This is a genomic window from Prochlorococcus sp. MIT 1303, assembly GCF_001631965.1.
GTDB classification, from domain to species: domain Bacteria; phylum Cyanobacteriota; class Cyanobacteriia; order PCC-6307; family Cyanobiaceae; genus Prochlorococcus; species Prochlorococcus marinus_D.
Genome location: NZ_LVHK01000031.1, coordinates 1 through 54739, shown reverse-complemented (window position 1 = coordinate 54739; position 54739 = coordinate 1). Strand labels below are relative to the sequence as shown.

Sequence of the window (54739 nt, the reverse complement as noted above, 5' to 3'; positions counted from 1 at the left end):
TTTCTATAAATATCTAGAATCCTTGGGGATTTTTGACTTCGAAGCAGGTCAATTAATGTGTTCAGATTCTCGGGTAATTCCGCTTTTGACTAATACATTTATTAATTGGTTTGAAACTCAACACTGGAAGGATAAAAGTTTGCTAGAGCTAGGCAGCGGTAGTTCTACGTTGTTTTTTGCAAAATATTTTAAAGAAGTATGCTCTTTGGAGACCAATCAAGACTGGTTTACAAGGCTATCTGAAGTACTGCCTCTAAATGTTGAATACAAAAAAGTGGATATAATTATGGATGGCTTAAACTCAGCGGATATCAACTCGTACGATGCAATACTTTTAGATTGCGGAGAAAATAGAGCAAATATAGCCAAAGTCCTTGCCGAGAGATCTTATGATGGAATTATATTTTTCGATAACTCAGAGTGGTATAGACATAGCATAAAAATTTTAAATTCATCTGGCTTCTTTGAAATCCCTTTCTTCGGAGTGAAGCCGGTTGAAAATTGGGTATCCTGCACCAGTGTTTTAGCCAAAGAATCAAACCTTAATGAAATTACCAACAGCAACTGGGAAAAGTTGCCAGAGTTCGCGGGATATCACCCAAGAAATGCCTGGGACATAGTCGATGGGTAAGCTATTTTTTTGCTTATTGGCATGCTAGTTTTTTCAGCTGAAACGTACAATTAAGCGCATAGTGCGAAAAAAATTGCCATTCATTTATTTCGTGAATGGAGAAGTTACTTGCCATGCCTAATAATATCGTGATATCTGCGCAATTAACTACAAAAGGTTCAGCTCTGAGCATATACATCACTAAGGTGCCTGGAAAGATCTAATATTTAAACCCCTTTAAAGCGATCTTTACGGAATGACCGCTTTCAAGAGTCATGAGAAATAAGACGCCTTATACACAAAATGATCACAAATCCACAGTGTAATAATTAATTTCTAAAAGCACTTTGAAGTTGCATTATTCCTGATTTGCGCTATGCTTTTGAAAATGGTGACTGGGCGCACTCGATTGCTATTCTGACTCTAAGGCTCTTGTTAGTCTTCAAATTCAAATAATCAGCTAGTATTCAAAGTAACTATTTTCTTCGCCTCATTTTAGAGGGGTTTTGTAATAGTCTTGACTCAAGAATAAAGAACGCAAGTAGCAGGGGATGAGCCCTGCTGCCTTGTTATGTGATCAACTCTTTTGCTAAGGCATAGCACTGCTGGACCATGAATTCCCGATGTTCATCAAGCATTTGAGACTTATCATCGTGACTATAAGCCTTGTCTCCCAATCCGTGTGCCATCTATTTTTGAAAATCTCATTGTCAAACTTTAGATCTTCCTGCCCTGCGGTTATTGCAAAGGTGTCTGAATCCATGAGCAGTAGTTGCACTGCCATCTCCCGTCTTCATGATATGAGCATTGAGAGAGACCTTGTGAACATGTTTATATTCCCGACTTCTTGGTGAGTAAAGGATATGGTCATGCACTTCATTCATTTCATGGAGTCTGTTTAGGGCAACTTGAGACGTTCAGTCATCGGGACCTGATGTGCCTTGTCCGTCTTTATGCGGTCAGCAGGAATGGTCCACAGATTCTTCTTCCAGTTGATTACCTCCCCCCATGGAGGGGGCAGAGAACCAACCCTCAGGAAGGTCATCACCAGCACCACCAAGGTGAGACGAACCACCAGCGCAGCATTGGTATCGCTCTGCTCCAGGTTCTTAAAGAACTGAGCTAACTGACCCCACGCCAGTGAAGGATTGGATTTCGCTGGTGGTGTAGTCCTTTCGTCGCATTCGCAATCGCAGGGTTCTTGTCCCTCTCCATCCAGCCGTGGAAGATGGCATGTTCAAAACAGGACCTGAGGATTCCGAAGCACTTGTCGGACTGAGCACCCTGGCTGCGAACCGTGATCTTCTGCATGGCGGAGAGCCACACCTCACTACTAAGTCCTGCTGTCCTTACCCATCGCATTCCAGCTGAGGCGAGACAAAGGAGTCTCCGCACCCAGTTCGGGCGTCATTTTGTTCACCAACTTGTTTCGATAGTCCTTGATGGTCCTGGGTTTCATCGGTTTGGGTTGCTGAATCGCTCCCCATGCGAGGGATGACTCCAGAAACTGTCTAAAGGTCGTACCACTACTCTTCTCCTAGACCTTCAGCTTTTCCTCCTTGCGAAGTTCTCTGGGGTCTTTACCCGTCTCCCTACTCCAGGCCCTGATGCGTACCCACTCCTCCCGTTCTGCCTTCAGGGTCCATGTGTCTGCCCCTCTGCTATAGGGACCGATGCGTACCTCTGCTTGTTTCCCTCGCCTCTCAGGTGGGAAGTGGGTTCTGCCGATAAAAGACTTGCCTCCACCCCCTGTCGAAGGACTCCACAACAAGGAGTCAGACCGATGCTTTTGGTGGTCTTCACTCAAGGAAGGGAGCGAGCTAATGACACAACCCTCTTGCCGGCAATAGCTCGCGAACTCAGCAAGCTATAGGGTTAAAAGAATGGAGGGCTCTGATTCGCTTTGGCTGGTCTGAGTTCGCAGTCATTACTGAGTAATTGATCAAGTCAATTCAGTGCTTTCTTTGTTGCAAATGGAATGACTATGAATCTGTTCCAAAACGGAGAGGGAGTGCGTCGATCGGCCTATAAGAGCCCATTTAAGGACTGGGTCCTTTTTGACCACCTGGTTGGTTGGATTGGAAGAATTGCTTTATTACGACTAATCCGCCAGCCAGCCAATTACGACCCCGCAGGCCTTGATCTTGGATATACATTCTTCCATAAAAGTAGATGTCTACCTATGTATGCAGAGGTATTTTGAAAGGTCTCTCGCGATAAATTTATGGGCACTTTCTGTTATTGCTCGTTAATTGAAAGCTTTTTCTGAAATGGATTAAGCGACTCGATTGTTATCCTCTGGCAATCAAAATCAATGCTCCAGTAAGCAATCATTGCCATGCAATGCGATGTAAAGACAACATACGCGTGAAGCAAGCTGTAATCAGTTTTGCTTCACGCGTATGTTGGTAATTATTTATTATTCTTGTCAACGAAAGCGCCATTTGGCAGTCGATAAAATAGTGAATTTGGATCAACGATTTGGTAGTTTGGTTCCCATAGCTCCATCATGTCGGTTCCATATGTCATGGAAAGCAGTACCGAGGGAGCATCGGAGTGGCCAATTTCGGTGGAATGGATAAAATTTGAGCCAAAGTTAATAGCCTTACCCATTTCATATTTATACGTCCGCTGATTAGAATCCTTGTCAAGATATGCTAGGTCTGGATTTCCTGGGGGATGTATTAAGGGAGTTATTAGAGTGAATCCGTCATTGTTGCCGTCTGGCCAATCTGTATGGAAATTAGTTGCCGAGCATTTCGATCTGGTCACATAGAATCCGTTGTACATTACGATAGTCTCTCTATGACTGATAAAATTTTTCATAACTGCTTCAACGCCCAACTCATTGAATATTTTCAGGAAAAGGTTATAGCTTTTCTTGTTATTATTGCTTATCCAAAGAATATTGCTAGGCCATCGTGGGTTTAAAGTATGATAATCTTCTCCTATATTGTTGGACGCAATTTGAATTAGAGGCAGCAAGATTGAGCTGTCAAATTTAATTTCTAATGCATTGAAGGCATTCAAGCGCTTGTTGAAAAAATGTTTGCCCATGGAGTGAATATCTTGAATAATCGGATTAGATAAGGGGGTTGTTTGTCTAGTGTCTAGTAGTGCTTTGATACCATTCCGTCCTCGGGGTCTATGCCTGTTCCAAGGGACCAGGCGCGAATTCGGATCCATTTCTCCCGTGCTGCCTTCAGGAGCCATTGCCCTGGACCAGTGCCGTAAGGACTAAAGCAGACCCTGACGAGTTTGCTGCCACCGCCTGGGGGGAAACGGATCTCGCCATAAAAGGACTTGCCGCCACCCTTCTTCGACGGCTCTACGACCACGTAAAGGCAGTCCCCGACCCCCTTCTTTTGCATCTTGTCGGTCGCGGTCAGGGGCCGAACGCCCGAGTCTGTTAGTGGCATCTCAGGGATTCCTGCCTCACGGACATCTTCCTACCTCAGTCAAGGTTTTCCTACCTCATTTGCTTGGCAAACAGGGGGAATTCGTGGGAATTCAAATTCACGAAACCCATTGCACCCCAGTAGTCCTGGGAAGGTCAGGGAAGACCTTGGAACGGAGAGGGAGGGATTCGAACCCTCGACAAGAGTTGCCTCCTGTAACTCCTTAGCAGGGAGCCGCCTTCAACCACTCGGCCACCTCTCCAGCGGCATACATACCCTACCAATACCCACATCTAGTGCTTTGTTTTAGTTGTCTGGGTTTGGTGTCAAATCACCAGTCTGGGTAGTCGATGTTTGAAGCTGCAGAGCACCTCCCATGGAATTGATCCACTGAGATCACTCCATTGTTGTGGTGTAATACAGGCGTCGCCGTCCTTGCCTAGGAGGGTCACGATGCTTCCCACCTCTAGGTCGGGGTGATTTGTGGCATCAAGCACGAGTTGATCCATGGTGATGGCGCCAACCTGGGGGAGAAGCTGACCATCGGCTATTGCAGAGATTTGGCCTGATAGGGATCGGCTAACCCCGTCGGCATAGCCGATTCCTACGACTGCTAGGCGACTGGGGCGTCGTGTGGTGAAGCGATGGCCGTAACTCACTCCCACTCCTGCAGGCACATCCCTAATCAGTGTCACCCTTGCTTTGACGCTGAGAGCTGGCTGAAGGTCTACTTTCCCTTGTAGTTGCAGGTTGGGGCTGTGGCCATAAAGAGCAAGACCAACGCGCACCATGTCGTAATGGAGTTCGCGATCGCGAAGGGTGCCGGCGGAGTTGGCAAGGTGCCGCATAAATCCATTGTGTTGCTCTGGCAGCGTTCTTAGCACCGCCTCAAAGTGTTGCTGCTGCTGATCCGTCACCATTGCGGCTTCACCTTGGAGATCCCCATCTGCCAGGGCTAAATGGCTATAGATACCCTTTAATTCGAGTTGATTGAGGTGGCCTATCGCTTCCACCAGCCTGGGAGCTTCCTTTAACTCGCAGCCGAGACGGGTCATCCCAGTATCGATTTTGAGCTGAATCCTGAATTGCCGGCCGCTGCCATCTGCAAGGTTTTGGCAGAGCAGAGCCTCTCGCATACTGCTGAGGGTGGGCATGAGTTGCCAATGAAGGCAAGCTTTCAGGTCTTCGCTATGGGTGAGATTGCCTAGCACAAGCACTGGGGCATTGTGGCCGGCTTGACGAAGCTCAATTCCTTCTTGGAGGGTTGCTACTCCAAGGCTTTTTGCTCCTCCTTGCAAGGCGGCTCGGGCTACGGTTACAGCGCCATGGCCATAGCCATCAGCTTTCACCACGGCCATCAGGGCACAACTTTCACAAAGGTGTCTCCGAAGGCTGCGGCAATTGGCTTCCACAGCTGCGGGATTAACTTCCACCCAGGCGCGCTGACGCGGATCGGCTTTTGCCATCTGCTCAGGGTTTTTGCCCCTAGGCAGATCACCGTTTGGGGCGATCAGGTCTCGCATGCTGGCAGGGTAAACAAGGGAATGACCTCACCCTTGGGGTGTCGGTAGCATGACGCTTAATCAGGGGGCTGGCATGAGCCAGGTTCTCGTACTCAATGCGTCCTATGAGCCTCTGAACATCACCACCTGGCGACGCGCCCTGGTGATGATGTTCAAGGGCAAGGCGGAGAGCCTGGAACAGGATTCCTCACGCATGATTCGCGAGGACACCATGCTCCCTACGGTAATTCGGTTGCGGCATTTTGTTCGGGTGCCTTTTCGGCAATTGCCCCTGACGCGTCGAAATGTGTTTTTTCGCGATGGTCATTGTTGCCAATACTGCGGTTACCAAGGAGAGAAACTCTCCATAGATCATGTGATCCCTCGCAGCCGTGGCGGTAGCGATACCTGGGAAAACGTCACCACGGCTTGCTTGATTTGCAATGTACGTAAGGGCAGTTGTACTCCTCAGGAGGCTGAAATGCCTCTGCATCGGTTGCCGCGGCGACCACTCAGCAGTCTCAGTTTTGAGGCGACTCGACAGATTCACTCGGGCCGACACAGCGAGTGGGAAAAGTATGTAATCGGCTGGGGCTCTGGTGATACCAGCCTCAACGTCAGCCTTCCTCCTGATGACTGAGTTCTTCGAGTTGATGGCGTTGCTCTTCGGCAATGCAGGCGCCGATCAGCTCTTCAAGCTGGCCAGTCAGCACTGGCTCGAGGGAGAAATTGCGTCCTAATCGGTGGTCAGTGGTGCGATTGTCTTTGTAGTTGTAGGTGCGGATCTTTTCGCTGCGGTCGCCAGTTCCCACTTGGGCTCTTCTCGTTGAGCTTTCACGCGCGTTGGCTTCTGCAATTTGTCTTTCCAGTAACTTCGCTCTCAGGATTTCCATGGCACGTTCTCGGTTCTGCAGTTGGGAGCGTTGCTGGGTGCAGAACACCCTGATACCGGTGGGCTTGTGGAGCAGGTCCACTGCCGTTTCAACCTTGTTGACATTTTGTCCGCCAGCCCCGCCTGAGCGAGCAGTGCTGATTTCTAGTTCGCTGGGATCGATCTGCACTTCCACTGCATCAGCTTCTGGCATCACGGCCACTGTTGCTGTGGAGGTGTGCACACGACCTTGGGATTCTGTAGCAGGAACCCGTTGAACTCGATGCACGCCGGCTTCGAATTTCAGTTGGCTGAAGACGGCATCGCCTTTGATTGAGAGGATTAGCTCACGGAATCCCCCCAAATCGGCCTCTGTTGCACTCAACGGTTGGACTGACCAGCCAATGCGTTGACCGTAGCGCTCATACATACGGGCTAAATCACCTGCCCATAGGCAGGCTTCGTTTCCGCCTGCACCGGCGCGGATCTCGAGCATGACGCTGCGTTGATCACGTGGATCACTTGGGAGTAGGGCCAGGGTGAGGCGTCTCACCAAGACTGTTTTGCGGGCCTCTAGTTGTTGCAACTCTTCCTGGGCTAAAGACTCCATGGCTTCATCACCCCTACTTTCTCGTAGTAGCTGCCTGGTCTCTTGCCATTCCTGCTCCACATGCTGGAGCGTTTCAAAATCGAGTACGAGGGGTTCCAGGCGTGCTCTTTCTCGCGCAATACTTTCAAGAAGTTTGGGATCAGCTGCCACATCGGGATCAGCTAGCTGGCGCTCCAGACTTTGAAAACTGGTCTTGGCTGTTTCCAGCCGAGTGATGAGGGTTGAAGAGTCCATACCCATCAACAGCGGATGTTATTGGCACCCGGCGAAGTCTTTGAGGACAACAGCTCAGTCTTCTTTAGAGATGTTGTCCTTGTTGTTATTTTTGGCGTCTGGTTTTTTTTCATCCACAGCAGCATCGGCACTGCCCATGCCGTACTTGCGCATGAAGCGATCCACGCGTCCTTCAGTATCAAGGATTTTCTGGGTACCGGTAAAGAAGGGGTGATTACCACTCCACACATCAACGTGGAGTTCTGGTTGGGTGGACCCGGTGGTCATCACCACCTCTCCATTGCAGATCACCTTTGCGTCGGGATACCAGCTGGGATGAATATCAGGTTTAGGCATATCAGGATCAGGAGATGGCAGTCAGGAACAAGTAGTAGGGGTGAAGGATCAGCGCTTGGAGAACTGAGGAGCTTTGCGAGCTTTCTTGAGGCCGTACTTGCGACGTTCTTTGGCGCGGGGGTCTCTGCTGAGATGGCCTTCAGTTTTGAGCGGTTTACGGTTGTCTGCTGATAACTCACAAAGGGCTCGTGCCGCACCCTGTTTGATGGCGTCGGCTTGGCCGGTGAGTCCACCTCCGTGAACGTTGACGAGGACGTCGTATTGCTCGTTTAGACCAAGGGTTTGCAGGGGTGCTTTCACTGCCGCGAGATAGGCGGGATTGAAGTTCAGATAGTGGTCACCGGGGCGTCCATTGATGGTGATCGTGCCAGTGCCAGGGACAAGGCGAACGCGGGCAACTGAGGTCTTGCGGCGGCCAGTGCCCCAGTAGACAACGCTGTTATTGGAACTGCTCATTGCGATGAAGCGGCGGGATTGAGCTGAAGGGTTTGGGGTCTCTGGGCGGAATGGGGATGTTCCGGGCCGCGGTAGACCTTGAGTTTGCGGAACAACTGTCTGCCAAGGGCGTTGTGAGGAAGCATCCCTTTAATGGCTTTTTCGACGATGCGTTCAGGTAGACGATCCTGCAACGCCTGGAAGGTTTCAACCTTCATTCCTCCTGGACGGCCAGAGTGACGGCGGTAGAGCTTTTGATTTGCCTTGTTGCCGCTGACTCTGATTTTGTCCGCATTGACCACCACAACAAAGTCACCTGTATCCAGGTGAGGGGTGAAGCTTGGCTTGTTCTTGCCGCGCAGCACGGAGGCCACCTCAGTAGCAAGTCTGCCGAGTGTCTGATTCTCTGCATCCACCAGAAACCACTGGCGTTCGATCGAATCAATTGAGGGAACGGAGGTCTTGTTCATCACGCCGGCATGCCGGTTCGGAGATGCACTATCGCAAGGGATAGTGCTGGGCAGGGAGCATCAGGCACATTTAGGACTGAGCCTGATCAAGCTCGATCTTCAAGCTTAGCCTTTCATGAGAGCAAATCCAAAAAGATCACTCATGGAATGGCTCGCGAAGCCCTTGTGTTTCCCCTAGGGGTGAAGCGTGGTGGTGGGAGTTCAGCTTGACTCCGGTGCAGATGGAGGATCCAAAGGAGGATCATTTGCTCCGAGGGAATAGCGCGGTTGGCAGTCATACCAACCGCCTTTGGAGAAAATGTCTTCTTCGTATCCTGCACGCAGGAGGCAAAGACCCTGAGCTGGTGCCGCTTCTTTCACTTCTTGACGGCGTTTCTCCTTCCAGCGCCGCTCAAAGGTCTGAAGATTAAGTCGGTGTTCGCCTAAGGCCACCAATTGGCCCATCAACAGCCGCACCATGCCATAGAGGAAACCGCTGGCTTGGATCTCAATCATTATTAAATCTCCCTGCCGCTCAGTCTTTACCTCCTGAACTGTGGTGCGGGCATGGGCTCGTCGACTGCCAGTCCGTTGAAAAGCGCTGAGGTCTTGCAACCCAAGGAGCCCCTCTAGAGCCACTTGCATCAAGGTTTCATCAAGACGAACGTGGTAGCGGTGCCAGCTCCAGGGGGCGAGGAACAGATTGGGTCGCCGACCGTTGTAGATCGTGTAGCGATATCTTCGGTATATCGCTGAATGACATGCATGCCAGGAGGCTGGCCGTGCTACTGCTTCCCGCACACGAATCGTGCTAGGTAGTCGTCCGTTTAGAGCAGGTGCCCAGCGTTCAGCTGGGATGGGACCACAGCAGTCGAAGTGCACAACTTGGCCCGCAGCATGGACACCAGCATCTGTGCGACCTGCTGCAACGGCCTGAATAGGCCTGTGAGGATCAAGCTGGGAAATTGCCTCTTCAAGTACTTGTTGAACGCTCACCGCTTGTGGTTGACGCTGCCAACCGCAAAAGTTTGAACCTTCATATTGCACGCTGAGGCCAATACGTCGAACTGGCGTACTTTTTGGCAGTTCGACTTTGGAGTTAGGGAACATTGCTGATCAGTCCAGCATGTTGTCACTGTTCCCAGGCTTTAGACCAACTCTATGATTGCCATCTCAGCATTGTCGCCGCGGCGAGGCACCGTACGGATGATGCGTGTATAGCCGCCTTGACGATCGCCATAACGGTCTTGGGCCTTGTCGAAAAGCGCATGGACCAGTTGCTTGTCGTAGATGTATCCGATGGCGCGGCGTCTTGATGCCAGGCTCCCGTTCTTCGCAAGAGTGATCATGCGTTCAGCTTCGTCCCTAAGGGCCTTGGCTCTGGCTTTGGTTGTTGTGACACGGCCTTCACGGATGAGTTGAGTGGTCAGACCGCGAAGCATGGCTTTGCGTTGATCAGTTGGGCGCCCAAGCTTTGGGACTCGACATTGGTGACGCATGGTTCTCGGTGGTGCGCTGGGGCGGGAATGTAAAAACGGCTAGGCGCTGGTACGGCTTTGTGGAATTGAGATGCCGATGCGCTCTAGGGCTTCGATGACCTCGTCTGCAGACTTGGAGCCGAAGTTCTTGATCTCAAGCAGGTCCTCGTAGCTGAAGCCCATCAGATCAGAAACTGAGTTCACCTGGGCTCGCTTGAGGCAGTTGTAAGCCCTTACAGAGAGGTTGAGCTCTTCAAGGGGGATCTGTGATTCAGCGGAAGGCTCGGGTTCCAGGCCTGGTTCTTCCACCATGGTGACGGTGGCAAGGGGCTGAAAGAGTTCGATCAGTTGGTTGGCTGACTCTGCAAGGGCATCATCTGGTGTAGTGGAACCATCGGTGACAATTTCTATGCGCAGCCTCTCGCGGGTCGATCCTCCTTCTGCGACGGCAGTCTCGTCGATGGTGAAGTTCACCCTACGGACGGGCATGAACACAGCATCGATCTGTAGTAGATCAATGGCGCTTATATCTTCGTTGTGGCGATCAACAGGGCGGTAACCGATCCCCCGCTCAACATGAACTTCTAACTCAAGGCTGTGACCCTCATGCACAGTGGCAATTTGGCGGTCTCCATCCACCACTTGGACTTGTGAGGAGAATTGCAGGTCTTTAGCTTTGACCTGGGCAGGGCCGGTAACCACAAGTCGCCCAATCTCTAGTTCACTCGTTCGACTGTTTACCGACAGCTGTTTGCAGTTCAACAGGATGTCGAGCACATCTTCTCGGACTCCTGGGATGGTCGCGTACTCGTGGTTGACACCTGCTATACGCACGGCGGTGATGGCGCTGCCCTCAAGGCCCCCCATCAGCACCCTGCGGAGGGAATTGCCAAGCGTGGTGGCTTGCCCGCGTTCGAGCGGTCCAATGAGGAAGACGCCTGTTTGGGCGCGATCATCGGCAACTTGATGCTCGATCCGGTCGATCTGGTATTGCAGCACGGTCTGAAGCGGGGAGAGAGGGCAGGAGCTAGGGAGTGAAACGCGGTTCAGACGCGCCGGCGTTTGGGCCGACGGCAACCGTTATGGGGGAGTGGGGTGACGTCTCTAATAAGAGTGATTTCGAGGCCTGCCACCTGCAGGGCGCGGATGGCGGTTTCACGGCCGGAGCCTGGTCCACGGACCAGTACTTCGATCTGACGCATGCCCTGTTCGAGTGCCCTACGGGCTGCAGCTTCAGCTGCAGTTTGAGCAGCAAAGGGGGTGCCCTTACGAGCACCCTTGAAGCCACTGGCTCCAGCAGATGACCAGGCGATAACTTCCCCAGCTGTATCGGTGATTGAGACGATCGTGTTGTTGAAGGTGCTCTGAATATGTGCAACGCCATTGGGGACGTTGCGCTTGGTCTTTTTGGAACCTGTCTTTTTGGTGGGTTTGGCCATGGGCTGGGGCCTGGTAGATACGGTTTGGGGAGGGTCTGCCTGGGCAGCTCAAAGAGATGTTGCTTATTTTTTCTTGCCAGCCACGGTTTTGCGTGCACCGCGACGAGTACGTGCATTGGTTCTGGTGCGTTGACCGCGAACTGGGAGGCTCATGCGGTGTCGACGTCCCCGAAGGCAACCGATATCTTGCAGTCGCTTGAGGGCCATGCCCTCTTGGCGTCGAAGGTCTCCTTCAATCGTGAAGGCTTCTAAGGCCGTACGCAGCTTCTGCACATCTCCATCTTCCAGATCCTTGACTCGGATGTCGGGATTGACGCCAGATTTGGTCAGGATGGTTTTGGCGCGGGTTAGACCAATTCCATAGATGTAGGTGAGTGCAACTTCAACCCGCTTGTCACGGGGTATGTCTACGCCAGCAATCCGTGCCACTTAGCAGTTAATCGAGGGGGGATAGGGGTCGCCGATGGTGGCGAGAAAGGTTTGTGATGATTGAGGACCCAATTCAGGGCTGTTCGATCACCAATGAGGAACAGGGAGTTATCCCTGACGCTGCTTGTGCTTAGGGTTGGAGCAGATCACCATGACCCTGCCGTGGCGGCGGATCACCCGGCATTTTTCACACATTTTCTTGACCGAGGCACGCACCTTCATGGAGTGTGGCTCTCCAAATTTCCAAACGGCAACCATACCACGTAGGTCAACATAAGGATTTTTCGATGCTGATAGCGATTGATTCGATACTGCCGTGGGCTTCCACCGTTTGCAGCAGTCCTTGTTGGCGGTAATGGTCGATGAGGGGGGCTGTTTTCTCGCGGTAGACCTCAAGGCGATTACGAATCACGCTTTCGTTGTCATCACTGCGGCCTCGGGAAATTAACCGTTCAATTAACACTGCATCGTTGAGTTCCAGTAGTACAACAGCCTCAATTGGTTGCTTGAGTTCCTCAAGTAAGGGTTCGAGTGCTGTGGCTTGGATCAAGGTGCGTGGAAAACCATCCAAGAGCCAACCACCACTTTGGTTCTTGAGTTGGTTTTCGACGATGGCGAGCACCAGCTCATCGCTGACCAGCTCGCCACGGTTCATAACAGCAGCAGCCTCCTGACCAAGGGTTGTTTTGGCGCCGACCTCAGTACGCAGCAGATCGCCAGTCGATAGGTGCATTAATTCATGGGCTGCGCAGAGACGTTCAGCCTGGGTCCCTTTGCCTGCGCCAGGGGGCCCTAGGAATAGGAGACGTTGCTTCATGGATGGCAAGAAAGGGCTTGCAGGCGAAGTGGGGAATCGTTCATTGGCGGACAAGGCCTTCGTAGCGTTGAGAGATCACGTAGGTCTGAACTTGTTTTGCGGTGTCGATGGCAACACCTACAAGGATCAGCAGTGACGTAGCCCCGAGGCCTTGAAAGGTCTGAACGTTGGTGGCGCGTTCTACCGCGGCGGGAATGATTGCAACTGCACCGAGGAACAATCCGCCCAGCAAGGTCAGTCGGTTCTGAACCCCGGAGAGGTAGTTCGCTGTAGCACTGCCTGGCCTCACTCCTGGGATGGCCACGCCTCCCCGTTTGAGGTTTGTGGCGATGTCTATTGGATTGATGGTGAGTGAGGCGTAAAAGTAAGAAAAGCCGACAATCAGCGCGAAAAACACCAAGGCATAGGGCCATGGATTAGCGGCACCTGGGTTAAGAGTGCTTGCAGCCCTTATGAGTAAAGGGTTTTTGGTGAAGTTCGCAATGGTGATTGGTAGAAAGATCAGTGCAGAAGCAAAGATGATTGGCATCACACCACCGGCATTCAGCTTCAGAGGTAGATAGCTCTGGCGGTTTGGTAGCAAATTGGTTCCACCTATCTGTCGTTTTGCGCTCACAATCGGCAGGCGGCGGGATCCTTCCTGCACAAAGATGATGCCAACGATTGTCATTAGGAAAACCATCACGAGCACAATGATGCCGACCACATCGCCGCGATCACCGGTCTGTGCTTTTTCAATCGTTGAAGCCAGTGCTTTTGGCAGGGTGGCAACGATGTTCAGGAAGATCACAAGGGAGGCCCCTTGACCAATCCCTCGGTCAGTGATGATTTCGCTCATCCACATCACGATCATGGAGCCTGTTACTAATGCCAGGGCTGTCTGCACGACAAAGACGACCTCGCTGAGCCCTTCAACGGCGTACTGGCGAAGGATCAGGGCAAAAATCACACTTTGAACTAGACCCCAGCCAAGGGCTACATAGCGGGTGATCTGTGCAATCTTGCGGCGACCAGCCTCGCCTTCGTTTTTTTGCAGGTCCTCGAGTTGGGGTAGGGCTGCTGTGAGTAACTGGAGAATGATTGAGGCGTTGATGAATGGGAGGATCCCAAGAGCGAAAATCCCCAGGGTGGAGATGCCTCCACCGGTGAAAATGTCTAGAAAGCCAATCAGTTGCCCTCCCTGTTGCAGGAAGCTCTGAAAGGCCTCCCGATCAATACCTGGCATTGGGATGTAGATGCCGAGGCGAATAAACAGAAGTAATCCCAGGGTGGTCAGCACTCTGCCGCGCAGCTCTGGGTTGCGCACCAATTGGCTGATGACTTCAGCGGCACTAGGGTTGCGACCCCGACTGACGAGCATTGAGGGAAGAGATTGGGTGGGTTTGACGCAATAAAGCAGTCCGTTGACCGAAGACTCGTCGGACTGCTCAGACCATAGACAGGCAGTTGTATTGACTTGGCATCGTTTCAGTCAAGGATTTCGCATGTGCCGCCAGCGGCTTCGATCTTGTTGCGGGCTGTAGCTGTGAATGCAGCGGCCTGAATGGTCAGCTTGACTTTGAGCTCTCCATTGCCAAGTACCTTTAAAGGGTGTTTAGGACTAGTGACAACACCACTTTTGACAAGGGTGTCGAGATTGATGGTGCTACCCGTCTTGAGCTCATTGAGGGCCGCTACGTTCACAACAGTGAACTCTTTTGAGTTCACTGTTGTGAAGTGTTTGAGTTTGGGTACGCGCCTATAGAGAGGCATCTGCCCGCCTTCGAAGCCTGGGCGGGTAGGGCGACCAGATCGGGACTTTTGGCCACGCATGCCGAAACCACAGCTTGCTCCTTGGCCAGCGGCAATACCGCGACCTTTACGCATTTTGCGGCGCCTTGCACCTGCGTTGGCTTTGAGAGAGTCGAGTCGAAGAGTAGTCATAGGGGAATCAGGAGTAGATCTGCTCGAGGGAGATCCCCCGTTCCTTTGCGGTCTCCTTATGGGTGCGGAGACTTGCTAGAGCCACCATGGCAGCTCGGGCATTGTTTAGAGGGGTTTTGCTGCCGAGACGCTTGGCTAGAACGTTTTTGATTCCGGCTAGTTCCAGAACTGTGCGAATTGAACCGCCTGCAATGACCCCTGTTCCTGGGGCAGCGGGGCGGATTAGCACGTTGGCAGCACCTTCGCGTCCGTTGGACAGGGTGGGGATGGAGTTGTGGCGAGTGAGAGGAACCTTGACCAGGTGCTTCTTGCCATCAGCGACACCCTTGCGAACAGCACCGATCACATCGCCGGCTTTGCCGACTCCAACACCCACTTGGCCACGCTCGTTGCCGACAACCACAATGGCCCGGAAACTCATCTTTTTCCCACCTTTTACGGTTTTGGAGACGCGGCGAATCTGAACGACTCGTTCTTGCCATTCCGAATCACGCTCTTGGCCTCGGCGGTCGCCACGGCGTCCGCCACCTCTGCGCTCACGCCCCCCGCCACGGCGTTGCTGTTGCTGTTGTTGTTCTTGTTGTTGACCTTCCGCAGCTGCGGGGACGTCATTGGGGGTGGTCTGGGTGTTGGGTTGGGTCATGGTGAGAGCAGGGATCAGAACTGAAGGCCCGCTTCCCGGGCGGCATCGGCGAGGGATTTCACTCGGCCGTGGTACAGGTTGCCGCCGCGATCGAAGACCACCTGTTGGATGCCCTTGGCGAGGGCGCGTTTTGCGACTAAGTCCCCGACGGCATTGGAGGCGTCACAGCTGCTGCCATCGGCTTTAAGGCTGGTGCGTAAGTCCTTGTCGAGAGTCGAGGCGGCACAAAGGGTGTTTTGGGCTTCGTCATCAATAACCTGGGCATAGATGTGGTTGTTGGAGCGAAATACAGCCAGTCGCGGACGCTGGGCGGTGCCATTGAGATGGCGCCGCAGGCGCCGATGGCGCTTCTGGGTCTGCTGCTTTCGGGAGAGGTTAGACATGGTGGGTAATGAGGAGGGAAGTCAGGCAGACCTCTATTTCTTGCCGGATTTGCCGGCTTTGCGCAGGATGCGTTCGCCTTCGTATCTGATCCCCTTGCCTTTGTAGGGCTCAGGTGGACGAATGGCTCTGATCTTTGCAGCTTCATTGCCCACCAGTTCCTTGTCTGCACCTGAGACGGTGACCTTGGTGTTGTTCTCTACAGCAAAGGTGACTCCTTCGGGGGGGTCCATTTCTACCGGGTGGCTGAAACCTGCACTCAAGACAAGCTTTTTGCCTTTCACTTGTGCACGTGAGCCCACACCGATGAGTTCTAGTTTGCGCGTGTAGCCCTTGCTCACCCCTTCAACCATATTGGCGACAAGCGAGCGACAGAGACCGTGACGCTCACGCGACTTACGTTTCTGACTTGTGGGTGTAACCACAATTGTGTTCTCCACCTGACTGACGCTGACGCCTTCGGGAAGGGTGCGGCTCAGTTCTCCTTTGGGGCCCTTCACGCTGACTGCTAGACCATCAAGGGTTACAGCCACCTTGTCGGGGATGGGGATGGGATTCTTACCGATACGAGACATGGTTCAGGTTCCGGGTCAGTACACGTAACAGAGCACTTCTCCGCCAACGCCCTGTTTGCGGGCATCGCGGTCGCTCATCACGCCTTTGGAAGTGGAGATGATTGCCATACCAAGGCCACCAAGGACTTTGGGCAGGGCACGGGTGTTCTTGTAGATGCGCAGGCCTGGCTTGCTCACCCGCTGCATTGAGCGGATGGTGGGATGGCGGTGTTTGCCGCTGTACTTCAATTCGAGGACTAGATGGGTGCGTACACCTTCACCTTCTTCGCTGATTTCAGAGATGAAGCCCTCTTGTTGTAGGACTTTGGCAATACTGCGTGACATGCGGGAGGCAGGAACGCGGGTGGTTTGGTGACGTTTTTCACTCGCATTGCGGATGCGGGTGAGCATGTCTGAGATTGGATCGTGGTTGGCCATAGTTCAGTCGTCTCCGAAGAGGGCTTAATTGCTGCGGAACGGCATTCCCATCTCTCGGAGGAGGGATTGGCCCTCTTCATCCGTACGGGCGCTGGTCACGATGGTGATGTCCATACCCCTGATGGCATCGATCTTGTCGAAGGAAATTTCAGGGAAGATGAGTTGCTCCCTCACTCCAAGGGTGTAGTTTCCACGGCCGTCAAAACTTTTTGGGCTGACACCTCGGAAGTCCCGGATTCTGGGCAGTGCAAGATTGATCAGGCGCTCCAGGAAGGCATACATCCGCTCTCCGCGGAGTGTGACGGCGCAACCTATGGGCATTCCCTGCCTGATTTTGAAGCCAGCGATGGCCTTCTTGGCCCTAGTCACGACAACTTTCTGGCCAGTGATAGTAGCCAGTTCAGTAATTGAGGCCTCCAAGGACTTTGCGTTTTGGGCGGCCTCACCGAGTCCTCGGTTGACGGTGATTTTTAGCACCTTGGGGACTTCGTGAATATTCGAGAGGCTTAGATCCTTCAGCAGTTTGGGCTGAATGGTCTCCCGGTAGCGCTGTTTGAGTGACATGGCTTGGTGGAAGGGTTCTTCTGGACGTGGTCAGAAGATCGGGGATTGGGAAGAAAGGGAAGTTGGTGGGCTGGAAATTGTGATTTAGATGGCCCAGGGTTCTGTGGTTGGAGCTGTGATTAGTCGATCAACTCTCCGGTTTTTTTGAGGCGGCGTTTTTTGCTGCCGTCTTTTTCGACAACCAGCGCCACACGACTGGCGATCTTTTTGTTATTGGAATAGAGCATCACGTTGGAGGCGTGAACGGACGCTTCCTCTGTGACAATCCTGCCGCTTTCTCCCTCTTGGGTGGGTTTGACGTGACGGGTGCGAATGTTGACGCCCTCCACAATCACGCGGTTCTCTATGGGGAGAGTGCGTAGCACTTCGCCAGTTTTTCCTTTGTCCTTGCCTGTGATGACTTGGACGGTGTCCCCTTTATGGATGCGCATCTTGATGCGCTGAGTGTTTTTTTGTTTGGGGGTTGCGATAGGCATTTCAGATCACCTCCGGAGCGAGGGATACGATTTTGGTGAAGTTGCGCTCGCGAAGTTCCCGAGCCACCGGCCCAAAAACACGAGTGCCTCTAGGGTTTTTGTCCTCGTTAATGAGCACTGCAGCGTTGTCGTCGAAACGAATCGAGTTGCCAGTATCTCGGCGCAGGGTTGCTTTTGTGCGCACCACCACAGCTTTGACGACCTCGGATTTCTTGACGCTCATATTCGGCATCGCGTCTTTTACGGCTGCCACGATGACGTCGCCTACATGGGCATAGCGACGGTTTGAGCCCAGCACACGGATGCATTGGATTCGCTTGGCGCCACTGTTATCGGCAACAGTGAGGAAGGATTCCTGCTGAATCATGTGGAGACCTCTTGAGCTTTGGGACTTTGGCTGAGGACTTCAGCAACCGTCCAACGCTTTGCTCGACTGAGAGGGCGTGTCTCAGTGATTCGCACGCGATCACCGACACGGCAGGTGTTACCAGCGTCGTGGGCTTTATAACGGGTGGTTCGGCTGACCGTCTTCTGGTAGATGGGATGTGGGTAGCGGTTTTCCACCGCTACCACTACTGTTTTGTCCATCTTGTCGCTGACGACGGTGCCGAGCCTTTCCTTGAGTGCCATGGGTTCTAAGGGGAAAATCAGGAGGAGGCGGCGGAGCGGCTGCGCTCCTTCTGCACCGTCAACAGCTGGGCCAGCTTGATGCGGGCCTCTTTGAAGCGGTGCGTATTGCTCAGCTGCCGGGTGGCTTGCTGAAAGCGGAGATCGAACAGCTCTCGGCGGATGCCATCGATCTGCTCTGTGATGTCGGCGTCGGTGAGTTTGCGCACCTCGGCGGCTTTGGGATGGGCCATGGGTCAGGACTCCGCGGTAATGGCGGGCACACTGGCAGGCTTGTCGCTACCAGCAACCTTCTCTTGGTCGTCCAGGCCGATGAACTTTGTTTTGATGGGTAGTTTGTACTGGGCAAGCCGCATGGCTTCCCTAGCAATGTCTTCGGTGATCTCTTCACCGCCCATTTCGAACAGAATCCGACCTGGTTTAATGACGGCAACCCAAAATTCAGGGTTGCCCTTGCCAGAGCCCATGCGTGTTTCAGCGGGACGCATAGTGACTGGCTTGTCTGGAAAGATCCGGATCCAGATCTTTCCACCCCGTTTGACATAGCGGGTCATGGCTCGGCGGCTGGCCTCGATTTGGCGTGAGGTAATCCAGCCACATTCCTGGGCTTGCAAGGCAAACTCTCCAAAGGCAATGGTGTTGCCCCTGGTTGCGACACCGCGCATACGGCCTCGTTGCTGTTTGCGGAATTTGACGCGTTTTGGACTCAGCATGGTTCAGGCCTCCTCATCAACCCTCGTTTGAGCGATCTTCGAATTGTTGGGGTCGACGATTGCCCCTGCGCCGTGGGCTTGCACCCACAGGCATTGACTGGGCCTCGTCTCCCAGTACTTCGCCTTTGAAGATCCAGACCTTGATGCCTAGTACTCCGTAGGTAGTGCTAGCCACTTTTGTGGCGTAGTCGATCTCGGCGCGAAGGGTGTGTAGAGGCACACGGCCTTCTCGGGTCCATTCGGTGCGAGCGATTTCGGCGCCGTTGAGCCGACCACCAACCTGGATTTTCAAGCCCAGTACACCCGCTCGCTGGGCCCGTTGTACGGCCATGCGGATGGTGCGACGGAAGGCGACTCGCTTCTCGAGCTGCTGGGCGATGTACTCGGCCAGCAGGAAGGCATCGGCATCGACTCGCTCGACTTCGACGACGTTGATCCGAACCTGCCGGCTGTGATCACCGATGGTTTTTTGAATGCCGGTTCGCAGCTCTTCGATGCCACTGCCCTGGCGGCCAACGAGGACACCTGGTCGTGCAGTCTTCAGCTCCACTTCGAGTTGGTCGGCCTTGCGGGCAATCAACACATCGCTGATGCCTGCTGCGCCGTACTTCTTATGGATGAATCGACGGATTCTGTCGTCCTCCTGAAGGAGGATTGGGTACATCTTGCTGGTGGCGTACCAACGAGATCGGTGCTCCTGGGTGATCCCCAGGCGTAAGCCGGTTGGATGGATTTTGTTTCCCATCGGTCGGTGTCCTCGGGGGTCAGGAGTCGGTCTGGGCTGCCACAGCAATGCTGATGTGGCAGGTTTGCTTCTTGATCGCGAAAGCGCGACCTTGAGCTCGGGGCCGATAGCGCTTCATGGATGGACCCATGTCGGCGCTGGCTTGGGCAATCACAAGCGATGCTGGATCAAGACCCAGGTTGTGTTCTGCATTGGCTACAGCTGACCTCAGAACTTTTGTGATCGGGCCAGTGGAGCGGTAAGGCATGAACTCGAGCATGATCAGCGCGTCGCGATAGGTGCGACCGCGGATTTGATCGAGCACTCGCCGTACTTTTGATACGGAGCCGCGGATGAAGCGGCCGTGGGCCTTGGCGATAGTTGTCGTCGTGGGTGATGAGGTCGTCATGGTCTCAGCGGCCTCCTTTTTTGTCTTTGATGTGGCCTTTGAATGTGCGGGTGGGAGCAAATTCACCCAGTTTGTGTCCAACCATCTGCTCGGTGATGAACACCGGCACATGGCTCCTGCCGTTGTGAACGGCAATGGTATGGCCGATCATCATCGGCAGGATGGTGGAGGCGCGAGACCAGGTTTTGATCACCGACTTGTCATCGTCAGCATTTTGCTTTTCCAGCTTGCGAAGCAGGCTGTCAGCAATGAAGGGGCCTTTTTTTAATGAACGTCCCATGGCGGGTTAAGCGAACGGCAGAACAGTGATTGACATCAGGAATCGCGTCCTCCTCGGCTGCGTTTGGAGGTGCGGCGACGTTTCCGAAGAACGAACCGATTGCTGGGCTTGTTCCGCTTACGCGTCTTGAGACCAAGGGCAGGCTTGCCCCAGGGTGTCACCGGGCCTGAGCGGCCAATCGGTGCACGTCCTTCGCCACCACCATGAGGGTGGTCACAGGGGTTCATCACACTGCCGCGAACTTGGGGGCGTCGCCCTAGCCAACGGCGACGCCCAGCCTTGCCCAGGCTGGTGTTGCGCACTTCCGAATTGCCTACTTCGCCGAGCGTGGCGTAGCACTCATGGCGCACAAGGCGGACCTCAGTGGAGGGCAGCTTGAGAGCGACGTAGTCGCCCTCCTTGGCCATGACTTGTGCACTTGAGCCGGCCGTACGCGCCATCTGGCCACCCCGGCCGGCATAAAGCTCAACGTTGTGGACGCTGGAGCCAAGAGGGATGGCTGAGAGTGGCAAGGCATTGCCTGTCTCGATCGGTGATTCCGGGCCTGAAATCAGCTGCTGACCAATGGCGATCCCGGCGGGAGCAAGGATGTAGCGCTTCTCGCCATCAGTGTAGAAAAGCAGTGCTAGGTGGGCATTGCGATGGGGGTCGTAATGGATCGCCGCCACTTTGGCCGGAATGCCGTGCTTATTGCGACGGAAATCGACGATGCGGTATAGGCGCTTGTGCCCGCCACCGCGATGGCGGCAGGTGATAACACCTCTGTTGTTGCGACCCTTGCGGCGATGTTTCGCCACCACAAGAGAACGCTCGGGTTTACGGCCGGTGACCTCATTGAAGTCTGTGACCACCCTGGTGCGTGTTCCTGGGGTGTAAGGGCGGAAGGTACGGATTGCCATGATGTTTTCAGATCCCTCAGGACTCAGGGAAGAGTTGGATCGTGTTGCCTTCGGCAAGCCGCACGATGGCTTTTTTCACCTGGGCTCGCTTGCCAGTGAAACGACCCACTCGACGGCTGCGCCGTGGAGGATTCATGGTGCTGATGCCGACCACACGGACATCGAAGAGTTGTTCTACGGCTGCCTTGATATCAGGCTTGGCAGCACGATGGTCAACCTCAAAGGTGTACTGGTTTTGTTCCAGTGCGCTGGTCGCTTTTTCTGTGATCAGTGGACGGCGGATTACATCCGCCAGACGACCGTTGAAACGTTCAGTCATCTCCGTAAACCTCCTGGATCTTGGCGAGAGCCTCCTCGCTCAGCACCAGAGAATTGGCGTGGAGCAAATCGAAGACGTTGAGTTGATCGGCGGCGATCAGTTTCACCTTCTCGAGATTGCGCACGGAGCGTCGGATGATCTCGGAGGGTGTGGAAAGAATGATCAAAACCTTTGCATCTGCGGCAACGCCGAGCCTTACAAGGGCATCTGAGATCTCTCGGGTCTTCGGCGCCTTGAGGCTGTCGCCAAAGTCTTTGACCACAATGACGTCCTCAAGACGGGCCATCAGCGCGGTGCGTAGGGCCAGACGACGTTCCTTTCGGTTCATCGCCAGGTTGTAGGTCCTTGGCTTTGGTCCGAAGATGATGCCGCCGCCTGGACGTAAGGGGGTGCGGATCGTTCCCTGGCGGGCACGGCCGGTGCCCTTTTGCTTATAGGGCTTGCGACCACCACCACGAACCTCGGCACGGGTGAGGGTGCTTGCCGTTCCCTGACGGCTATGGGCCTGCTGCCTGAGCACTGCACGGTGCATGAGATCAACAGCCGTGGTTTCTTTAGAAACTTTGAGTTCAAGGCTTGCCTTGCCGGCTTCCTTTCCCTGCCAGTCGTGAACAACACATTCAGCCATCACTTACCTCCTTGAGCAGGCTTGCTGCCTACGCGTTTTGCGGGTCGGATGTTGAGCAGGGCGCCTGGCTTGCCAGGCACTGAGCCCTTCACCACCAGGAGATTGCGGTTGCTGTCCACTTTGAGGATGGTGAGTCCACGGGTTGTGCGCTTTTTGCCGCCGTAGCGGCCAGCCATGCGTTTGCCTGGATAAATCCGCCCTGGCGTGGTTCCGGCGCCTGTGGAGCCTGGTTCTCGATGGTTTTTGGAACCGTGGCTCATCGGACCACGGCTGAAGCCGTGGCGCTTTTGATAACCAGAGAACCCACGACCCATCGTGTCGCCGCTGACGTCTACCTTCTGGCCAGCTTCAAAACTGCCGACGGTGATCGCTGCTCCCAGCTCTAGGCCTTCAAGGCCCTCGACGCGATATTCGCGCAGGTGCTTCAAGAGAACCTCGCCAGATTTGGTGAGGTGCCCTTTGGAAGGCTTGTTGATCAATTTTTCGCGGGTATCACCGAAACCGATCTGCACGGCGGCATAACCGTCGATGTCAGAAGTCTTGAGTTGGGTGATGCGGCAGGGGCCGGCCTCGATCAGGGTGACCGGGATGGCTCTGCCTTGATCGTCGAAGAACTGAGACATGCCCAGTTTCTTCCCAAGGATGCCGATTGACATGGAGGGTAAAAACGCCAGCGTGGATGACCTCCTTCCGTTGTCCGGTCGGGGGGTTGTGATTCAGTGCTGATCAAGGGAGCGCAGTCGTCGCCGAAAGACCTTGGACCGTAAGAAACGGCGGCTGAGGCAATTTCGGATAGAGCTAGCGAGCAAATCAGCTGGCTGGGACTTGGGCGACCTTTTGAGTCAATCAGTTTCCCGGCAGTTCAGGGATAAATCCCTTTTCTGCTCTGGCCTAGGGATCCGGCGCAATCGTCGGACCTGATTCGCCTTCTGGAGGCCCGGCTAGCGGACGGGCACAGAAATACGAACCAAACTAAGACTTTACACCACTGCTTATGCCAATTAAATATTTTCCGAACCTGCTGGCAGACTCATGGCTACTTGAGTGATGTCGTCATGCCGCTGTTGCTTTCTGGTCGGGTGTTTCGCCGTGACCTGGATGCTTGCGGCTGTCTGGCCATGCATGTTCCCCTTGAAGGTGGCAGTGAAACCCGTTTACTGCGAAGGCTTCGGGCTGCTGGATACCGCACCCAGCTGAGCTCAGCTCGGGGGCTTGGCGATCCGGAGGTGTTTCTTTTTCAGCTGCACGGTATTCGGCCTCCCCATCTCGGGCATCAAAGCGTTGGGCGCAATGGAGCTGTCGGTGAGGTTCAGCAGGTGATGCCCCAGTTGGCTGAATTATTTGTCGACAATGCTCCTGTGGTGCTCTGGCTTTTGGAGGGGCAGGTGCTGTCAAGATCTGAGCTCTTGGCGCTTTGTGATCTTTGTAAGCGTGAGTCGCGTTTACGGGTCGTTGTTGAGATGGGTGGTGCTCGCAGTTTGAATTGGCAGCCGATGTCCACTTTGCTCGGGGTCTGAACACTATTCCTTCTAACCCTTTGCAGCAGAGTGCTCTTCGCGGTGAGCTCGCCTTGGCCAGTGGGTCTTGGGTGAAGTTGATCTGTGGTGCCAGCAATCAGGATTTGCTTGCCATAACAGACCTTTGTGCGGTTTTTGCCGCGGCTGGTATTCACTGTGTGGATGTGGCGGCCGATGCTGCCGTTGTCAGGGCAGCTCGTCAGGGGCTTGATTGGGTGCAAGCGCGGAGTGGTTTTCGTCCTTGGTTGATGGTGAGCATCAGCGATGGCAAGGATGCCCATTTCCGAAAAGCTTGGTTTGATCCTGCGCGCTGTCCAAGCGATTGTTCGCGGCCTTGTCAACATGCTTGTCCTGCTGAGGCTATTGGCGAGCAAGGGGGGGTTCAGCTAAGCCGTTGTTATGGCTGTGGACGATGTCTGCCGACTTGTCCTCTTGGTTTGATCGATGAACACGACCGGCGACTTGAACTGAGAGATTTCGGACCTCTGTTGGCGGAATTACATCCTGATGCAGTCGAGATTCACACGGCACCTGGGCGGGCTGAGGCCTTTGAATCCACAGTTGCAGAGCTGATGTCGGCTCAGGTGCCTCTGCAGCGGATTGGGGTGAGCTGTGGTCTTGAGGGGCATGGGCTCACGGTTGAGGCTTTAGCAAGTGAGTTGTGGCAAAGACATGCTTGTTTAAGGCGTTCTGGGCAAAGACCTCTTTGGCAGCTTGATGGCCGACCCATGAGTGGTGATATCGGATCAGGAACGGCTCGAGTTGCTGTAGCGCTCTGGCGGAAGCTGCGGCCATTGGCTCCGCCTGGCCCCCTCCAGTTAGCGGGGGGCACCAACGCCCACACGATCACCTATATCTCTAGTGACGATGGGCCGGCAGGTATTGCCTTTGGAGGCATGGCTCGTCGTCTCCTTCAGTCCTGGTTGCTTGAAGCACAGGCCAGGCATGTGAGCCTGAGAGAATGGCCTGAGGGTTGGCAAGCTGCTCTTGCGCAGGCAGAGCAGCTTGTTCGTCCATGGCTGTTCCGCCAATCTGGGTCGTAAGCCTGCTAGAAGGCCGTTAGGGGAGCCATTTCTACATGGCTGCGGCTGAGGGCCATGAAGCCAAAGCGTATTACTGATGATCTAGACCGATTGTTGGATTTGTTGCCTCTTGCGGTTCAGCAGGCTTTGGCGACACCCAATAGCCGGGAGCAGTTACTCGAGGTGGTCTTGGATCTCGGCAGAGTGCCTGAAGCACGCTATCCGGGACGAGCGCTTGCTTTAGGAGAGCAGTGCCTCACGCGCGATGACCTGCAAACCACTGTTGATCGGTTGGGCCAGTTTGGTGCTGACAACCGTGCTGGCATTGAACGAACTCTGCATCGCATCAGTGCTATTCGTAATCGCCAGCGAGAGGTGGTGGGCCTCACCTGCCGTGTGGGAAGGGCCGTTTTTGGCACCGTGGCGATGGTGAGAGATTTGCTGGATAGTGGGCAATCGCTCTTGCTGATGGGGCGCCCCGGAGTTGGTAAGACCACCGCGCTGCGTGAGATTGCCAGGGTTCTTGCTGATGATCTGCAGCGCAGGGTTGTGGTGATTGACACCAGTAACGAGATTGCTGGTGACGGGGATATTCCCCATCCAGCTATTGGTCGGGCCAGGCGCATGCAAGTGTCTCTGCCAGAACAACAACATCAGGTCATGATTGAGGCCGTGGAGAACCACATGCCGGAAGTCATCGTGATTGATGAAATCGGTACGGAGCTAGAGGCTCAGGCTGCGCGCACGATCGCTGAACGGGGGGTGCAGCTTGTGGCTACGGCCCATGGCAATGCTTTGGCGAATTTGATCAAGAATCCAACCCTTAGTGATCTTGTTGGCGGGATTCAGGCTGTCACTCTTGGAGATGAAGAGGCAAGGCGGCGACGCACGCAGAAGACTGTGCTTGAGAGGGCTGCTGAGCCCACTTTCCCTGTGGCAGTTGAAATCAATACTCGCAATCGTTGGTCGATTCATGCCGACGTGGCTGCCACTGTTGATCAGTTGCTGCGCGGACAGTTGCCACGCCCCCAGTTGCGGGAGCTGGACTCTGATGGATCGGTGCGGCTCGTGGATGCGCAGCCGAGGCGATCATCTTCACCCCGTCCTGCTCTGGCGGCGGTCCCTCTGCCGGATCCAAAAGCACCTTCTCCTAGAGCGGCCCCCCCCGCTCAAGATCCTGCTGAGGCGATCTCTGCTGAGCGTTCAGATCAAAGAGCACTGCAGGTGCTCTGTTGTGGAATCACGCCCCAGCTGGTGGATGAGGCTATTCGTCGTCATGGCTGGCCTGTTCGTTGGGTGGATGACCTCAATGAGGCTGACGTTGTGCTCAGCATCCGTAAGGGACTCGGCCATCAGCCAACTCTGAGACGTCAGGCGCGTGAATCACGTGTGCCGGTCCTTGTGATTAAGTCCGACACATTGCCTCAGGTAGAGCGTGCTCTGGAGCGGCTGTTAGCACGCCGCGCTGGGCCGCAAGATCAGCTCTCACATTCAGAGTCTCAGGATGGTGATCAGGAAGATGCCCTGGCTGCACTTGAAGAGTGCAGATTGGCTGTGGAAAAAGTAGTGCTGCCCTATGGACGGCCGGTGGAGCTCTTACCCCGTAGCGAGCAGGTTCGTCAGATGCAGGTTGATTTGGTGACTCGCTATCGCCTCAGTAGTGATGTTTTCGGCCAGGCGGAACAACAGCGATTGCGGGTTTATCCCCCTTGAAATGGCTCTGCTTGATCAGCATGCATTGACGAAGGTGGCTTCAATGTGGGTAACTATCTGGATTCCAGTGAAGTCTCCTCTGCGCGGCTAATGATCTGGATCATTGGGCCGTCGCCAAGTGGTAAGGCAGCGGGTTTTGGTCTCGCCATTCCTAGGTTCGAATCCTAGCGGCCCAGTTTCTCAATCCTCAGTTGACGTCTCGCTCCCTGTTGGTTTTCGACTTTGACGGTGTCATTGTTGATGGGATGGGCGAGTACTGGTGGAGTGCCCGTCAGGCTTGTATGCAGTTAGTGGGTCTTGACTTTGGTTCAGACCCTTTGCCCGATGCGGCTCCTGAAGCTTTTCGTTTGCTCCGGCCCTGGATCCATCAGGGTTGGGAGATGGTGCTTCTAGCAGCAGAGCTGCTGCGTTCTGATGGACCCTTGCTGCGGCATGGGGCTAAGGCCTTTTCGGTCGATTATCACTTGCGATGTCAGCAGGCTTTAGAGGCTTGGGGATGGCAGCCAGGTCAGTTGCAGGAGGCCTTGGAGCAGGTGCGGCGGAGTGCGCTGGAGGCCGATCGGTTGAATTGGCTGGCCCGCCACCATCCTTTTCCTGGTGTGATTGAGCGTCTTCGTGGCCTCCACGATGAAGGGTTCGACTTGGTGGTGCTCACCACCAAGGGTGCGGAGTTCACCGCTGAACTGTTGAAGTGCTTTCAACTTGCTCCTCATGGGTTGTATGGCCATGAGTCGGGTAGTAAGCCTGAGGTGCTGCTGCGGTTAGCGGCGGAGCGACCACTGCGGGGCTTTGTGGAGGACCGTCGTGCCACCCTCGAGACGGTGCTCGCGACGCCCGGACTATCTTCTCTGCCTTGCTATCTGGCGAGTTGGGGCTATCTCAAGCCGGAAGACTGTCGGACCTTGCCGATGGGCATTCGCCTGTTGGAGCCAGAAGCTTTGGCGGCACCCTTGGCGAGCTGGCCCTGATCCGTTAGGGTACGTCTGTACTATCTGGGACGGTTCGCGGTTGTGGTGGTATTGGACTCTTTGATCGGTGTCCGTCAGCTTTGCCGCAGTGCTTTTTGCTTCGCCTAGGTCAGCAGCCGACGGTACTCGTTTAATCCTTTATTCACCATTGCTATGTCAGTTGACGTGAAATCAGCCCAATCCTCTAAGTCTGATTCCCTCCAGGCTGAGCCCCGTCCAGGTGAGCGGGACAAAGCTCTCAATTTGGTGCTTGGTCAGATTGAACGCAATTTTGGCAAGGGTTCGATCATGCGCTTGGGGGATGCCTCTCGGATGCGGGTGGAGACCTTCCCTACAGGGGCGCTGACCCTTGATCTTGCCCTTGGTGGTGGGTACCCGAAAGGACGAGTCGTGGAGGTGTACGGCCCGGAGAGTTCCGGTAAAACCACCCTCACCCTGCATGCCATCGCCGAGGTGCAGCGTCGTGGTGGCGTCGCAGCTTTTGTGGATGCCGAGCATGCGCTCGATCCGGTCTACGCAGCCTCTTTAGGAGTGGATATTGAGAATCTGCTGGTCTCGCAGCCGGACACGGGGGAGATGGCTCTGGAGATAGTCGACCAGCTTGTGCGCTCTGCCGCCGTTGATATCGTTGTTGTGGATTCCGTTGCTGCGCTCACTCCTCGGTCTGAGATCGAAGGTGAGATGGGTGATTTGGCTGTGGGTAGCCAGGCCCGTCTGATGAGTCAGGCGATGCGCAAGATCACTGGCAACATCGGCAAATCCGGCTGCACGGTCATTTTTCTCAACCAGTTGCGTCTCAAGATAGGCGTCACTTACGGCAACCCGGAGACGACGACTGGTGGCAATGCTCTCAAGTTTTATGCCTCCGTACGTCTCGATATCCGTCGTATTCAAACGCTCAAGCGCGGCACGGAGGAGTATGGAATTCGTGCCAAGGTGAAGGTGGCTAAAAACAAGGTAGCCCCTCCGTTTCGTATTGCTGAGTTCGACATTCTTTTTGGTCGTGGCATCAGTACCTTGGGTTGCTTGCTTGACCTAGCTGAAGAAACCGGTGTTGTCATCCGTAAGGGTGCCTGGTACAGCTATGAGGGCGACAATATCGGTCAGGGACGTGACAACACGATTACTTGGCTTGAGCAGAATTCTGAAGCCCAGGAGCAGATTGAAGTTCTTGTGCGTCAGAAACTCACTGAAGGGTCTGAGGTGACCGCTAATTCCATGCGTCCGTTGGCGGCTGCGGCCCGTACTGCGGCTAAAAAACCAGCCGTCAGCTTGGCATCTGAAGCTGCTTAAGACTGGCTAAAAGAACGAGACAACCCAAGAGCTCTTTGAGGGTCTTGGGTTTGTTGCTGAAGAGAGAGATTTGGGATGATTGATGCTTTCTTTCCCCAGCAGTTTCTTTTACCTGGCATCGGCGGGGGTCCACCACCCAGCGGCTGGGCCTATGAAGCGCGCTACGACCCACAAAGCCACCATGAAGCCGATGCCAATCCAGGCGCCACGGGTTGTGATGGCGTAAAAACGCTCTTTATCACGTTGGGTAATGGGCAGCCAGGAGACGATTCTGGGGGAGTCATCTTTTTTGGACTGTTTCTGGCGTGGTGCGAGGCCCTGATCGGATCGTCGTCTGGCTTCTCCCATGGCCTTCCTCGTTGCTGTTTGGTTGTTAAAGAGTAGTTGGCTTAATCCGGTAATAGGCGTTGCAGGGGTGTCCAGGGTTCGAGTGTGCTCAGCACTTGCTTCCCCCAGCTCCGTCCTCTTACACGTCCGTCCAGGATGGCCAGTCGTCCGTGATTCTTTCGGAGCGGGGCAATCGCTGGTGTTAGCAGGCTGAGAGCTTCAGGCAAGAGAAGGTCTCGGAACCAGTCACGACCTTGATTCTTGAGGGATTCTACTCTTGCTGCTGTGAGTGGTGACTCTACGCTCGCTAGGGGAAGTAAGGCCACGATTAGTTGTTCTGGGAGAGGGAGTTGATCCTGGTGATGAAGCCACCAAGCCCAGCGGCAACAGACAACACCGTTGGATTCGGGAGCGGTGGTTTCATGAACGACTCTGCGTCCAAATTCCGCTGCCAACTCACTTGTGAGTTGGTGGCGCAGTTGCTGATCGTCAAGTAACACCACAGTGATGCCAGGACGTCCCAGGATCAGACGACGGCATTGATCGAGCAGATGCTCTGCATAGATTTCGGTATTCGGTAGTGGTTGGCGGCGCGGTGCAAAAAGAGGTATTGGCTCCTGCAGGTTGGGTTCACTCAATCTGGCCATGACGGTGGCAGGAAATGCTGCAGCGTCCAACTCAGTGCGGACGAGATCGTTCTCCCTTGATCCGCTCAGCAGGACAGACGGCTGGTCTCGTAACAGACCTGGAAGATTTTGAAGGGGTTCGAGCGGTTGTAGATGCCATTGCCATTGCAGTAGTCGGTGATCGAGTTCGGCCCAGCTTGCCCAAAAACGGCTATCGGCTTTCAGCACTGCAGGCCAAGGGGAAGGTGAGGGGCCTAGAAGTCGCATGAGATCTTTGAGAGCCTGAATTTCGCTGCCATCAAGGCGAACCTGGGCATTGGCTCGGGTGGCGTGAGTAAACAGGCTGCGGCTTAATCGTTCGTGCAGTTGCATGAGGGAAGCCTCCGCAGAAGGATGTGCCCGCCGCAAACGCTCCCAGTCTTGAGGTGTGATCGACAAAGCCATGCTGTCCCTTAGTCGCTGGCTTAGTTGGTCTGCTTCTGGAATGATCAACTGCCTTGATTTGAGATGTCCCTGGTGGTGTGCCTCAATCAACTCACTGTGGTTCATCAACCACAGTTGATTCCCTGAGGGCGGAAGGTGCCCTTCCCAGCAGGGGAGCTTGATGCCTTTCGTCAGCAGTTGTGGTAGTTCTACCTTGAGGAGTCGGCGTCGCTGCTGATCGGAAAGGATCATCACAGCATCCTTGGCCTCCAGGCAGAGAGGAACCAGCAGACCAAGCCACCAGAGGTCTTTGCTACGAGGGTCGAGCTGGATCAGGGTGTGATCTTTGCGCCTGAGACTGCGGGCAACAAGACGGCTCAAAGTGAGGTGATGAGGCCAGGGGGAGGAGTTCTGCAGGAGCAGGTGCTTGAGCTGCTGATGGCTGCGGGCTTCGAGCATTGGGAGAGCCTAGGAAGCTGTAAACCCGAGAAAGCTCCATGTTGATTGGTCGATCAACATGGACTGCAGTGCGAGAACCGTAGGGATGGAGCAGAACAAAAAAACATCACTTTGCGCTGGAGTCGTAGGGCTTGGGCTGATTGGTGGCTCCTTGGGATTGGATCTGCAGGCGCTTGGTTGGAAGGTCAATGGTCTGGTGCATCGTTCCAGTACCGCTGATAGGGCACGCGCTAGGGGTTTGGCTCACTTGGTGAGCACCGATCCGGGCATTCTCGCGGATTGTGATTTGGTGATCCTGGCGCTGCCTTTGGCTCAGCTGCTCAATCCAGATCCGAATCTCCTAAAGGCTTTGCCTACAGCTGCTGTGGTAACTGATGTGGGTTCAGTGAAGATGCCTGTTTTAGAGCTCTGGCGCGACCTACACCCCCGCTTTGTGGCTAGCCATCCCATGGCAGGCACCGCTGAAGCAGGAGTGGAAGCAGGGCTGCGAGGCTTATTTCAGCAACGTCCTTGGGTAGCGACACCTGACAATCAAACAGACCTTGAGGCGCTCGAGTTGGTGCGTCGATTTGCGCTGTCTTTGGGCAGTCAATGGTTTACGGCGGATGCAGCTAACCATGATCAAGCGGTGGCGCTGATTTCCCACCTGCCTGTGCTGGTGAGTGCTGCGTTGCTACGAACAGTGGGTGAGGAGCGTGATCCTGCTGTTCGCGAACTAGCCAGAGTGCTGTCTTCTAGTGGTTTTGCTGATACCACCAGGGTGGGTGGTGGTAATCCCCAGTTGGGAACATCTATGGCTGAGAGCAACACCGCAGCGATCTTGCGTGGTTTGGCTGCTTATCGCTGGAGCTTGGAGCAGCTTGAGGAGGCCGTTTTGAATGGGCACTGGTCGCAGTTAAAGGCTGAATTGGAACGTTCCCAGGCATTGCGACCCAGCTTTCTTGTTGCTGCCAACAACGACCTCAATTCGCCACCCGTAACTGATGACCTCGCTGAGCCATTAGCTGGCGACAGGTCATGAGTGCCGAGATGCTCACCCCTGCAGTACCTTCACCAGGGTGAATTGAGTCGCCACAGAGCCAGAGCCCTCGCATGGGGGTGCGGCTTGCTAGGCCGAAGGGCCCAAATTGTGAAGGGTGCTGCCCAAGGCCACCCACAATTCCATTGGGCCGACCAGTCCAATGTGCAAAGCTCCTTGGTGTGGCTAGTTCTTGATGCTGCCAATCTTCAGGTGCGAGATCTAACCAACTTTCAAGTGTTTGGCGGATGGCTAATAGGGCCGTTTGTTTGCGTTCTTGATAGGTGGATTCAGTTAGGCCACACCACTCCGCTGTGGCGGTGAACACACTTGCAATCACTGTGGCTTGTCCAGCGGGAGCACGGCCATCTCCCTCACGGCTGATTGATACGAAGAGGGAGCCGGGTGTCTTGGAGGCTCTTTGCAGATGGACAGGACAGTTCTTAGGCAGGGCGCTGCGATCGATGGCCCCGTAGAACACCAAAGCTCCACTGGGTTGAGGTAATTTCATTAGCCTTTGGCGATAGGCCTTGGGCATGCCTGCTCCTTGTGGCATCAGCGATCTCAGGCATTGAGGAGGCAGACTGCAGACCACATCTGGTGTGGTCAGTTCTAAAGCCTTGCCATTGGGGGTTTTGATGCTGACTGTCCAAGCCATACCCCGCGCTGCTACTTCTAGGCCCACCACACGATGGCGCAGCAATACCTGGCCGCCATCCCGCTTCAGGGCATGCATTAGGTCATCGCTGAGTTTTTGCATCGATCCCTGCAGATGCCAGAGCCCAAGAGGTGCTTGAGCCATTTGCAACACGGTGGCTCCATAGAGGGCGGCTGTGCGATCGAGCGGTTCTTGCGAATAGAGCTTGATCTGGAGGTCTAGGAATTTGCGAAGGCGCTGATCCTGCGCACAGCCGCATAGCTTTAAGAGATCTGCCACTGTCAGGCTGCTCAATAGCCCTGAGGTGATTGTTGCTGGACGCAGAGCCTGAAGCAGTTGGCCTAAGTCCCAAGCGTTGCGGGGTGTGACCACCGGATCATGGCTGGCAAAGCCCCAGTTGCTTTGGTGGAGCTTGGCAGTCAGAGCCCAGAAGGAGTCACTGCCAGGGAAGTGATATCGCCATTCTTGTTCCCAGCGCTTTGGATCATGCCAGAGCTGAATGGGTTGGCATCCATCGGCGAGATCCACTGCACAAGCGGGGTTGAGTAGCTCCGCTTGTGGCATGGGCAGGTTCAGATGCCTATAGATGCGTTCATGGCTGCCACTGGGTTCTAGGCCGGCAACCTGGGTGGCACCCACATCGAAGATATAGGGACCTCGCCTGAATGTGCCGGCACACCCTCCAGGTTGATGGTGCGCTTCCACCAAAGTGACGGGTAATCCTTGCTTGGCTAAGAGGGCTGTTGCCGTTAGGCCGGCAATGCCGCCCCCGATCACGATGATTGAGTCCTCAGCCATCCGGTCATGCTGGCAAGGTCTAGAGAGGTGTGGGTATGAACGAGCGTCTGAGACAGGGCTTGGTAGCAGCCGAGGGACCCTTGAGTGGTGAAGTGATTAAGGATGTTGAGTGCGTCGCAGGCGGATGCATTCATCAGGCCTGGTGTTTGCAGTTGAAGGGTGGTCGGCAACTGTTTGCCAAAACAGGTGGGGCAGATGCTTTGCCAATGCTCAAGGTCGAAGTTGAGGGGCTAAAGGCTCTTAAGGCATGGGTTGATCCGGGAGTGTTGGAGGTGCCGGAGCCTTTGGCGTTTGATCAGGTCTGTGGTGAAGCTGTGTTGTTGCTGCCTTGGTTGGATTTTCGGGCGGGTAATCAGGCATCCCTGGGCCGTGGACTGGCCCTTTTGCATCGGGCGTCTGCCGCCGAAAACCCTGGACGCTTTGGTTGGCCCGTGGATGGTTTTATCGGTGCTGGCTCTCAGCCAGGGGGGTGGAGGGAGGAGTGGGGCGACGCATTCGTGACGCTGCGCTTGCGTCCTCAGCTCAGAGAGGCGTCTCGATGGGGCTTGGATCTGGTTGATGTTGAGCCAATCCTCTCGGCGTTAATCCCTTGGTTGGATCGCCATCAACCCAGTCCAAGTCTCGTGCATGGGGATCTTTGGAGTGGCAATGCCAATGTTCTCTCGGATGGGCGGGGAGTCTTACTGGATCCTGCTACCTGGTGGGCCGATAGAGAAGTTGATTTGGCGATGACTCAATTATTCGGTGGTTTTTCGCAGGATTTTTATATCGGATATGAGAACGTATGGCCACTCCCAGCTGATGCAAGCAAAAGGGTGGAGGTTTATAACCTTTATCACCTCATCAATCACGCCAATCTCTTTGGAGGCTCATATCGAAGTCAGAGCCAAGCCATTCTGAATCGTTTAGCAAGTTGGTTGCTGACTTGAATTGCATTTGGATTTGCAATGTTCAGCCTAAATATTCCTTGCGGAGGTTCTGAACCCTTTCAGACAGGGCAGAGCGCTTCTCACTGGTGGTGAGGTTTTGCCAACTCCATTGGCCCACCATTACAACACCAAGCAGTTCGAGCAGTCCAGGCACGATTGGTAGCAAATTGATTGTGTCCATCACTCCCTTGATCAGGATCTGGGCAACAATCACAGCTGCAAAGATCCCTAAAACCTTGCCGATGCGCCCCATCTGGCTCCAATCGAGCTTGTTTAGGGTTTCGTTGACCTTGCCAACGGCTTCGCTGTAACGCTCTGAGAATTTAATCTCCTCATCTGCGTTATCAACGCTGTTTGTGGTGGTCTTTTCTGTGGTGGATTGTTCGTTTGTCACGGTGTTGATGTCGCTCATGAACACGAAACCGATGGCAAATCTTTGCCGAGCGTATCGAAAGAATCTTTGTTATGCCAGGGCTGCTGGAGTTTGATCGTAATTGCCTGATGGTTCTTCGTCTCAGCTTATTGGCTGTGGCGCCATTTGAGGGATGTGCTCTTTTATTGGGTGATCAAGATGATTCTAATAGTGATCAAGGCGGCAGTATCTGGAATGTTCGGCTGATTTGGCCTTGCTGCAATGTATGGGGGCCGGGAATGTTAAGCCTCCCTGAAGGCTCGAATGATCCGAATCTTGGGGCTGAGTTGCTGCCATCACGCAAGTGTCGCTTTGCTTTGGATCCTCGTGAACAGTTGCAGGCTCAACGCTTTGCCAGAGAGCGCAGGTGGCGGGTGTTGGGCAGTGCCCATTCTCATCCTGGCGGTGAGGCTGTGCCGTCCGTTATGGATCATCGCTGGGCCACTGTGCCGTCGTTACTGGTGATCGTGGCTGGTTCAGGCAATGTGCGCGCTTGGTGGCTGACAGGAGTGCAACCTGGCCAGCAGCATGAGGTTGCGCATTTGGGACAGTGGTAAGGGCATAGCTAGCGGCACTCTTTCCCCTATGGGTCTTCACGAAACCGTTGGTCTTGAGCTGAGCCCCGATGAGTTAGAGCGTTTTTTTCGTCTTTGCAGCGGCCTTTGATGATTGGCTCGATTTCGGTTCGCTTGTTGAGCATGGTTTGAACAACGTCTTTTAGAGGCAGAAGATCAAGATTCAAGTTGTGGTTTAGTTCATCAACCAGCCGTAATGGGCTTTGGTTTGTTTAGAAGTTTTGGGAGAGTAGGAAGGCCGATGTGCTTTGTCCCACGCACCAGCCGCCATGCTTCCTCTCGATATCAGTGGTGTTGAGCTCTTGCCCGATGAGATCGCCCGCTTCTCACGGCACCTGGCTCTCCCTGAGGTGGGTCTAGCAGGACAGAAGCGGCTCAAGGCTGCCTCTGTGCTCTGCGTTGGCATCGGTGGTCTTGGCTCTCCGATACTGCTCTACCTAGCCGCTGCAGGTGTAGGGCGTCTGGGTATTGTTGATTTTGATCTGGTGGATCACAGCAACCTGCAGCGCCAGGTGATTCACGGCACAAGCTGGCTTGGTAAGCCAAAAATCGAGTCAGCAAAGGCTCGCATCCACGAGATCAACCCACATTGCCAGGTGGATCTCTACGAGATCGCCCTCAATAGCGACAACGCTCTCGACATCATCCGACCTTATGACATCGTTTGTGATGGTACCGACAACTTCCCCGCCCGTTATCTGGTCAACGATGCCTGTGTGATGCTGGGCAAACCCAATATCTATGGCGCAGTCTTCAGGTTTGAAGGGCAGGCTTCGGTTTTTAATCTCACTAAAGATAGCCCTAACTACCGCGATCTTTACCCTGAACCGCCACCGACAGACATGGTCCCTTCCTGCGCAGAAGGTGGTGTTGTTGGAGTGTTGCCTGGGATCATCGGCCTGATCCAGGCCATCGAAACGGTTAAGATTATCATTGGGATCGGGAACAGCCTCAGCGGTAGGCTTCTGTTATTCGATGCCCTAAAGATGAGCTTCCGCGAGCTCAAGTTGTGCCCTAGCACCGAGAGTCCTGTAATCGATAGGCTGATTGATTATCAGGATTTCTGTGGTATGAATCGCCCAGTCAATGATGATAGTAATGATGGATATTTGGAGAGAATCTCTGTTCAGGACCTTAAAAAATTGATTGATAACGGGGACGCAGAGTTATTGCTTTTGGATGTTCGTGAGCAATATGAATATGAGATTTCTAGTATCGTTGGCGCAGAGTTGATTCCGCTCAGTTATATTGAGAATGGTGAAGCTATAGAACGAATCCGAGAGTTGGTGATTGGGCGCAGATTGTTCGTTTACTGTAAAGCTGGGACTCGCTCTCAAAGGGCGTTGCATGAATTAAAGCGCCACGGCATCGAGGGAGTGAATGTTTTCGGTGGGATGGATGCCTGGACACGGGCATTGAATAGCTCTCCCTCGCGAGGTTGAGTTTCTGTTAGCGCTGCTCATTTAGTGGTGTGAAGAGTTTGGAGAGAACATCAAAGACAGTTGTTATAACTGCTTTGTCTCTAAGTTTTAATCGGGCTGTAATAGCCATGCCTGGTTTGAGTTGATCCAAGCTGAGCTGATCAGGAAGACTTGTTTTGACTAGCTTTAAATCTGCGCTGTAAATCTTTTGGGCTGAATCTCTTGACTCATTGCTAGTCATTGGAGAAAGGGAGATGACTTTTGCTTCCACAGAGCCGAATTCAGATGAAGGAAAAGCATCAACCTCTAGACTGGCAGAAGTTTCAACCTCTACAGGAGCACTGAGTTTTGAAGGAATCCTAACCTTGGCAATTAACTCACGGTCAGGAATTATCGTGGCAACAACTTCTCCGGGTTGGATCCTTTCGCCAGGACTCTGATACTTGACTTCATGGATGAAGCCTTTCACAGGCGCCGTTATTGTAAAGCGCTTTGTTTTAGCTTCTAGCTCTCGAATACTAGCATTGATTTCTTCATTATTTTGCTCTATCTTGTGGAGGGCGTGTTGCTTTTCTACTATCAAGCTTGAGATGGCTAGCTGGCTTTTCTTTACTTGAGTACGTTTTTCTAGAACTTGAGTTTCTTGGATTGCTCCTTCCTCTAAAAGACCAGTTAGCCTTTGAAGTAGATCCTTGTCTAATTTAAGTTGATCTTCACTTTCGAGCATACGATAGTCGTACATTTTCATCTCTTTTTCGCTTTGAAATGCAAGAAGCTTTGAGCGAGTTCTAAGACTATCTAAACGTAAAGCTGTTTCATCATCACCATAGATTATTAGTGGGTCTCCTGATTCAATAGGTTGATGTGGACGAATGAGAATTGAGCTTATTTCTCCTGGATATTGAGCGGCAACTTGTACTGCTGGATTAGCTGTTGCTATCTCTCCTTGAAGCATCACAGTCTCTTCTACTCGTGCGAAAACTGACCAGATGATAATGAAGACTGAGCCAGACCCAAGTGTCCAGATCAATACTCTCGACCAAACAGGCGGAGGTGGTAATAGAGCAAGATCTGCTTGTAGTGAATCCGAAGATGGCTTTTCTTTATTCGAAAGCCAAGGAATATTTATAAGTTTTATTGTATTTAGAGGTCTCACGCTGGTTCCCCAAATTGCGATTGATAAAGTGCGTAATAGCGACCTTTTTCATTCATCAGATCTACATGACTTCCGGTAGAATCTACCCGCCCAGAATGCATTACTATGATTTGATCGGCTTCGACTAATGTTGAGAGTCGATGGGTTATCATTAATACCGTTTTATTGTTGAAATATTCTCTAAGGTTGGTCACAACTTGGCGTTCAGTGTCTACATCTAGAGCTGAGGTTGCTTCATCTAAAACAACCATATTTGGGTTTTCAAGTAGCATCCTTGCCAGTGAAATGCGTTGCCGTTGTCCTCCTGATAATCCAGCACCCTTTTCTCCTATTGGAGTGCTATACCCATAAGGTAATTCCATGATGAATTCATGTGCGCAAGCAATCGTTGCCATCTTTACTACCTTTGCACTTTCTGCTTGGGGATCACCTAAAGCAATATTTGAGAAAATAGTACCTTCAAAAAGCATGCAGTCTTGTGGTACGTACCCGATTTGCTTGCGAAAAGCATAAAGCTCAACCTTAGATATATCATATTTATCTATAAGTATTCGTCCTTTTGAGGGGAGATATAGCCTAGGAATCATTTTCAAGAATGAGCTTTTCCCACAGCCGCTCTGGCCAACAATGCCAACAAATGTACCAGCCTCTATATTTAAGCTTACGGAAGAGAGTACTGGAGCGGCAGTAGATGAGTAGGAAAAACTTACCGAGTCTGCAGTGATTTCTCCTTTTATAGCAGGCATTACGATATTACCTTCTTCATTCTCACTTATTTCAAGCGGTTGGTTGACGATGTCTCCAACTCTTTCCAGAGAAAGAGACATTTCCTGGAAACTTTGCCAGGTAGAAGCAAGCCTAAGCATAGGCTGTGTGACATAGCCACTGATTATTCTAAAAGCAATTAACTCTCCTAGGGTAAGTTCGTTCCTTAAGACCAGCCATGAGCCGATACCGATAATGAGAATACTGCTTACTTTGTTTATCAATTGAAGTGCATTTGAGCTCGATGTATTTGCAAGAACTGCCTTGAAACCTTGATTGATTGAATCTAAGTGTCTATCTTCCCACTGACGCCTGGCTGAAAGCTCTGCATTTTGTAATTTTATTGTTTGGATTCCACTAAGTATTTCAACTAGTAGTGACTGTGTTCGAGAAGTTGCTTCAGCTCTCCGTCTAATGAGCCTTTGTGTAATCGGTGTTATTCCAACTGTGACTAAGAAAAGGAGAGGAACAGTAAGTAGTACTGTAAGAGTTAGAAGTGGGCTGTAGAAGAACATCACTAAGAAATACATGATAGAGAAGATCGCATCAAGTACTGCTGTGAGCGCGGTCCCAGTTAGGAAACGGCGTATATTCTGCAGTTCACCTAATCGACTAGATAGTTCTCCAACAGGTCTTCTGTCAAAGAATCTTGCATTGATTCGCAACATCCTGGAGACAATAGATGAACCGACCCCAATGTCTATTCTGTTAGAGACTTCCACGAATTGGAAAGTTCTCAAGCTGCTAAATATAGTTTCTAGTATTACAAATGTCAGCATTAGTATTACAAGAGGTGTGAGAGCATCAAAAGCTCCCTTGCTGATTACTCGGTCAATAATTTGCTGAAAAAGCAATGGTGTCGCCAGAGCAAAAAGTTGATTTAAGAAGCTAGCTGCAAACACTTCAATGAGTTGTAGTCGATAACGCTTTAGATATGGCATTAGCCATAATAAATTAAATCTCTTTCTAGGCGTGTGTAGGCCGATCTCAACTGATATCACTTCAGGTGCTTGAGCCAGTCGTTCAGATGCTTGAGAAGCTTCTAGTCGTTCAATTCCTTTTAGCGGATTTAGCAGAATTAATTCCTTGGCACTCGTGCCAGCCATGATTGAGCACATCCCATTTTCATCAATCCACAGGCACGGCGTCGGCATCCTCAAGGGATTTTCGACATTGCAACGCACAATCCGTACGGCCAATCCGAGATTATCTAATAATGAAAGTAGCCTGTTGTTCCAATTGATATCATCTTCATCCAAAAGATCAGCAGCACGATTAACAGTATCGCGCCGTGTTGGGAGTTCAAAATGTTGCACTAGCATCCCTATGCAAGAAGCGAATGCTTCTCGCCGATTAGTACCACTTACTAATCGGAAGCCTTTGTAATCCTTTGCCTCCCTTTTTGGGATTAATTCAGGGGCAATTGGGATTGAGTTAATATCGACTGTTTCTTTAGTTTGCGCTTTTGTTGATAGCGATCTCTTTGCATTATGTGGAGTCTGAGTGTATGAAACCTTGTCAGGATCTTTTTTGATTCTAATTAGCCTAGGCCATTCTTTGCCTTTGAAGAATGTGGTGCAAATTTCTTCTGTTATCCTTTGACCAAAAGTGAAGCCATCACGCTCATTGTCGAGATAAACTATCGTTTCATTGCTAATTAGCTTGTCGCCTTTAGCCAAGAAAACTATTCCTTCCCTAGCCTCGCTGTAATGATTAAACCTGCCTAAGGCGTCTTTGCAATCTTCGTAGATTTGAGCTATTTCATAGGGACTTATTTGTTGACGAAGTGAATTCTCTGCAAGTGCATATTGTTGGTTTGAGAGTTTATTGAGATTGGCTAGATAGTACTGACAACGAGTACTTGCCCTGATCTCCTCGACGAAAGGCACGCTTATGATTTGTGAAATTCCAAATATTGCGGGGGCTTGTACTTTTAGTAATGTATGAGACCCAAATGTTCTGCTTGGATCAATAATCCGAACCTCTCCAGATTCTATAAGTATTAGTTGACCCGATTGGTGCTTGGAAGAGTAAATTAGAGAACCTGGCTCCGCATTAACAGAATCCTTCTCGGTTGAAAGTGTCTCGAATAGCTCTTTGTAAGTCTCCAGATTTGTGCTCATTCAGCCATGGTAAACCCGCTGAGATGAAATTTCAACAATTGATTAGCAATCTCCCTCGACTTGCTGCCTAATAAAAGGCCGCCTAGGAATTCCTTGGTTTTATCATCCAGCTCGCTATCAAAGCGATATTCAAGCCTGATTATTGCGTACCAATTATCAGCCGTAAATGGTTCAAATAGTTGCCTTGGTGAGGCCGTGCGAAGTCGAGCAGCTACTTCTGGGTGTGGCGTAGTTAGGTCGACGGGACCAACAATCCCTTGGGTTTTTGCTTCTGGCCCACAGCTATATTTTTCTGCTGCCGATCCAAATTCAGCTTCTCCTGAATCTATTGAATAATAGATGTCATGTGCCTGATCTTCTGATTCTACCCTTATCAAGCTGTATAGAACTCTGTCAAGCCGGTCTTTGTATCTTAGGAATAGTGATTCGCTATTTCCTTCTAATAGCGTGTTGACTACTTGCTTTCGCTTTAGGCGAATGCGAGCAAAATCTACAAATGCTTCTTCATCTTCTTTTAGAAGGTGATCCGCTCTCCACTTTCTTACGGAATCATCATCAGATAGCCTTAGATCTTTCTGTAAAGCAGATACGGCGTCATTATCTGAGAAATCCGCAACATCTTCAGGGAGTTCAAATTGTCTGATGAAGTCTATTTCAGCCTGCGAACGTGCCATGGGCTCAAGCAAGCCATGAAGTGCAATTTGTTGAATCAGTTCACGGTCGTAACACTGCTGCATTTGTGAATGTAAACAGTATTCTTATCTTACCACTCTAAAAAACTCTTGCCTAGATCTTGCCGCAACCTTCTATATAGATTGATCGCGTTCTGGTAATGGCAAGGGTTTGATTGATCTATTCATCCTAGTTCAAGTTGATTATGCGGTTGACACGGATGATCAGTTCCTATTCGATAACACTTGCTTCAGGTGATTTTTTTGGGTCTTTGATGTTGTTTGGCCCCATGGCATTGCTTGCCTCAAAAGGTGCTCTAAGGCCTAGTGTTTTACTGCAATCTCTTAATTGACTAAGCATTACTACATCAGCAAGCACAGGCTCTTCGTTGAGAGCATGTTCAACGATCTTTAGCAAGTCTTCAGCCGCTTTCCTGGCAGGAGAATTCTCATAATGCTCAGCATTGGTTGTTATCACGAAGCTTTCTTGAATCCAGAGCTCCCAGTTGATATCTGTTGATTGTTTATCAGTTAACTCCTTTTCTAGACTGGTTAGTGCCTTGACAAATTTACCGGGCTTCTTGCAAGCCGGCATTGCAAGGCTAAGTAGTGAAATGCCATTGCTATCAAAGCCTGGGAGAAGTGTAAGATCTTGCAGGCCTTGTTCTGAGTTGTCAGAATCCTCGAATGAAAGAGAAGAACTATCACTTCTTATCACTATCAGCTGACCATCACGTGTGGGCATTAGCCATCTGCCATTGAAGTATGCTTCTCGCCTCCTTAGTTTTAATCTTAGGTCACGGTTGACAGCTTTAGCTGTGTTAGTTGCAACCCTTTCTCCGGCCATGGGAATCGCTAGGATCCCAAGTATTGCTACGATTGACATGCCATCTTGGTTGTTTAATGGCTCTATTAACGATTTTAATATCTCTTGGGCATCGTTCTTTCTAGCTTGCATCCAGTCCTGAAGAGATGACATGAAATTTTGTGGGCTCCCGTTCATGTCGGCGGAGGGAATTTGTTCTCGAGCATTTGTTTCTGCTTGAGGCTTGCGATCATCTATCTGCTGGTAGGAGTTTGATTGAGCCGCTAAACTTTCGTCTGGCTTGACATTACTTGAGGTTCTTTTAATAGGATTTTGGCTTTGAGATCTGTTTTCGACAGAGGGCCTTACCTGGTTGGATAGTTCGCTTGCCTGGATATCTTTTTTGTTAGCTGATTGAGTATTTAAGTCATCGCTAACTTCGCCTCCCTGTGTTGTGTCTACAGTTCCTACTTCACCAGAGTTTTCGCTAACTTCAGCTCCCTGTGTTGTGTCTACAGTTTCCGATTCACTTTGACTTTCGTCTTCATTCGTCTCAGATGCTGTTGGGCTAGAGACCTCTCCTGTCTGGACATCAACCTCATCATTGGAGCTATAAGTACCACCACCACTTCCAGAATTTCTCAATGGCGTTGCTACTTCTGATGTTGAAACAGGAATTAGTGGATCTCCTATGATTCCAATTCCTTCATTGTCTGGTGTTAAAGGATTATCTTTGATGGTATCAAAGAACCCTTCGTCAACGATTAGCAAACTGATCAAATCAGTAATGCCGTCGTCATCTAGATCAATTAAATACCCTGACCCATCAATCTGACCTATCTGTGCAAAGTTGAAATTAGCATTAGAAAGAATAGCCTCAATGTTGTCGCCTGAATCAATGCGGACATTTGATATCTTTGATCTCTCTGGGTAGTAATACAGGTCGTAGCTTAATCCAGATAGCCATGAATCCATTTCGCCATGTGTAGCCTCGTTGTAACTGATTTTGCTGGATTCAAAAATGTAAGGCTCACCGGCAGAGTTGGTCTTTAATAGTGTGTCAAGCTTGGCTCCGCCATTTTCCAGTTGCATTTGAATAATGCTAAAGCTCTCCCCTTGGGTGTCAATTGAGAAGTCAAGCTTGCCTATAGGGCTTTCTGAGATAGTTCGATCAGTTAGGAGCATCTCTGACTGGGCTAATAATTCACTCGAGGCCTCTTCCTTTTCTGCTTCAATCAGCAATGCACCCGAACTCTTTGACGCATCGAGCAAGACTAAAGGCTCTCCCTCTTTCTCCTCTCCAAGAATTGCGAGGGAACCTTCCTCAAGTTCTTCAAGGAACTTGTCTAGTTTGGATTCCTCAATGTTTAGCCGTTCAAAGATCTTTACTACTTGCTGTTCAGATTCTTCTAGTTGGTCTGCCTGCTTGTTGAAAATTGCTTTGATCTCAGTGCTATCGCCACGAGTAATCAGGTCGAGCCCTTTTGTTGTTTGAGGAGAGTTGAGCTCTCGGCTAACAGTTATTCTTAAGACACCACTTCCAATTCCACTCGCATCTCCAAAGGCACCCGAGCTGTCTGTTTGGCGAACTACGATACGGTGGTTACCTGTTGGCAGGTCTTTTAGTTGTTGTACTGAATCAGTTAAACGAATTTCGCTAGTTTTCTTGTTTAGCTCGATTAGACCTTCCAGCGAACGTGGCGTTTTGATGCTCCATGAGGCACTGTCTTTTTTGTCGAGATCAATAAATTGATCTGAGAGAGTAAAGAGAATTTTGCTTTGTGGAGTTGTATCTTCTCCAAAGAAACTCTCGTTGATTATAGAGGTCTTGGCACTTTTAAATACAGGAGAACTATTATCTATTGGTATCCATATGATCGACTGTGCACTGTTCTTTGATCCGAACGTATTGCCGCTGGCATCATTTTTGACTCTTGTCTCTGACCAGATCTTAATTGGTAAACCTGCTACTGCTTTCGGGCTCAAATCACGAGGCACCAGCCCTAACTCGTTGGGTGCTATTGATAGCTTCACATTGTCCAAGCTTCCATAGCCTTGGCCTGTGATTTCTTGGAGGCGCTTGAGGTTAATGCTCGCAGTTGTTTGATTTCCTGCTTCGTTGAGTAAGAAGAAATCTTGGTCTTTAAATCCTTCAAGCCTCATGGTGACTCCAGTTGAAAAAGCTTGCAGTTTTAGCAATGCTTCATCACCTTTTTCGTCTTTAAGCTCTAGCGCATTGATTGCAAGTGCAGTGCCTAAATCGAACTCTAGATTTTTCTTGACGCCAAGACCTAATTCAATTGGGCTGAGTGACTGTTGTAGAGCACCTCGGGTTATTATTGTTGGTTCGGATGTTGGTGTAAACAAGACAGATAGCCACTCTGTGTTCTTTGAGTCACCTTCTTGATCTGTGACTTCAAGACGGAATTGCTGAACTATTTCCTCTGTAATCCCCTTTGGAGGTGTAAGTTTGAGGCTTATGTCTCCATTGCTATTTGTAATAACTGATATGCTATCAGCCAATTTAAAATCTTTCACTTCAAGCTTGTTCTCTCCAGGCACCAGCCTGATCGCTAGTTTGTCGCCGTGCATAAGGTCTGGATCGTTGAATAATTTGATTGATGGACTATTCGTTCTTTCTCCTTCGAGTATTTTTTTTCTCTCTTCGCCTGTAATCCATGTTTTTAAGTTGTCCTGTCCCACGATGACAGGCGCATCATTTGTATTTCTGATAATCAGCGGTACCTCTGCGCTTATCTTTTTGCCGCTTAGGTCTGTGGATGTGATTGTGATCGTGAAATTGCCAACCTCGGCATTCTCTGGAGCAAGAATTTCTATGTCTGCACCTGCTTTACTTGAGAACGAATGGATGACACTATTCTTCTGGTCAAATTGTTCCTGATTGCGTCCCCATAGCCCCTCTCTATTAGGACCTTCACCTGCATTTACGCCGATAAGAATATTTTTACTAGGGTCCTCAAGCAAAACATCGAAGCTTAAGAGTTTATCTTTTGCAGCCACCCATTTGTTTTCATCTTCTAGTTTGACTACGCCAACTGGCTGTCCTTGTCCTAAATCAGGAATCGCAGCGGCCTGGAACCTTAAGCCGCCCTTGGCCTCTACAATAGATGGATATAGTGATAGCTTCTTGCTTATCGCTGTGCTGCCTCTTATTAGGCTAAGAGCTGAATTCCAGGAGATATCGAGATCTGCAGTGATTAAGCCTGGGAACTTAGATTCTTCAGTCTGACGACTATCGGTAGCTTCAATTACAACCCTTAATCTTGTTCCAGATGCTTGATCGCTAAGTTCTGCTGGTGCAATTTTGTCGCCGAGAGATCCATCACTTTTTACTGAATAAAAGATTGGTTCTATTAATAGCTTGTCGCTAGCGTCAGGAGCGGCTGAACTGCGATATGCCAATCCTAGCCAATCAACTTCCACTGTTTTATCCGAACCTTCTTTTACGACTTTTGTGATTTCGTAGCTAAGTGTGTCTCCGTAACGACTATCTGGATCAGAAAATATTTTACCTAGATCTAGCCTTGCGTAGCTGTCTTCATTCACGCCAGGTGCCCCATCCTCAATCTTGCCGAGCTCAGATAAATCTGGATTTTTTATAAGCTCAGGAGCGTCATTTACATTCTTAACTTCTAGTTGAATGCGGTAAGTGGCTGTATCGCCACGGTTGTCAACTGCTTGCCATTGCATTCCAATCGTTCCCACATCATCGTTGCCTGGAATTCCGCTCAGAACTCCGCCAGTTCCGGTTGATGACGCTTGATATGTCAACCATGATGGTAAATCAGTGGGTACAATCTGGTCGATACGATCACCTGCATCTGCGTCGCTAAATAGGCCTTCAAGGTTTATTTTCCAACCGCTTTGATCTTGGTCGAGGTTCAATGATTCTTGCCACACGCCACTTCGTATTTTTGTAGCTTCTTTGCGGTTAACAGTAGGAGGGTCATTAATATTCCTTATCGTTAGTTCTAATTTCTTGGTGATCGAAGCACCCATTTGATCGCTAACGCGAAGTTGGATCTCTTGCTTGCCTATTCGATCTTTTCCTTGAGGTTGAATCAAAAGCTCGTTATTGCTGACTTCTGCCATGTTTGCGATGCTTTTGTTCCAATTCGTGCCGTCGCTACTAATTAAGTAGTTCAGCTTGTCTCCATTGATAATATCTTCGTCGCTGAAAGCGTCGTTTAATTTGATCGATGCTTTCTGACGCAAATCTAGCTTTAGAGTGTAAATGGTTTTATTATCAACTATTTTTGTTCCCCAGTCCTTCAATGCAGAGGGGTTGAAAACTGGCTCTGCATTTACGTCGCCAACTTCAAGGCTAACGGGATGTGATGTGGCTTCTCCTAGTGGATCGGTGGCAGTGATTTCAATATTTAACATGCCAACATTGTTGTTGCTTGGCTTCCCGCTAAGGACTCCATTGGCACTTAGGCTCATCCAATCTGGGAGTTTCCCTTTGCTGCCATCTTTATTGATAATGTTCGCTGCGATTGAAAGATCACTTCTCTGATTGTCTGTGTCGATAAATCGCGATCTCAGGTCCCATTCTCCATTTTCGCCTTCTTTGATTCCTTCGAGGTCCTTGGAGATGTGTATTTTCGGCTTGTCATTAACAGGCGTGATGAGTATTTGCACAGTGGCGATATCGCTTTTCATTACTTTCCCATTTTTGCCAATACTTGAGGCTTGAACTTTGAAGGAGTAGTCCCCATTCTTGTCGGTCGGGCTTTGCCAGTGCACTTGATTCCACTGCACATACGGTAGCTTTAGACTGCTTGTAAGAGTTCCTTCTTCGTTTTGATTTAGAGCTGTGCTGTAGGACGGTGCTCCTCTTTCATCTTTGCCTTTCAGGTTAACTAGTTTTGAGCCATCAGGCAGACCCGTGATCTCAAGTTCAAGAGTTTGTCCTGCACCACTCCCCCTGAGCTTGGCATCGATGACACCTTTAAGACTTGCTAGTAGTGGGATTGGTACATCTTCGAGACCTTCCATAACTCCACGCACCTCAAGTAGTGGAACACGTACTGTTGCATTGGCTGCAATTTTTACTTTGGTGATCGCGCCTTCGGCGAGGTCTTCGCCGTCAAGAGAGCGAGCAGCGAGAGAGATTGTTAGCTCTTCATCAATCTCCCCAAGGTAAACACTCAAGCCGTCCAGATCCATTGCCTGAACTTCCCATCGACCATCCTTTAATTGCCGCGCAGGGGCGTTAAATTGTATCTGTGTGGGCAAGTCAACTTGTTTGTCATTGGCATCTATTGATCCAATGATGAGGCTTAGTCGCTCTGATCCGTCTTGGTCGCTAGATGTTAATTTAGGGCTTAGTTTTGTATCGAGCTTGAGCCAGCCATTACTTTCGATGCTGAGGGGAGATGCCAGGCTGCTGGAAATAGCTAATGTGGGCTGATCAGCCATAGGAGTTACGTTGAAACTACTTCTGCTTATCGAAGTAGTTGCTGTATTCCCTGCGCCAGGTGGATGGCTAATAACTTTGAAGTCAAAGCCAAAATTGCCGGCCAGATGTGCGTCTGTCTGCAAACGCCAACCATCAATTGATGTGATAGTTAGCTCTGGCGCCTGTTCATTAAATGTGTGAACTGATTTGTTTGGATCTAATAGCTTGAGGCCCTTTGAAAGGCCTGATATCTGATAACTGAGTGTGTCGCTGTCATGTGCTGCTTTGGCCTTGATTAGGTCAACCAAGGCCACGCCATTGGAATCTTCTTTTATTTCTGGTTGTTTGAGCAGCGTGATGCTTGCCTTGCGAGCATTGCGTGCAAAAGGAAGGTTGAGTTCAACAGTGCTACTACGAGCAATGTTGCCATTGCTAATTTCTCGGCTAATGCGTGTGATCGAGAAACTCAAGTTCTCGATTGGCCCCATCCCCTTGTCAGCCAGATGCAAATTTGGTAGGTCTGAGGCTTTAATTACCACGACCTTTTGCTGCCCTGTTGTTGAAGAGCTAATAGGTAGCCAATTGCTGTTACTTGGTTGTTTGATGACCAGTCCTTCCGGGATCACAAACTCGAGCCGCAATTGTTCTGAGCCGTCTGTATCTTTTAGACCAGTTGTTGAGTCGGGTTGATCAAAGAGACTTCCCAGGGCGAGGCTGCCTCCCTCTCGCAGGGGGCTTGGGTCTTCTTTGGCAATAATTTGGTTTGGGGAATCAGCGATGGCACGAATGGTGATCAGTGCTTTTTGGCTACTAATAGCTGTGTCACCATTTGAGGCTTCAGTTGCAATGGCCTGCCATTGGAATTGAAGGTTGCCTGAAAAATCCTTTGGAGGTACAAGTGTTAACTTGTCAATCTCAGTAGGGCTAAAGCGATAGACTCCATCAACTGATTGAATATTTGTCGGCTTTTGGCCGTTAACAGACCTTTGTAATTTTATTCCAGTAGGAAGTTCACTTAATTCGAAATGGAGGCTCTCTGAGCCATCTTTATCCATCAGCTCGGCCCTCTGCAGTAATTGGCTCAGAGCTACTGGCTTGTCTTCATTGACGATGACGTTGCTGAGTTGAAGTAATGGTTGATCTGCTTCGCTCGTTACATCAAGTGCCAGGCTTGTGAGCGCAGAGCTGATTAGCGAACCGTCAGCCTGTAGCTGACTCATCAGTACTTGCAGGTTGGCATTGCCACTCCAGTGAGGATCTGGGATGAGCTCAAGTTGGCCGCCATTTGCGGCTAGGTCCGCCCAGGTGAATAACCAGTCACCACGAGAATCACGCACCCCAAGAGTTGGAACGATGTCTTTTGGTAGGCCGGCCAATCGGATCAATGTCAGAGCATCAAGTCCACTCTCTGCCCAGCCGTTGCTGTCTTTACTTACCAATTTTAGTGGTGCGGGATCTCCACTTTCCTTTAGCTTCACTCGCATGACTTGGGTTTTTACCCCAGATATGATTTCCTCACCCTTTAGCTGCAGGTCCAGTGGAGCTGCACCGGAAGGTGCGATACGCAAGCCAACGTCGTAGAGGTTGTAAAGCGAGCTTGGATCGCTGTTACTTGATCCGCTTAGTCTTCTGAGTACTGCGTTCTCGGCTGCCCAGCTTGGTTGAGCGGCAAGTGTCTCCAAGCTGCCAAGATTGATAGAACTGAGGAAATCTCCAAGCTTGCGAATTTCATTGGGCTGGCTGATTGCATCGCCATCGTCAAACCAAAGTTGTAGTTGACTCCAGGCTGTATCACTAGCATCAAGCAATTTGTCGTTGTTGTTGTTTAAGCTGGCGAGAGCAGAGCTGCCGCTGAGGAAACTACGTTCGCGGCTTTTACTTTGAAAGTATTCCGATAGCAGCTCTTTGATGCTGCTGATCTTGATATTGCCGTCAGATTGATCATTGCTGGCGTCATTGAGAACAAGAAAAGCTGCATTAAGCTCGCCACTTTTATTGGCTTCGGTTGTTAGCCAGGAGGTTGGAACGGCGCTGGCCTCCGGCATCATGGCAAAGCTGACATCAGAGCCATCACTACTTAGAGAGGTAAGAGGTAAACCTTTGCCCGCTAAGTCGAGAATAAGTGGGTCAATCAGTTTCTGGGAAGCATTTAGTTTTGGAATGTCTCCAGAAATATTGCTGAGGTTGAGGGTTTGCTGTAATGGCGTTGAGCGTGAATCACCGCCGGGTTGATCACTGATTCGGGCGGTGAGGGCGAGACTTAGTGAAGCTCTACTGAGATCGAGAGGTTCCTTGTCTATTGCTACTAGGAAGAGATTGCCACCATTGAGTGGTTGGAATTCATTCAGGCTGCTGTCTGGGGTGCTTTCAGATAAGGGAGGCAATGTGAACAGCGTCATCGTGCCGAAGGCATCTGTTGCGCCAACGGCCTTATAGCTCTCACCTATTTTTTCTGCTAGGGCATAGCCAGCAGGGATGTTGCGCACGGAAAGAGTGAGTGTTTCTGCGGGATTACGCATTCCACTGCCACTTGATCCACGTCGAACGGGGATCTTGAGGGCGCCATTGGTTGGATCGAAATGAAGATTGAGAGCTTCGCGCGAAGCATTAGTGGAGAATTCAGGAGTACGAGCAACTTGGGCAACATCCCAGCCAAATTCAATCTTTTCTACGCTGCTAGCGAGGCCTTTGGCCAGTTCAGTAGACCAGTTATCGCTAGCTCCGTTGTCAATCTCGGCACGGGCGGATGCGATGACAGTTAGGTCGCCTGAAAAGGCACCCCTAAAGCTTTCTGCGCTACGAACTTGCAGTTGGAGATTTGTAGGTAAGGGCTGCTCCTTTTCATCGAGATTGATAAGAAAATGCTGCTTCTGATTGGAATCTGATTGGCTCGTTGTTATCTCTGAACTGCTGCTTGGAACGTTATCGATGCTGATCAGGCTTCCTTCGGGAAGAACAAGTTGCAATTGCAGGCTGCTGGTGCCTTCTGGTAGATCCAGGTTTAGGTTGAGAAGGCTGTCTTCTCCAGAGCGCTGAACTCCTGTAGGCGGTTGAATGATTAATTCAGGGGCTTGTTGGAGCAGAGGGCTTGGCTGCCAGTTCAGAACTTGCGGATTTGAGAATGCCTGAAGGCCATTGCTTGATTCCGTGCTGATGGCCTGCATAACTAGTTCTGCCGCCTGGCTAGATGCGGTGTCGCTTCGTAGTACTGCAGAGCCCCATTCGGCGAGACTAAGTATAAGTTTGTTTCCTTCCTTCTCCCCTAGTGTTTCCCCTTTTGAATCAGTAATTACAAGATCAGATCTGTCGTCCGGAAGTGTTATCTGGTAGCTCAGAACTTCCCTCGGATCTGGGCTTTTTGCTGTCAGAAGGCTGCCAATGGCTGTTAATGAGAATGGATCTTTAGGACCTTCTGTTAATGCCTCCTGCTGCCAGAGTGGTTGATTGGCTATGGGTTCGAGACTGAAATTCAAGAGTTGGTTTACAGCCTCTGAGAGGATTCCAGTCTCGCCTAGTTCTGTTTGTGCAATGAGGTCGAGAGTGAAGTTGCCGATGGCATGAGAATTGTTGGGAACTCTGAATTGCAATTCACTTAATTTCGCTGTAATTTCATTGGCGACACCACTGATTTCCCAGCGTTGTCCAGGATTAGAGTTGGATGTCGATTGAACCGACTGAATCGTTCCTTGAGAATCAATCAGCTCTAAAGATTGCTGGTTGGAGTCTTTCCTCTGCAGGATCAAACGGACACGTTCGCCATCCCGTGGCTTTACGGCCAGTTGAACAAGATCTTTTAGCGGCATTTTGGACCCTTCGCTCAAGCTGACGGAATCGCTCTCCGCAATGAGTTGAGGCTCGTTGGCTTTTCGTTGCAGGTTGAATACAAGATCAAAGCTCGTGGATTCACCGGCTGTATCAGTTGCTGTAAGAGTCGCTTCCCATTGGCATAGGCCTCCAGTTACGGCCAGGCCTAGGCCATGTGTGTTGCCTTGGATTGTTAGGTTGTTGGGATCAAATTGAAAGGCCGTCTGAATGTTCTCGTCTGCGTCAGATTGCCCAAAAAGTTCTGTAGCTCCTTTTAATTCAAGGCTGAGCAGCTCAGCTGGATCGATGCTTAGATCAGGATCACTGAATAGACCAAGAGGTAGTTCAATCTTTGTGCTGCTTTCTTCTGAAAGGGTGATTTGTAGGCCTATTAGTTGATCTGGTTGCTCGGAATTACTTGCGGATGTGATAGCCTTCGCCGCATCAATTCCTTCGCCGCGTAGGTTGGCGAGGAGCTCCTCAGGGCTTGAAATTTGCAAGATTGGTGCACTATTACGGTGCCGCACAAGTAGAGGCACAATGGCTGATGCGGATAGGCCCCCGACGTCAGTAGCTCGCACTCTGAGAATGTGTTCGCCGATTTCGTTGAGCCCTGGCTTGATTATGAGCACGCCTTTTTCTGCATCCCACTGCAGCCATTCAGTGGAAGAATCTGAGGTTTGATTTTGATCGGCAAGATCAATAATTTGACCTGTGCCAGGGTCGAGTTCAACGCGGAGAGACAGAGTCTCTTCTGGGACTATTCCCATGTCCGGGTCGTTGAACCAAGGATTGAGGTCAAAGGTGCGCTCGAGCCCGGTAAATAGAGCATTGGGATTATCTTCACTAGGAGGTAATTCACCAACTGCTGTGGGCTGTTGAAGCTTCAAAAAGTCGGCCAGGGATGAGGTTCTGTAGGGCGCATCGTTAACGTTCTCAACCATGAGCGTCACGGTTTGATCGGCATATAGCCCTGCAGCATCAATGGCACGCACCACCAATTTGTTGGTCCCTACATCAGCAGCACCTGCTGTCCCTGAGAGAGTGCCGCTGTCACGATCGATTTGGATCCAAGTAGGAACGATTTGTTCCCCTTCTGCTACAACCAGCTCGTAATGCAACTGTTCATCAGGATCTACGGCTAGGTCAGGGTCGTTGAAGGTTCCTTCAGGTAGTCGATAGGTGAAGCTTTGGCCCTGGAGGAGATTTGGTGGTGCAATCGCAATTCCTACTTGGGGAGAGTCATTGACGTTCTCGACTTCAACAACAAGTGTTTGTTGGGCTTCTCCACCACGGCCGTCATTGACCCTCACCATGATGTTGAAAATTCCCACGTCAGCATTAGCGGGCCTGCCGCTGAGCAGACCGGTTTGAGGATCAACCTCTAGCCAGCTAGGCGCACTGACTAATGAGTACTGAAGATTTTCATCGTCTTGGTCGCGAAATAGACGGCGCAGATCGTGGCTTAGAGGCGCGTCTTGTAGCACCTCTGGGTTTAAAGCTTCAGCGGCAAGCTCATCGGCTGGTATGGGTACAGGTGGGTCATTGACTTCTCTTACCGCGACGGCGAGATGGCGAATCTTGGCGTTGTCTCCTTCCCCTTTGCTGAGGGTGAAAGCATGGCTGCCAACCTGTGGTTGATCAGGGCTGGCTTGCAGCACCCAGAGGTTTGGGCTGCGGTGATCAAGGATCAGCAGTTCGTCTTTCTTTAAAGAAATCCCGCCTGCTGCTGGAATAAGGGTGGCATCTAGCTGCAAATCTGGATTCTGAGATGGGGTCTCACTCCGGAAGGCCAGACGGGCAAAGAGGGTTTGTGGTTCGTCGCTCTTTAGATAGCCCAGAGGTTTGCCTTGCCCACCATTGGGAAGCGCGGCGGCACCAATCCCAAGCAAGGCTTCCCTCGTTGGTTGTGAATTCGACTCGGGTTCGAGAGTGCTTGGCTTGCCAGTGTTTTGGAAAAGGGGCAGATGCTCGTGATTAAAAACTTGATCAACGGTTAGCTCTTCTGTAATTAATTCCAGAGCAGAGGCTCGCCAGTCGAGATTGAGCTCGAGCCCCACCAAGCCCTTGCCATCGGAGCGACCATCGTGGACATGGATCTCTAGCCAGTGTTTTTGAGGGTCATCAGCATCGGTTTTAAATGTCTGACTGATAACGACGCGGCCATCTCCTACCAATTGAGGCGTGGGTTCAAGATTGACCAGCTTCAACCAGTCTGGTAGAGGAGAGGGAGCTTCTCCAGGGAGAGCGAAGGAGGCGAGCTGCCAAGGCTGCTCACTATTTTCATCTACTTCTGGTGGGTAGTTATCTAGAGGCAGAATTGTTGTTTGATCTTCTAGCCAATTTGTTACTTCAAAGGGAATAGTTAGGGGGTTGCCGTTGTCTTGGAGTCGAGGAGTTCCTGCTTCTGTGAGTGGATTCCAGATCAGAGATTCGAGATTGAAATAGGGCTCTACATCAGGATTGAACCCTTTAGACGAAACGATTGCCTGATCATGGCCAGAACCAAAATCTATTATTGATGCTGAGTTTGTTTCTGTGAGGCTGATGGTGTCGGCATCTGAACTTAGCTCCAGGATCTCGACGCCTTCTGGCAGTTCAATCTGTTGCTTCTGATTGCCCAGGATGCCAGCATCTTTGTAGGCCTTTAAGGCTTTTTTGCTGAAAGTCTCGTCATCAACGCTAGGCCCTGGCCGTGAAGAAATTTCATTTAAAATGTCCTTACTAGATTCAAGCTGATTGTCAGCAGAAATATCAACATCTTCCAGCTCGTTGGTGTAAACCTTGGAGTTCTTGTAGACCAATAATGGGTCGTTAGCGAAATCCTCCCCTAGAAGAGGAGAAAGATTGTTAGAAACCAGCGGCAAGGCCTGGGGTTCGCTGCTAATGAATAAGCCAGAAAGCTCGTCAGATGATGGTTCCGGTTGATCAGTTTGATTGAATTTTTCTGGGCTTGTCGATTGATCATCTATAGCACTTAACTGTGAGCTGTTGAGGCTGCCTAGATCAGTATTAGTGGAATCATAGTAAGGCTCTTCATTGGTTTTACCATTGAGTATTAATTGAGCATCCCAGGGAGTTTTCCCGTTTGAATCGTTGGCAGTGAGACCTGGAACTTCACCTGCTAATGCCTGCACAGAAACATCAAGATCCTGATGCTTTAAGACAACAGAATCACTGCTATTTAAGTCTTGTGATGCTTGGATATTGTTGCTATCAAGGTCAACGGAGGAAGAATTAAGTTCATTCTCGCCTGTGAGGTAGTTGTAGGGAAGCTCTGGAGTAGCGAATGATGTATCAGCAGCTTGAAGGTTGTCATCGATTGGATCGGATGACCAAAAACCTGATGTGGGCTGCTTATCTGTCAATGTTAAGCCGGTAGAGAGTCTTGGAAGACATCGCCTTGCATGTCGTTGTCGTTCGCCTCTTCGTTGCCATCAGCCCCGATTACATCAGTTGTAGTAGGTGATTCAAGGGAGCCGACGTAGTCGCTAGTGGCCTCGACCGCATTTTGATCTTTAAAGGCATCGTTCTCCCATGTTGCACCACCTTGATTATCGAGAGCCTGCCAGGAGAGATCGCCAGAACCCGTGAAAACTTCATCTCCTTGATGAAGGCTGCTATGGAGTGTTTCACCCCAATCACGAT

General features: G+C 51.3%; 58 protein-coding genes and 2 tRNA genes. 15 read left to right on the top strand and 45 right to left on the bottom strand.

The window, feature by feature from the left end:
• Positions 1 to 631: hypothetical protein (locus PMIT1303_RS02375; protein ID WP_231901252.1), on the top strand; the 631-nt coding region annotated here is incomplete at its 5' end.
• An 877-nt stretch (positions 632 to 1508) separates the two neighbouring features.
• On the opposite strand, the gene PMIT1303_RS13220 is transcribed toward PMIT1303_RS02375, so the two are convergent.
• The 3 genes from PMIT1303_RS13220 to PMIT1303_RS13715 form a co-directional block, all read right to left on the bottom strand.
• Positions 1509 to 1685 (bottom strand): hypothetical protein, encoded by a 177-nt coding sequence (locus PMIT1303_RS13220; protein WP_156486881.1) that lies wholly within the window; start codon positions 1683 to 1685, stop codon positions 1509 to 1511.
• Between the two features lie 47 nt (positions 1686 to 1732).
• The gene (locus PMIT1303_RS02360) at positions 1733 to 1972 is read right to left on the bottom strand and encodes a hypothetical protein (protein ID WP_156486880.1); all 240 of its coding nucleotides are present in this window, start codon (positions 1970 to 1972) and stop codon (positions 1733 to 1735) included.
• 175 nt (positions 1973 to 2147) lie between these two features.
• Positions 2148 to 2417 (bottom strand): hypothetical protein, encoded by a 270-nt coding sequence (locus PMIT1303_RS13715; RefSeq protein ID WP_231901251.1) that lies wholly within the window; start codon positions 2415 to 2417, stop codon positions 2148 to 2150.
• Positions 2418 to 2594: 177 nt separating this feature from the next.
• On the opposite strand from PMIT1303_RS13715, the gene PMIT1303_RS13915 reads away from it, so the two are divergent.
• Positions 2595 to 2813 (top strand): hypothetical protein, encoded by a 219-nt coding sequence (locus tag PMIT1303_RS13915; protein ID WP_231901250.1) that lies wholly within the window; start codon positions 2595 to 2597, stop codon positions 2811 to 2813.
• Positions 2814 to 3022: 209 nt separating this feature from the next.
• On the opposite strand, the gene PMIT1303_RS02350 is transcribed toward PMIT1303_RS13915, so the two are convergent.
• Complete coding sequence (locus tag PMIT1303_RS02350; protein WP_197459744.1) at positions 3023 to 3823, bottom strand: hypothetical protein; 801 nt, start codon at positions 3821 to 3823, stop codon at positions 3023 to 3025.
• Between PMIT1303_RS02350 and PMIT1303_RS13910 the strand changes: the two genes are divergently transcribed.
• The gene (locus PMIT1303_RS13910) at positions 3823 to 4023 is read left to right on the top strand and encodes a hypothetical protein (protein ID WP_231901249.1); all 201 of its coding nucleotides are present in this window, start codon (positions 3823 to 3825) and stop codon (positions 4021 to 4023) included. The two genes, PMIT1303_RS02350 and PMIT1303_RS13910, sit on opposite strands and share 1 nt — an antisense overlap.
• Before the next feature lie 158 nt (positions 4024 to 4181).
• On the opposite strand, the gene PMIT1303_RS02340 is transcribed toward PMIT1303_RS13910, so the two are convergent.
• Both PMIT1303_RS02340 and alr read right to left on the bottom strand, forming a co-directional pair.
• Positions 4182 to 4270, bottom strand: a tRNA-Ser gene (locus PMIT1303_RS02340).
• A gap of 64 nt (positions 4271 to 4334) precedes the next feature.
• On the bottom strand, positions 4335 to 5531 hold the full coding sequence (alr, locus tag PMIT1303_RS02335; RefSeq protein ID WP_063397352.1) for an alanine racemase: 1197 nt from the start codon (positions 5529 to 5531) through the stop codon (positions 4335 to 4337).
• A 73-nt stretch (positions 5532 to 5604) separates the two neighbouring features.
• On the opposite strand from alr, the gene PMIT1303_RS02330 reads away from it, so the two are divergent.
• Entirely contained in the window at positions 5605 to 6150 is a 546-nt protein-coding gene (locus PMIT1303_RS02330) for an HNH endonuclease (protein WP_063397351.1), read from the top strand.
• On the opposite strand, the gene prfA is transcribed toward PMIT1303_RS02330, so the two are convergent.
• The 30 genes from prfA to rplC form a co-directional block, all read right to left on the bottom strand.
• Positions 6128 to 7225 carry a peptide chain release factor 1 gene (prfA, locus tag PMIT1303_RS02325; protein WP_063397361.1) on the bottom strand — a complete coding sequence of 366 codons (1098 nt, stop codon included), beginning with the start codon at positions 7223 to 7225 and terminating at the stop codon, positions 6128 to 6130. The two genes, PMIT1303_RS02330 and prfA, sit on opposite strands and share 23 nt — an antisense overlap.
• A gap of 54 nt (positions 7226 to 7279) precedes the next feature.
• Positions 7280 to 7561, bottom strand: a complete 282-nt coding sequence (rpmE, locus tag PMIT1303_RS02320; RefSeq protein WP_063397350.1) for a 50S ribosomal protein L31 — start codon at positions 7559 to 7561, stop codon at positions 7280 to 7282.
• Positions 7562 to 7609: 48 nt separating this feature from the next.
• Entirely contained in the window at positions 7610 to 8017 is a 408-nt protein-coding gene (rpsI, locus tag PMIT1303_RS02315; protein ID WP_011826929.1) for a 30S ribosomal protein S9, read from the bottom strand.
• The gene (gene rplM / locus PMIT1303_RS02310; RefSeq protein ID WP_011131125.1) at positions 8014 to 8466 is read right to left on the bottom strand and encodes a 50S ribosomal protein L13; all 453 of its coding nucleotides are present in this window, start codon (positions 8464 to 8466) and stop codon (positions 8014 to 8016) included. Before rplM ends, rpsI begins: the two co-directional genes overlap by 4 nt.
• Positions 8467 to 8667: 201 nt before the next feature.
• On the bottom strand, positions 8668 to 9555 hold the full coding sequence (gene truA / locus PMIT1303_RS02300) for a tRNA pseudouridine(38-40) synthase TruA (RefSeq protein ID WP_063397348.1): 888 nt from the start codon (positions 9553 to 9555) through the stop codon (positions 8668 to 8670).
• A 38-nt stretch (positions 9556 to 9593) separates the two neighbouring features.
• Positions 9594 to 9944 carry a 50S ribosomal protein L17 gene (rplQ, locus tag PMIT1303_RS02295; RefSeq protein WP_011131123.1) on the bottom strand — a complete coding sequence of 117 codons (351 nt, stop codon included), beginning with the start codon at positions 9942 to 9944 and terminating at the stop codon, positions 9594 to 9596.
• Positions 9945 to 9983: 39 nt separating this feature from the next.
• Positions 9984 to 10922, bottom strand: coding sequence for a DNA-directed RNA polymerase subunit alpha (locus PMIT1303_RS02290; RefSeq protein ID WP_063396903.1), 939 nt, complete (start codon positions 10920 to 10922; stop codon positions 9984 to 9986).
• Positions 10923 to 10969: 47 nt separating this feature from the next.
• Positions 10970 to 11362 carry a 30S ribosomal protein S11 gene (rpsK, locus tag PMIT1303_RS02285; protein WP_011826926.1) on the bottom strand — a complete coding sequence of 131 codons (393 nt, stop codon included), beginning with the start codon at positions 11360 to 11362 and terminating at the stop codon, positions 10970 to 10972.
• Positions 11363 to 11425: 63 nt separating this feature from the next.
• Positions 11426 to 11791, bottom strand: a complete 366-nt coding sequence (rpsM, locus tag PMIT1303_RS02280) for a 30S ribosomal protein S13 (protein ID WP_011826925.1) — start codon at positions 11789 to 11791, stop codon at positions 11426 to 11428.
• A 108-nt stretch (positions 11792 to 11899) separates the two neighbouring features.
• The gene (gene rpmJ, locus PMIT1303_RS12735) at positions 11900 to 12013 is read right to left on the bottom strand and encodes a 50S ribosomal protein L36 (protein WP_011826924.1); all 114 of its coding nucleotides are present in this window, start codon (positions 12011 to 12013) and stop codon (positions 11900 to 11902) included.
• Positions 12014 to 12059: 46 nt separating this feature from the next.
• Positions 12060 to 12608, bottom strand: a complete 549-nt coding sequence (locus tag PMIT1303_RS02275; RefSeq protein WP_063397347.1) for an adenylate kinase — start codon at positions 12606 to 12608, stop codon at positions 12060 to 12062.
• Between the two features lie 40 nt (positions 12609 to 12648).
• Positions 12649 to 13968, bottom strand: a complete 1320-nt coding sequence (secY, locus tag PMIT1303_RS02270; RefSeq protein WP_063396906.1) for a preprotein translocase subunit SecY — start codon at positions 13966 to 13968, stop codon at positions 12649 to 12651.
• A 107-nt stretch (positions 13969 to 14075) separates the two neighbouring features.
• Positions 14076 to 14531 carry a 50S ribosomal protein L15 gene (gene rplO, locus PMIT1303_RS02265; protein WP_063397346.1) on the bottom strand — a complete coding sequence of 152 codons (456 nt, stop codon included), beginning with the start codon at positions 14529 to 14531 and terminating at the stop codon, positions 14076 to 14078.
• Positions 14532 to 14538: 7 nt separating this feature from the next.
• Positions 14539 to 15174 carry a 30S ribosomal protein S5 gene (gene rpsE, locus PMIT1303_RS02260; RefSeq protein WP_063396908.1) on the bottom strand — a complete coding sequence of 212 codons (636 nt, stop codon included), beginning with the start codon at positions 15172 to 15174 and terminating at the stop codon, positions 14539 to 14541.
• Between the two features lie 14 nt (positions 15175 to 15188).
• Complete coding sequence (gene rplR, locus PMIT1303_RS02255) at positions 15189 to 15557, bottom strand: 50S ribosomal protein L18 (RefSeq protein ID WP_011826919.1); 369 nt, start codon at positions 15555 to 15557, stop codon at positions 15189 to 15191.
• Between the two features lie 33 nt (positions 15558 to 15590).
• Complete coding sequence (gene rplF / locus PMIT1303_RS02250) at positions 15591 to 16130, bottom strand: 50S ribosomal protein L6 (protein ID WP_063397345.1); 540 nt, start codon at positions 16128 to 16130, stop codon at positions 15591 to 15593.
• A gap of 15 nt (positions 16131 to 16145) precedes the next feature.
• Positions 16146 to 16547: a 30S ribosomal protein S8 gene (gene rpsH / locus PMIT1303_RS02245; RefSeq protein WP_011131112.1), complete on the bottom strand. Its 402-nt coding sequence runs from the start codon at positions 16545 to 16547 to the stop codon at positions 16146 to 16148.
• Between the two features lie 24 nt (positions 16548 to 16571).
• Positions 16572 to 17111, bottom strand: a complete 540-nt coding sequence (rplE, locus tag PMIT1303_RS02240; RefSeq protein ID WP_011131111.1) for a 50S ribosomal protein L5 — start codon at positions 17109 to 17111, stop codon at positions 16572 to 16574.
• 119 nt (positions 17112 to 17230) lie between these two features.
• Positions 17231 to 17587: a 50S ribosomal protein L24 gene (rplX, locus tag PMIT1303_RS02235; RefSeq protein WP_063397344.1), complete on the bottom strand. Its 357-nt coding sequence runs from the start codon at positions 17585 to 17587 to the stop codon at positions 17231 to 17233.
• A 1-nt stretch (position 17588) separates the two neighbouring features.
• Positions 17589 to 17954 carry a 50S ribosomal protein L14 gene (gene rplN / locus PMIT1303_RS02230; protein ID WP_011131109.1) on the bottom strand — a complete coding sequence of 122 codons (366 nt, stop codon included), beginning with the start codon at positions 17952 to 17954 and terminating at the stop codon, positions 17589 to 17591.
• On the bottom strand, positions 17951 to 18217 hold the full coding sequence (gene rpsQ / locus PMIT1303_RS02225) for a 30S ribosomal protein S17 (protein ID WP_063397343.1): 267 nt from the start codon (positions 18215 to 18217) through the stop codon (positions 17951 to 17953). Before rpsQ ends, rplN begins: the two co-directional genes overlap by 4 nt.
• 17 nt (positions 18218 to 18234) lie before the next feature.
• The gene (gene rpmC, locus PMIT1303_RS02220) at positions 18235 to 18447 is read right to left on the bottom strand and encodes a 50S ribosomal protein L29 (protein ID WP_011131107.1); all 213 of its coding nucleotides are present in this window, start codon (positions 18445 to 18447) and stop codon (positions 18235 to 18237) included.
• Positions 18448 to 18450: 3 nt separating this feature from the next.
• Positions 18451 to 18927 carry a 50S ribosomal protein L16 gene (rplP, locus tag PMIT1303_RS02215; RefSeq protein WP_063396912.1) on the bottom strand — a complete coding sequence of 159 codons (477 nt, stop codon included), beginning with the start codon at positions 18925 to 18927 and terminating at the stop codon, positions 18451 to 18453.
• 16 nt (positions 18928 to 18943) lie between these two features.
• Positions 18944 to 19672 (bottom strand): 30S ribosomal protein S3, encoded by a 729-nt coding sequence (rpsC, locus tag PMIT1303_RS02210; RefSeq protein WP_063396913.1) that lies wholly within the window; start codon positions 19670 to 19672, stop codon positions 18944 to 18946.
• Positions 19673 to 19691: 19 nt separating this feature from the next.
• Complete coding sequence (gene rplV / locus PMIT1303_RS02205; protein WP_011131104.1) at positions 19692 to 20060, bottom strand: 50S ribosomal protein L22; 369 nt, start codon at positions 20058 to 20060, stop codon at positions 19692 to 19694.
• A 4-nt stretch (positions 20061 to 20064) separates the two neighbouring features.
• Positions 20065 to 20340 (bottom strand): 30S ribosomal protein S19, encoded by a 276-nt coding sequence (rpsS, locus tag PMIT1303_RS02200; protein ID WP_011131103.1) that lies wholly within the window; start codon positions 20338 to 20340, stop codon positions 20065 to 20067.
• A gap of 35 nt (positions 20341 to 20375) precedes the next feature.
• The gene (gene rplB, locus PMIT1303_RS02195; RefSeq protein WP_036912644.1) at positions 20376 to 21239 is read right to left on the bottom strand and encodes a 50S ribosomal protein L2; all 864 of its coding nucleotides are present in this window, start codon (positions 21237 to 21239) and stop codon (positions 20376 to 20378) included.
• A 16-nt stretch (positions 21240 to 21255) separates the two neighbouring features.
• Complete coding sequence (locus PMIT1303_RS02190; RefSeq protein ID WP_011826907.1) at positions 21256 to 21558, bottom strand: 50S ribosomal protein L23; 303 nt, start codon at positions 21556 to 21558, stop codon at positions 21256 to 21258.
• On the bottom strand, positions 21551 to 22186 hold the full coding sequence (gene rplD / locus PMIT1303_RS02185; protein ID WP_011826906.1) for a 50S ribosomal protein L4: 636 nt from the start codon (positions 22184 to 22186) through the stop codon (positions 21551 to 21553). Before rplD ends, PMIT1303_RS02190 begins: the two co-directional genes overlap by 8 nt.
• Entirely contained in the window at positions 22186 to 22842 is a 657-nt protein-coding gene (rplC, locus tag PMIT1303_RS02180; RefSeq protein WP_011826905.1) for a 50S ribosomal protein L3, read from the bottom strand. Before rplC ends, rplD begins: the two co-directional genes overlap by 1 nt.
• A gap of 399 nt (positions 22843 to 23241) precedes the next feature.
• Here rplC and PMIT1303_RS02175 point away from each other — a divergent pair, with 399 nt between their 5' ends.
• The 6 genes from PMIT1303_RS02175 to recA all read left to right on the top strand — a co-directional run bounded on the left by PMIT1303_RS02175 (position 23242) and on the right by recA (position 28699).
• On the top strand, positions 23242 to 23703 hold the full coding sequence (locus PMIT1303_RS02175; protein WP_063396915.1) for an NAD(P)H-quinone oxidoreductase subunit N: 462 nt from the start codon (positions 23242 to 23244) through the stop codon (positions 23701 to 23703).
• A 71-nt stretch (positions 23704 to 23774) separates the two neighbouring features.
• On the top strand, positions 23775 to 24746 hold the full coding sequence (locus PMIT1303_RS02170; protein WP_063397360.1) for an LdpA C-terminal domain-containing domain: 972 nt from the start codon (positions 23775 to 23777) through the stop codon (positions 24744 to 24746).
• A gap of 54 nt (positions 24747 to 24800) precedes the next feature.
• On the top strand, positions 24801 to 26438 hold the full coding sequence (locus PMIT1303_RS02165; RefSeq protein WP_063397342.1) for an AAA family ATPase: 1638 nt from the start codon (positions 24801 to 24803) through the stop codon (positions 26436 to 26438).
• Between the two features lie 104 nt (positions 26439 to 26542).
• A tRNA-Gln gene (locus PMIT1303_RS02160) sits at positions 26543 to 26614 on the top strand.
• A 15-nt stretch (positions 26615 to 26629) separates the two neighbouring features.
• Entirely contained in the window at positions 26630 to 27406 is a 777-nt protein-coding gene (locus tag PMIT1303_RS02155; RefSeq protein ID WP_063396917.1) for an HAD family hydrolase, read from the top strand.
• A 153-nt stretch (positions 27407 to 27559) separates the two neighbouring features.
• Entirely contained in the window at positions 27560 to 28699 is a 1140-nt protein-coding gene (gene recA, locus PMIT1303_RS02150) for a recombinase RecA (RefSeq protein ID WP_011826900.1), read from the top strand.
• Positions 28700 to 28807: 108 nt separating this feature from the next.
• Here the strand turns inward: recA and PMIT1303_RS12730 are convergent, their stop codons facing one another.
• Together PMIT1303_RS12730 and PMIT1303_RS02140 are read right to left on the bottom strand one after the other, a co-directional pair.
• The gene (locus PMIT1303_RS12730; RefSeq protein ID WP_011826899.1) at positions 28808 to 29047 is read right to left on the bottom strand and encodes a DUF2839 domain-containing protein; all 240 of its coding nucleotides are present in this window, start codon (positions 29045 to 29047) and stop codon (positions 28808 to 28810) included.
• A 41-nt stretch (positions 29048 to 29088) separates the two neighbouring features.
• Positions 29089 to 30534, bottom strand: a complete 1446-nt coding sequence (locus PMIT1303_RS02140; RefSeq protein WP_063397340.1) for a hypothetical protein — start codon at positions 30532 to 30534, stop codon at positions 29089 to 29091.
• 58 nt (positions 30535 to 30592) lie between these two features.
• Between PMIT1303_RS02140 and PMIT1303_RS02135 the strand changes: the two genes are divergently transcribed.
• Complete coding sequence (locus PMIT1303_RS02135) at positions 30593 to 31555, top strand: prephenate/arogenate dehydrogenase (RefSeq protein WP_063397339.1); 963 nt, start codon at positions 30593 to 30595, stop codon at positions 31553 to 31555.
• Here PMIT1303_RS02135 and crtD read toward each other — a convergent pair.
• Entirely contained in the window at positions 31497 to 33008 is a 1512-nt protein-coding gene (gene crtD, locus PMIT1303_RS02130; RefSeq protein ID WP_063397338.1) for a C-3',4' desaturase CrtD, read from the bottom strand. The two genes, PMIT1303_RS02135 and crtD, sit on opposite strands and share 59 nt — an antisense overlap.
• A 35-nt stretch (positions 33009 to 33043) precedes the next feature.
• Between crtD and PMIT1303_RS02125 the strand changes: the two genes are divergently transcribed.
• On the top strand, positions 33044 to 33937 hold the full coding sequence (locus PMIT1303_RS02125; RefSeq protein ID WP_063397337.1) for a fructosamine kinase family protein: 894 nt from the start codon (positions 33044 to 33046) through the stop codon (positions 33935 to 33937).
• A 22-nt stretch (positions 33938 to 33959) separates the two neighbouring features.
• Here the strand turns inward: PMIT1303_RS02125 and PMIT1303_RS02120 are convergent, their stop codons facing one another.
• Positions 33960 to 34349: a CAAD domain-containing protein gene (locus tag PMIT1303_RS02120; protein ID WP_011826894.1), complete on the bottom strand. Its 390-nt coding sequence runs from the start codon at positions 34347 to 34349 to the stop codon at positions 33960 to 33962.
• An 89-nt stretch (positions 34350 to 34438) separates the two neighbouring features.
• Between PMIT1303_RS02120 and PMIT1303_RS02115 the strand changes: the two genes are divergently transcribed.
• From PMIT1303_RS02115 to moeB, 3 genes are all read left to right on the top strand, one after another.
• Positions 34439 to 34906: a M67 family metallopeptidase gene (locus tag PMIT1303_RS02115; RefSeq protein WP_231901248.1), complete on the top strand. Its 468-nt coding sequence runs from the start codon at positions 34439 to 34441 to the stop codon at positions 34904 to 34906.
• Entirely contained in the window at positions 34878 to 35015 is a 138-nt protein-coding gene (locus PMIT1303_RS13905; RefSeq protein WP_231901247.1) for a hypothetical protein, read from the top strand. The genes PMIT1303_RS02115 and PMIT1303_RS13905 overlap by 29 nt, the downstream gene beginning before the upstream one ends.
• Positions 35016 to 35193: 178 nt before the next feature.
• Positions 35194 to 36366: a molybdopterin-synthase adenylyltransferase MoeB gene (gene moeB, locus PMIT1303_RS02110; protein WP_063397335.1), complete on the top strand. Its 1173-nt coding sequence runs from the start codon at positions 35194 to 35196 to the stop codon at positions 36364 to 36366.
• 7 nt (positions 36367 to 36373) lie between these two features.
• On the opposite strand, the gene PMIT1303_RS02105 is transcribed toward moeB, so the two are convergent.
• The 5 genes from PMIT1303_RS02105 to PMIT1303_RS13710 form a co-directional block, all read right to left on the bottom strand.
• The gene (locus tag PMIT1303_RS02105; protein WP_156486878.1) at positions 36374 to 37501 is read right to left on the bottom strand and encodes an HlyD family secretion protein; all 1128 of its coding nucleotides are present in this window, start codon (positions 37499 to 37501) and stop codon (positions 36374 to 36376) included.
• On the bottom strand, positions 37498 to 40389 hold the full coding sequence (locus tag PMIT1303_RS02100) for a peptidase domain-containing ABC transporter (protein ID WP_063397333.1): 2892 nt from the start codon (positions 40387 to 40389) through the stop codon (positions 37498 to 37500). The genes PMIT1303_RS02105 and PMIT1303_RS02100 overlap by 4 nt, the downstream gene beginning before the upstream one ends.
• Positions 40386 to 41063, bottom strand: a complete 678-nt coding sequence (locus PMIT1303_RS02095; RefSeq protein WP_063397332.1) for a peptidylprolyl isomerase — start codon at positions 41061 to 41063, stop codon at positions 40386 to 40388. The genes PMIT1303_RS02100 and PMIT1303_RS02095 overlap by 4 nt, the downstream gene beginning before the upstream one ends.
• Before the next feature lie 229 nt (positions 41064 to 41292).
• Entirely contained in the window at positions 41293 to 54459 is a 13167-nt protein-coding gene (locus tag PMIT1303_RS02090; protein ID WP_063397331.1) for a putative Ig domain-containing protein, read from the bottom strand.
• A 2-nt stretch (positions 54460 to 54461) separates the two neighbouring features.
• On the bottom strand, positions 54462 to 54739 hold a 278-nt coding region (locus PMIT1303_RS13710; protein ID WP_197459740.1), incomplete at its 5' end, for a hypothetical protein.

Excerpts from the sequence above, each read along its gene's own strand:
- rpsS (WP_011131103.1), bottom strand. The coding sequence starts at position 20,340 with ATGGGACGTTCATTAAAAAAAGGCCCCTTCATTGCTGACAGCCTGCTT.
- rplN (WP_011131109.1), bottom strand. The coding sequence starts at position 17,954 with ATGATTCAGCAGGAATCCTTCCTCACTGTTGCCGATAACAGTGGCGCC.
- rplC (WP_011826905.1), bottom strand. The coding sequence starts at position 22,842 with ATGTCAATCGGCATCCTTGGGAAGAAACTGGGCATGTCTCAGTTCTTC.
- rpsC (WP_063396913.1), bottom strand. The coding sequence starts at position 19,672 with ATGGGAAACAAAATCCATCCAACCGGCTTACGCCTGGGGATCACCCAG.
- rpmE (WP_063397350.1), bottom strand. The coding sequence starts at position 7,561 with ATGCCTAAACCTGATATTCATCCCAGCTGGTATCCCGACGCAAAGGTG.
- PMIT1303_RS02120 (WP_011826894.1), bottom strand. The coding sequence starts at position 34,349 with ATGAGCGACATCAACACCGTGACAAACGAACAATCCACCACAGAAAAG.
- rplX (WP_063397344.1), bottom strand. The coding sequence starts at position 17,587 with ATGCCTATCGCAACCCCCAAACAAAAAAACACTCAGCGCATCAAGATG.
- rpsE (WP_063396908.1), bottom strand. The coding sequence starts at position 15,174 with ATGACCCAACCCAACACCCAGACCACCCCCAATGACGTCCCCGCAGCT.
- rplR (WP_011826919.1), bottom strand. The coding sequence starts at position 15,557 with ATGTCTAACCTCTCCCGAAAGCAGCAGACCCAGAAGCGCCATCGGCGC.
- PMIT1303_RS02330 (WP_063397351.1), top strand. The coding sequence starts at position 5,605 with ATGAGCCAGGTTCTCGTACTCAATGCGTCCTATGAGCCTCTGAACATC.
- rplO (WP_063397346.1), bottom strand. The coding sequence starts at position 14,531 with ATGACTACTCTTCGACTCGACTCTCTCAAAGCCAACGCAGGTGCAAGG.
- PMIT1303_RS02125 (WP_063397337.1), top strand. The coding sequence starts at position 33,044 with ATGAACGAGCGTCTGAGACAGGGCTTGGTAGCAGCCGAGGGACCCTTG.
- PMIT1303_RS02275 (WP_063397347.1), bottom strand. The coding sequence starts at position 12,608 with ATGAAGCAACGTCTCCTATTCCTAGGGCCCCCTGGCGCAGGCAAAGGG.
- rplQ (WP_011131123.1), bottom strand. The coding sequence starts at position 9,944 with ATGCGTCACCAATGTCGAGTCCCAAAGCTTGGGCGCCCAACTGATCAA.
- rpsK (WP_011826926.1), bottom strand. The coding sequence starts at position 11,362 with ATGGCCAAACCCACCAAAAAGACAGGTTCCAAAAAGACCAAGCGCAAC.
- recA (WP_011826900.1), top strand. The coding sequence starts at position 27,560 with ATGTCAGTTGACGTGAAATCAGCCCAATCCTCTAAGTCTGATTCCCTC.
- rpsQ (WP_063397343.1), bottom strand. The coding sequence starts at position 18,217 with ATGGCACTCAAGGAAAGGCTCGGCACCGTCGTCAGCGACAAGATGGAC.
- rplP (WP_063396912.1), bottom strand. The coding sequence starts at position 18,927 with ATGCTGAGTCCAAAACGCGTCAAATTCCGCAAACAGCAACGAGGCCGT.
- rpsH (WP_011131112.1), bottom strand. The coding sequence starts at position 16,547 with ATGGCCAACCACGATCCAATCTCAGACATGCTCACCCGCATCCGCAAT.
- crtD (WP_063397338.1), bottom strand. The coding sequence starts at position 33,008 with ATGGCTGAGGACTCAATCATCGTGATCGGGGGCGGCATTGCCGGCCTA.
- PMIT1303_RS12730 (WP_011826899.1), bottom strand. The coding sequence starts at position 29,047 with ATGGGAGAAGCCAGACGACGATCCGATCAGGGCCTCGCACCACGCCAG.
- PMIT1303_RS13915 (WP_231901250.1), top strand. The coding sequence starts at position 2,595 with ATGAATCTGTTCCAAAACGGAGAGGGAGTGCGTCGATCGGCCTATAAG.
- rpmJ (WP_011826924.1), bottom strand. The coding sequence starts at position 12,013 with ATGAAGGTGCGTGCCTCGGTCAAGAAAATGTGTGAAAAATGCCGGGTG.
- rpmC (WP_011131107.1), bottom strand. The coding sequence starts at position 18,447 with ATGGCCCATCCCAAAGCCGCCGAGGTGCGCAAACTCACCGACGCCGAC.
- PMIT1303_RS02190 (WP_011826907.1), bottom strand. The coding sequence starts at position 21,558 with ATGACTGAACGTTTCAACGGTCGTCTGGCGGATGTAATCCGCCGTCCA.
- rplB (WP_036912644.1), bottom strand. The coding sequence starts at position 21,239 with ATGGCAATCCGTACCTTCCGCCCTTACACCCCAGGAACACGCACCAGG.
- truA (WP_063397348.1), bottom strand. The coding sequence starts at position 9,555 with ATGTTCCCTAACTCCAAAGTCGAACTGCCAAAAAGTACGCCAGTTCGA.
- PMIT1303_RS02350 (WP_197459744.1), bottom strand. The coding sequence starts at position 3,823 with ATGGCTCCTGAAGGCAGCACGGGAGAAATGGATCCGAATTCGCGCCTG.
- PMIT1303_RS13905 (WP_231901247.1), top strand. The coding sequence starts at position 34,878 with ATGAGGTTGCGCATTTGGGACAGTGGTAAGGGCATAGCTAGCGGCACT.
- PMIT1303_RS02095 (WP_063397332.1), bottom strand. The coding sequence starts at position 41,063 with ATGGCACGTTCGCAGGCTGAAATAGACTTCATCAGACAATTTGAACTC.
- alr (WP_063397352.1), bottom strand. The coding sequence starts at position 5,531 with ATGCGAGACCTGATCGCCCCAAACGGTGATCTGCCTAGGGGCAAAAAC.
- moeB (WP_063397335.1), top strand. The coding sequence starts at position 35,194 with ATGCTTCCTCTCGATATCAGTGGTGTTGAGCTCTTGCCCGATGAGATC.
- PMIT1303_RS02140 (WP_063397340.1), bottom strand. The coding sequence starts at position 30,534 with ATGCTCGAAGCCCGCAGCCATCAGCAGCTCAAGCACCTGCTCCTGCAG.
- PMIT1303_RS02100 (WP_063397333.1), bottom strand. The coding sequence starts at position 40,389 with ATGAGCACAAATCTGGAGACTTACAAAGAGCTATTCGAGACACTTTCA.
- rplV (WP_011131104.1), bottom strand. The coding sequence starts at position 20,060 with ATGACGACCTCATCACCCACGACGACAACTATCGCCAAGGCCCACGGC.
- rplF (WP_063397345.1), bottom strand. The coding sequence starts at position 16,130 with ATGTCTCGTATCGGTAAGAATCCCATCCCCATCCCCGACAAGGTGGCT.
- PMIT1303_RS02175 (WP_063396915.1), top strand. The coding sequence starts at position 23,242 with ATGCCGCTGTTGCTTTCTGGTCGGGTGTTTCGCCGTGACCTGGATGCT.
- rplM (WP_011131125.1), bottom strand. The coding sequence starts at position 8,466 with ATGAACAAGACCTCCGTTCCCTCAATTGATTCGATCGAACGCCAGTGG.
- PMIT1303_RS02165 (WP_063397342.1), top strand. The coding sequence starts at position 24,801 with ATGAAGCCAAAGCGTATTACTGATGATCTAGACCGATTGTTGGATTTG.
- PMIT1303_RS02115 (WP_231901248.1), top strand. The coding sequence starts at position 34,439 with ATGGTTCTTCGTCTCAGCTTATTGGCTGTGGCGCCATTTGAGGGATGT.
- PMIT1303_RS02135 (WP_063397339.1), top strand. The coding sequence starts at position 30,593 with ATGGACTGCAGTGCGAGAACCGTAGGGATGGAGCAGAACAAAAAAACA.
- rplD (WP_011826906.1), bottom strand. The coding sequence starts at position 22,186 with ATGGCTGAATGTGTTGTTCACGACTGGCAGGGAAAGGAAGCCGGCAAG.
- rpsI (WP_011826929.1), bottom strand. The coding sequence starts at position 8,017 with ATGAGCAGTTCCAATAACAGCGTTGTCTACTGGGGCACTGGCCGCCGC.
- rplE (WP_011131111.1), bottom strand. The coding sequence starts at position 17,111 with ATGTCACTCAAACAGCGCTACCGGGAGACCATTCAGCCCAAACTGCTG.
- prfA (WP_063397361.1), bottom strand. The coding sequence starts at position 7,225 with ATGGACTCTTCAACCCTCATCACTCGGCTGGAAACAGCCAAGACCAGT.
- PMIT1303_RS02360 (WP_156486880.1), bottom strand. The coding sequence starts at position 1,972 with ATGCGATGGGTAAGGACAGCAGGACTTAGTAGTGAGGTGTGGCTCTCC.
- secY (WP_063396906.1), bottom strand. The coding sequence starts at position 13,968 with ATGCTCGTCAGTCGGGGTCGCAACCCTAGTGCCGCTGAAGTCATCAGC.